Source organism: Paraburkholderia sp. AV2 (assembly GCF_054968425.1).
This window is the reverse complement of sequence record NZ_JBANLK010000009.1, coordinates 1-55995: the sequence shown is the minus strand read 5'-3', so window position 1 is coordinate 55995 and position 55995 is coordinate 1. Positions and strand designations below refer to the sequence as shown.

Below are 55995 nucleotides of genomic sequence, written 5' to 3'. Positions count from 1 at the left end.
GAAGCAGCACGGGCGCACGCTCAAGCGCGAGATGGAGGCGTCGCTCGAAAAGACCGCGCGCGACGCGAACTGGTGGGGCGTGACCGTGCTGGTCGCGCTCGCCATCGCGCGCGAGGGCAGCGAAACGGTGATTTTCCTCTATGGCCTCGGCTTCGGGCAGTCGGGGCACGTAGCGGCGAGCCAGTACTTCGCCGTACTGATCGGCCTCGCACTCGCGTTCCTCACGTTCTATGTGCTGCAGTTGGGCGGCAAGGTGTTCTCGTGGCGCCAGTTCTTTCGCGTCACCGAAATCATGCTGCTGTTCCTCGGCGCGGGTCTGTTCCAGACCGGTGTGGACAAGCTGATCGACAAGGAAATCCTGCCGACGCTCGTCGATCAGGTGTGGAATTCCTCGGCACTGCTTGATGATTCGGGCACCGTCGGCTCGCTCGTCGCAACGCTCACCGGCTATCGCGCGCATCCCGCGCTCATGAACCTGGCTGCGTATGCCGCGTACTGGTTCATGGTGGGGTTCCTCGTGCGGCGCGCCGGCGGCCGGGCCGCCGCGAGCCAGAGGAAGGCGGCGTGAGCTGTGGTTCGGCCCGGCCGGCCGCGCCGCGTGGCAAGCTCGCGCTGGCCGGGCAGTGGATGCAGCGGCACGGTGCGGCGATCCGCGCCGTGCAATGGGTCGTCGTCGCGATCTATGCGTTCCTGATCCTCGTGCCCGCGGCAATGCCGCTGCCCGACGACACCGCGCATCTCTGGAACAATCTCACGCTCGCCGCGCAGTTCGTCTTCTGGGGCATCTGGTGGCCGTTCGTCCTGCTTTCGATGGTGATGCTCGGGCGCGTGTGGTGCGGCGTGCTATGCCCCGAAGGCGCCCTCACCGAATTCGCGAGCCGGTTCGGCCGCGGCGGGGCGATTCCGCGCTGGATGCGCTGGGGCGGCTGGCCCTCCGTCGCCTTCGGGCTCACCACGATCTATGGGCAGATGGTGAGCGTCTATCAGTACCCGAAAGCGGTGCTGCTGGTGCTGGGGGGATCGACGCTCGGCGCGATGGTGATCGGCTTTTTGTACGGACGCGAAAAGCGCGTCTGGTGTCGCTACCTGTGCCCCGTCAACGGGGTTTTCTCGCTACTGGCGCGTCTCGCGCCGTTTCACTACAAGGTCGACGAGGACGCCTGGCGCCGTTCGTACACGGCGGGAGAGCACGGCGGCCAACGCGTCATCCCCATCAACTGCGCGCCGCTCGTGCCGCTGCGCAACATGAAGGGTGCCGCCGCCTGCCATATGTGCGGCCGCTGCGCGGGTCACCGCGACGCCATCGATCTCGCGTGGCGTTCGCCGGCCGAGGAGGTGGTCGGGCTCGGCAACCGGCAGGCGAGCGGCTGGGATACGGCGCTGATTCTCTACGGACTCCTCGGGATCGCCATCGGCGCGTTTCACTGGACTGCCTCGCCGTGGTTCATCGGTCTCAAGCAGGCCGCTGCGGGCTGGCTCATCGACCGCAACATCGTCTGGCCGCTCGACACGAACGCGCCGTGGTTCCTGCTCACGCATTATCCTGAGCAGAACGATGTGTTTTCATGGCTCGACGGCACGATGATCGTCGGCTATATCGTCGCGACGGGGCTCGTCTACGGCACCGCGCTGTTTGCCCTGCTCGCCGGCGCGAGCGCACTCTTCGGGCGTTTCGACATGCGCCGGCTGCACCATTTTGCTCAGGCGCTGATTCCGCTCGCGGGCGCGGGCGTATTCCTCGGACTTTCGGCGACCACGCTGTCGCTCCTGCGCGCGGAGCACGTCCCGCTCGGCTGGGCATCGGACGTGCGACTTGCGATTCTCGGCATATCGAATATGTGGAGTGGCTGGCTTGCGTGGCGGGTGAGCGGCCGATACAGTCAATCGCTCTGGCAACGCGTTCCGGCGACGACGGTCTTCGTCGCCGCGCTTGCCGTGGTCGACAGCGCGTGGTGGCTCATGTTTTGGGGCTGGACACGCTGACCGGCCGTTCAACGTTCAACCGATCGGAGAGCGAACCATGCGTACCAGGGTAGCACTGACTGACGAAGACATCGTGAAAATGGGCGACGCGGCCGTTGCGTACGCGCGGGCCAACGAGTGGAACGTGACGATTGCCATCGTGGACGAAGGCGCGCACCTGCTGTGGCTGCGCCGACTCGACGGCGCAGCGCCCGTGTCGGCCGAAATCGCGGCGTCCAAGGCCCGCACTGCCGCGCTCGGGCGTCGCGAGAGCAAGGTCTACGAGGAAGTGATCCGCCAGGGACGCACCGCGTTCCTCAGCGCACCGCTGCCGGCGATGCTGGAGGGCGGGGTGCCGATCGTCGTCGACGGAGACGTGATTGGCGCCATTGGCGTCTCGGGCGTGAAGTCCGATCAGGATGCGGCTGTAGCACGCGCGGGCATCGGTGCTATCGGCGTCGAATGAGAACAAAAAAGTGGCGTGGCTGGCTGCGACGGCTGCCTTGAAGAATGTCTGCACGAAGGGGTCTAGATCTCGCGTGCAAGCCGTCGTGACTGGCTACTGCCCCAACGCCTCTCAGGGAGGCGGTCCCCACAATACCCGGTACGTACTACTTGGTGAGGATCAGCTTGCCAAGGCGCGTGGCCCGCAACTGATACGTCTCGCCGTTATGCATGATGCTCACGTGGCTGCGGCCTTGCAGCAGCGCCGTGCTGTCGAGCGTCCGCTCAGGGTTCGCGGCCCGCGCTGTGCCGGCCGCCTCCGCGTTCCTGCGTGCCGGTGCGGACGGCTTGTTCGCCGGTGCCGTTCTGGCTGGCGTGCCGCGCGCAGCGGTCAGCGCCGAAGCACTGGTCGCGCTGCCGGCAGAACTACCTGGGTGGCGCAAGCTGAGCGTGGGTGAGCGGTTGAAGTCGGTCATGGTCGTGACGTCTTTCTCGATAGGATGAGGTGATTCTAAATGATAACCATTCCTATTTTCAACTGTAAGAAATTGATCGGATTGACGCGGCGATAGTCTTTGGGGGGCAGGGGAGCGCGGCACGAGAGGCCGCGCACGGGGCGTTCAGTGCCGCGCCTCGGGGTCGTCGAGACCGAGCACGTATTGGCGGATCAGCCGCACGGTGTCGATATCCGATTCGCGATAAGCCGACTTCACGATCTCGGACGTCTGCCGGTCGTCTTCGGTATCGGCGGTGGGCAGCGTGGTGCGGTAGTCGAAGCGCAGGAATAGCTGCGTTTCCTCCGGCTCTTCGATGGTCATGGTGAGCGAGCCGCCCACGTAAGTGTCGGTCGCGGCGATGTCGTAGCGCACGCTTCGGTCGGGCGTGAGCGTGACATGGTCGCGCACCGTGGCGTGGCCATAGTGCAGCTCGCGCTCCAGGGTGTTGCCTTCGCGCGCGAGGATCGTGCAACTGTCGAGGCCGAGCACGAACAGTTGCGGCTGCTCGGCGCGCAGTACGAGACCTTCCCAGAGCTGCGCGCGCGTCATGGGCTGGACGAGCGGATTCGACGGGTCGTTGATCTGGACAAGATGTTCGAAATTCAAGGTCGGCGGTTTCCTGTGGCTATGTCCTGGTGTCTGCACCGCCGCTCATACGGCTGAGAGGCCCGTGCGGATCGCGATCGTGTTCGTGAGCACCTTGTGGACCGGGCAGGCGTTCGCGATTTGCAGCAGCCGTTCTCGCTGCTCGTCGCTGAGCGCGCCTTCCAGCACGATCTGGCGGTCGATGGTCGTGCCTGCGTTGCCGGTTTCCATCGAGAGCTTCACGCGCACGCCCTCCAGCGGCCATTCCTTGCGCTGCGCGTACATCTTCAGCGTGATCGACGTGCAGGCGCCGAGGCTCGACAGCAGCAGCGAGAACGGCGAGGGACCGCGGTCGCCGCCGCCGAGCGAGGCGGGTTCGTCAGCGATCCAGGTGTGGGTGCCGTCGTCGAATTGAACCTGGTAGTCGGTCGAGCCGATCTGGGCGGTAACGGTGGGTTCGGCCATGAGCTCCTCGCGGGCGGTGCGGACAGGGGATGGGGCGCACGACGCGCCCCTCGAACCGCTATTTTAGTGCGAGATGCGTCCCATGCGCCCGGCCTGGTAGTCGAGCACGGCCTGGCGGATCTCGGCTTCGGTGTTCATCACGAACGGGCCATAACGCACCACCGGCTCGTTGAGCGGCACACCGCCGATCAGCAGCACCTCGAGCGGCTCCGTGGCGTCGTCCGGCGCGGCAAGGACGACCGAATCCCCGTCATTGGCGAAGGCCACCATCTGCTGAGCCTCGATGCGCTCGCCCGCGGGCCCGTAGTTGCCGCTGCCCGAGAGGGCATAAGCAAACACGCGCCACTCGCGCGGCACTGGCTGCTCGACGCGGCCGCCCGGCGCGATCGTGAAGTGCTGGTAGAGGATGGGCGTGCGCGTCTCGATCACGGCTTTCGCGCCGAGCGCCTCGCCGGCGATCACCTTCACCGAAACCTTGCCGTCCGCCGAACGGCCCACCGGAATGCGCGCGCTCGGGATTTCCTGATAGCGCGGCGCGATCATCTTGTCGCGCGCCGGCAGGTTGACCCATAGCTGCAGGCCGTGCACGCGGCCGCCGGCGCGCGCGAATTCGGGGTCGGGCATCTCGCTGTGGATCACGCCGGCGCCCGCCGTCATCCATTGCACGTCGCCGGGGGCGAGCGTGCCCGAGTGGCCCGCCGAATCCTTGTGGCCAAAGCGCCCTTCGAGCGCATACGTGACCGTTTCGAAGCCGCGGTGCGGGTGATCGGGCGCGCCCTTGGCCGCGCCCGGCGCATAGTCGACCGGGCCCATCTCGTCGAGCAGCAGGAACGGATCGAAGTCCATCAGCGTTCGCGTGGGAAACGGACGATGGACGATGAATCCAGCGCCCTCGGTGGTGCGAACGGCGGGAAACACGCGTTCGATCGTGCGGGTGGTCGTCATGGATATCACCTCGGAAAAATGGGAATTGCGCGATAAGCGAAACAAAACGCTATTATAGGTAGCCGTTTTGGGCAGTTCGACGGCCTTGACGCAATGGATTGTCCCATCGCTGGAACGACGACATGAAGATCGACTCGCATAACCTGAACGACCTGATGTACTTTTCGCAGGTGGTCGAGCATGGCGGCTTTTCGGCCGCCGAACGCGTGCTCGGCATCTCGAAGTCGCGTCTGTCGCGACGGGTGAGCGAACTGGAGGCATCGCTCGGCGTGCGTCTTCTGCAGCGCTCCACGCGCAAGCTCGCGCTCACCGAAGCGGGCGAGCTTTTCTACCAGCATTGCCGTGCGATGCTCTCCGAAGCGCAGGCGGCCGTGAACGTCGTTCAGTCGCTGCGTTCTTCGCCGCGCGGCACGGTGCGTGTGAGCGTGCCCGTCACGCTCTCGCAGACGATCTTTTCGCAGATCATCCCGGAGTTCATGCACCGCTTTCCGGAAGTGCGCGTGGTGATGCGCGTCACCAACCGCGTGATCGATCTGTTCGAGGATTCCGTGGACATCGCGCTGCGCGTGCGTTCCGAGCCGCCGCAGAACGCGAACATCGTGGTACGGCCGCTGTGGCGGACCGAGCAGATGCTGGTGGGCGCGCCGAGCCTCCTCGCGCAGAACGCGCCGCCGCTCACGCCCGACGACCTCACACGTTTCGAAACACTCGATACGCCGACGGGCGACGGCCGGCATGTATTCCATCTGATCGCTCCGGACGGCAAGCGCCACGCGCACGAACACGAGCCGCGCCTCATCACCGCGGACCTCACGACGATCCGCGAGGCGGTGCTGGCGGGCCTCGGTATCGCGGCGATGCCGGAGATGATGTACGGCGCCGCGCTGCGCTCGGGCAAGCTCTCGCCGGTGATGCCGGGCTGGACGCTGCCGGTGCCGCAGCTCTACGCGGTATTTCTCTCGCGGCAGGGGATGGTGCCCGCGGTGCGCGCGTTCGTGGATTACCTCGTCGAGGTACTCGACGCGGACAAGCACCTGCAGCAGGAGTGCCCGCTACGCAGCGAAATCGAGCCGCTGCTGGAGCAGCATCGCAAGGCGCGGGACGAAGAAAGACGTGAAGCACGAAGCGAGGGAAGAGGCGAGGTACGAAGCGAAGCGGGCATTGCACGCCCCATATCCCGCAGCAAGATCGAAACCGCATGAAGCGTAATGCTCGCCGCCGCGCATTACGCTAATGACTTTTCGCATTTAAGCGTCGCCGGCAATCGTTACTTTCAATGGGCGAAGTCTTGAATGCGAGAGGCGAGAGGAATATATTGAAATCCCTCTCGCCAAGACCGGTCTTGAGCGGGAATTGATGGCCGCTATCATAGCGAGCCTTCAGGGTCGGTAGCGCTGTCCGTGTTGCCCACGGCATGTCGCATGTGTCGACGCGAACTGGCCGACGGTGAGCGTCGATACCGCCCGAATGCGCTGCGTGCGCTCGAAAAAAGGCCTTCATCCGACGATGAAGGCCTTTTACTTTGCACTGCGGAGAATTCGCGGACAGGGCCGGCGCCTGTCGCTAACTGCCCGACGACGCGCTCGACGTTGCGTTCAACGATGTGCGGGATCGGTTACGAAGCCGAGCTTCGTGAGACCGCCGCTCTGCGCCGCCGACATCACCTGCGCCACTTTCTCATAGGCGACCTTGCGGTCCGCGTTCAGATGCAGCTCCGGTTGCGGCTGTGCTTGCGCGGCGGCGGCTATCTTCGTCTGCAGCGTCTTGTCGTCCACGGCCGTGCCGTCCCACAGCACGGTGCCGTCCGCTTCGATCGCAACGTTGATCTGCGCGGGTTTGGTGTCTTCCTTCTGGCTGCTCGCATGCGGCAGGTCGATTTTCACGGCATGACGGATTACCGGAATCGTCACCATGAAAACGATCAGGAGAACCAACATGACGTCGACGAGCGGCGTCATGTTGATTTCGTTCATCAGGCCGTCGTCTTCGTCGCTCATAAAAGGGCTCGTCGCCATGGTGCGCCTCCGCTTCAGTGCGCGCGCGCGGCGACGCGCAGATTGCCCTTCGTCGAGGCAACGCGTGCGCCGGTCACGAAAAACGCATGCAGACCGTGCGCGAAGCGGTTGAGCTTCGTGACGATTGCCTTGTTGGCGCGCGTGAGCGCGTTGTAGGCGAGCACGGCCGGGATCGCGACGAAGAGGCCGAAGGCGGTCATGATGAGCGCTTCGCCCACCGGACCCGCGACGGCATCGATGGAGGTCTGGCCCGTCGCGCCGATCGTGAGCAGTGCGTGATAAATGCCCCATACGGTGCCGAACAGGCCGACGAAGGGCGCCGTGCTGCCGATCGAAGCGAGGATCGCGAGGCCGCTTTGCATCCTGGCGATCGCCTCGTCCATCGTGTCCTTCAGGCAGCGCGTGATCCAGTCGGAGACGTCCATGCGGTCGTGCAGGTGCGGTTGCGTCTGGTGATGATGGTCGGCGGCCTCCTGGCCCGAGAGCGCGAGCGCGAGGAACGGGTTGTCGTCGCGGGTGCCGCTGCCTAGCTTCCTGACGCCGTCGTCGAAGTCGCCGGAATGCCAGAACGATTGCTCGGCGTTCTTCGTGAGGCGCTTCAGACGCATGACGTTCCAGCCCTTCACGAGAATCACGCACCAGGACAGCACCGACATGACCAGCAACGCGAGCGCGATGCCGCGCGTCACGAAATCCCCTTGCGCCCAGACATGGGCGATACCGTAGTTCTGCATTCTCAAGTCCTCGTTATTCAATTCATGAAAGTGATGCGGCGTCGGCGGCTTCAGTCGCTCAGGCTGAAGTCGAAAGGCTGCGTGTAAGCCGCGCGTACCGGCTGGCCGCCTTCCAGATAAGGCTTGCACGAGCTTTCGTGCATGGCGGCGAGCGCGGCGTCGTCGAGGCGGCTGTAGCCGCTGCTCTTCTTCAGTTCGATGCTCTCGACCTGGCCGTTCAGTCCCACCACGAAGCGCACGTAAGCCACGCCGGTTTCGCCGCGGCGTCTCGACAATGCCGGATAGTCGGGCTGCACGATGCGGCAGTCGAGGTGCGAAACGTTCTTCGGCGCGTTGAGCGCCATGGTCGGCTTGCCTGGCTCGGGCGCGGCTGCCGCAGCGGGCGCGGGAGCCGGCGCGGCGGGGGCGGGCGGTGTCGGGGCCGCGGGCGTTTCGACGGCGTGCTGCGACGGCGCATCGGCGACCGGCAGCGGCGTGGGCACTGGCTTGGGCCGCGGCTGAACCACCGGTTTTGCGCGCGTCACGTGCGGCACCGGTTTCGGCGGCGGTGGCGTGGGCGTGGACTGGATCGCGGCGGGGGCGGCCACGGGTTCGGGCTGGATCAGCTCGGCCGTGATCGTGTGCGATTCGAGCGCGAGAGGGGCGGCGGCGTCGCGTTGGGTCAGTACGAACGCAATGAGCGTCGCGTGCAGCGCCACCACGATCGCGGTAGCGGTAATGATACGGCGGTTCATGCGGACGGCGGAGCCCGGCAACGTGCCGGCGGTGGTGGAGAGAGCCTGCATGTTAGCGGGTTTGCCGGAGGAAAGACGGCACCCCGGCAGGCCGATGCGCCGTGTCGGACAGCTTCATTTGCGGAATATCAACAGCGAGATGCACAGGGTAGTCACGAATCCGATCAGCAATTCCATCCCGACCTCCTGAAGAGGGGAACGCGAACTAGCTGGCTGGTCGTGAAACTGGCTTGCTGTCGGCAGGAAGGTGGCGCGAAGCCGGGGAGCCCGGCGCGCGCCGCGGTAGTCAAGCGGCCTTGCGCTCGTAGAACGTGAGGGGTTGCACGGCAGGCACCGCCACCGGATGCGCGTGAGCCACGCCGCAGCGGGTCGCGCAGACGCCGCTTTGGGCCATCACGTCACGAACCGATTCTTCGCACTTGCCGCAGCAGGTCGCCACGCCGAGTTCGAACTGGAGCTCGTCGAAAGAGTCCATGCCTTCAGCGATCGAGGCACGGATCGTCCGGTCGGAAACGGACTTGCAGACGCAGACAATCATGATGAAGCGCGATAGAAAGGGTTAATGCGAATTATTATCATTTTGTTTGATGCGTTTGGCAAGCGCCTTCGCGGAATTTTTGTAACAAAACCGGGCTCTTAGCAGGGATTTTGCTGTTCGCGCGGGTGGGTGGCGAAGCGGCGAATCGGGGGCGGAAGGGAGAGCGCCGTGGGCCGGACGGGCAGGGCTCAGGGCGTTAAAGGGGCCAGAAATGGCCCAAGGAAGGAGGCGCCGCGCCTCAGGCCGCCGAAGCTTCCAGCGCGAGCGTGCGTCGCGACGGAATCTGCACGGTCTCGACCTTGGCGTCGATGCCGAGCAGCGCGGCCGCGAGCGTGCGCAAATGCGCGCCGTCGCTCGTCGAACAGAAGCGCACCGGGGCTGCGTCGGCCGGGCTTGCCGCGCCGGCGGCCGCCGGCGCCAGCAGGCCGTGCTGGTCGAGCATCCGCTCGAGCTGCCGCGCGATAGCCACGCTGGTATCGATCAGCGTCATACGCTCGCCGACGATCGAACGAATCGCCGTATCGAGAAACGGATAGTGCGTGCAGCCGAGCACGAGCGTATCGGCGCTGGCGTCGAGCATAGGCTGCAGATAGCCGCGCAGCAGCGCGAGCAGCTCGGGCGAGCCGACGTCGCAGCGCTCGACGGCTTCCACGAGTCCGTGGCCGGGTTGGCTGAGCACGCGCAGGTCGCCGGCGTGGCGTTCCACGAGCGCCTGAAAACGCGCGCTGCGCAGCGTGACCTGGGTGGCGAGGACGCCCGCCACGCGCGAGCGAGACTGCAGCGCGGCCGGCTTCACGCCCGGCTCCACGCCCACGAGCGGAATCGGCAACTGCCCGCGCACGAGCTCGATCGATTGAGCGGTGGCTGTGTTGCAGGCCACCACCAGCGCTTTCGCCCCCTGCTTGATGAGCCATTCGCCGATGGCGAGCGTGCGGTCGGCGATGAAGTCGTCGTCGCGCTCGCCATAGGGCGCATAGCGCGAATCGGCGACATAGACGATCCGTTCGGCGGGCAGCAGGGCGCGCACCGCGCGCAGCACGGAAAGGCCGCCAAGGCCGGAATCGTAGATGCCGACGGGCGCGGTGCCGGCGAGGGGCGAGTGGTTCAAGGGTTTCGGGGCAGGTTGGAAAAAGCGCATTTCCCTCCCGGGAAAATGCGCCGTGTCGCGAGGACGGTGATCAGGATTCTACCGAACCCATGGCCGACTGCTGGTAGTTCTGAATGCCGACCTTGCCGATGAGATCGATCTGCGTTTCGAGCCAGTCGATGTGTTCCTCGGTGTCGTCGAGAATCTTCACGAAGATTTCGCGCGAAACGAAATCGCGCACGGACTCGCAGTACGCAATGGCTTCCTTGCAGGTGGACTGGGAAATCTGCTCGAGCTTCAGATCGCATGCCAGGATTTCCCCGGTTTCCTCGCCAATCAGGAGCTTGTGCAGGTCTTGCAGATTCGGTAGGCCGTCGAGCATGAAGATGCGTTCGATGAGCCAGTCGGCATGTTTCATTTCCCCGATCGATTCGTCGTATTCGTGCTTGCCGAGCTTTTCGAGGCCCCAGTGCTTGTACATGCGCGCGTGGAGAAAATATTGATTGATCGCGGTGAGCTCGTTCTTGAGCTGGGCGTTCAGATATTCGATGACCTTTTTGTCGCCTTGCATGATTTATTCCTTACCTGGTAGGGCGGAGGTGGGTTCTGGTTCTGAACAATAAACGCTGTGCCTGCAAATGCCAAGACCAAACCGGCATTCCGATCGGACATTCGCGTTGTGCTGAGAATTAATCTCAATCCTTTTCGCGTTAATCAAAAAGGCAAATGAAAAACCGGGGCGCGGAGCCCCGGTTTTGCATATCGGCGTGAGCCGATTAACGAGCTCAGGCCGTCGCGACCGGAATCTTGCCGATCTTCGCCTGCCATTCGGCGGGGCCGGTCTTGTGGACCGACGTGCCCGACGAATCGACCGCAACCGTCACCGGCATGTCCTGCACGTCGAACTCGTAGATGGCTTCCATGCCGAGGTCTTCGAACGCGAGGACCTTCGAGCCGCGGATCGCCTTCGAAACGAGGTAAGCCGCGCCGCCCACGGCCATCAGGTAAGCGGCCTTGTGCTTCTTGATCGCCTCGATCGCGACCGGGCCGCGCTCGGCCTTGCCCACCATCGAGATGAGGCCCGTTTGCGCGAGCATCATTTCCGTGAACTTGTCCATGCGCGTGGCCGTGGTGGGACCTGCCGGGCCGACCACCTCGTCGCGTACCGGATCGACCGGGCCGACGTAGTAGATCACGCGGTTCGTGAAGTCCACCGGCAGCTTCTCGCCCTTGGCGATCATGTCGGCGATGCGCTTGTGCGCGGCGTCGCGGCCCGTGAGCATCTTGCCCGAGAGCAGCAGCGTCTGGCCCGGCTTCCACGAAGCGACTTCTTCCGGCGTGAGCGTGTTGAGGTCCACGCGCTTGCTGGTTTCCGTGTTCGGTTCCCAGTTGACCTTCGGCCAGGCGTCGAGCGACGGCGCTTCAAGCTTTGCCGGGCCCGAGCCGTCCAGCACGAAATGCGCGTGGCGCGTGGCGGCGCAGTTCGGGATCATCGCGACGGGCTTCGAAGCCGCGTGCGTGGCCGTGGCCATGATCTTCACGTCGAGCACGGTGGCGAGACCGCCCAGACCTTGCGCGCCGATACCGAGCGCATTGACCTTCTCGTGCAGTTCCACGCGCAGTTCTTCGATCCAGTCCTTCGGACCGCGTTTGATGATGTCCTGAATGTCGATGGATTCCATCAACGATTCCTTCGCCATCAGCATTGCCTTCTCGGCGGTGCCGCCAATGCCGATGCCGAGCATGCCGGGCGGGCACCAGCCCGCGCCCATTGTCGGCACGGTCTTGAGCACCCAGTCGACGATCGAGTCGGACGGGTTCAGCATCACGAACTTCGACTTGTTCTCCGAGCCGCCGCCCTTGGCCGCAACCTGCACGTCCACCTTGTCGCCCGGCACGATCTCGTAGTGGATCACGGCCGGCGTGTTGTCCTTCGTGTTCTTGCGGCCGCCTTCGGGCGGGCTCACGATCGAGGCGCGCAGCACGTTGTCCGGGTTCAGGTAACCGCGGCGCACGCCTTCGTTGATCATGTCGGTCACGCCCATCGTGGCGCCGTCCCAACGCACGTCCATGCCGACCTTCACGAAGATCGTGACGATGCCGGTGTCCTGGCAGATCGGGCGGCGGCCTTCGGCGCACATGCGGCTGTTCGTGAGGATCTGCGCGATCGCGTCTTTCGCGGCCGGACTCTCTTCGAGTTCGTACGCGCGGCCGAGCGCCTCGATGTAATCCTGCGGATGGTAGTAGCTGATGTACTGCAGCGAATCCGCGATGCTCTGGATCAGGTCTTCCTGTTTGATGACGGTCATGGCTAGCTTCAGTGGGGACGGGGGGTATTGAATCTTGTCGCAGGCGCCGCGCTATTCGGGGGCAACGGCATCGGCCGGCGCCGGATGGCGCGCGGCAAGTTCCTGGTCGTGCTCAGGATGCGGGGGCGCCGCCGGCGGATGCGCGCCGCATGGGCCGGGCGCGCGCTATTGTACAGCGTCGGCGCGCGGGCCCGCCGCGAGCCCGGCAGCTACCCGGAACACCCGGAGCAGACCCGGAGCGAGGGCGTCGGGGCGTCAGGACGCGACGGGCGGCAGCCGCTTCGTCTTGACGCTCGCGAGTGCGACACCGGTGATCACGCAGGCCAGCGCGACGCCGTGCGCGGGCGTGGGCCGTTCGTCGAGGAACACCATGCCGTAAATCGCGGCGGCGACGGGCAGGACGGCCGTGAAGACGCCTGCGATGCTGCCCGGTACGTGGCGGATCCCCTTCATCCAGAGCCAGAACGAGAAGATGCTGGCGGAGAGCCCGTACCAGAGCGCGAGGCCCCAGATGCCGGCGGGTACGGCCGGATAATCGAACGACAGTGCGTAAGGCAGCCCGACTGGCAGCATCAGCAGAAAGCCGAACAGGTGCGTGTACGCGCAGATGTCGATGGGTTCGAGCGTTTGCGTGAGGCGGCGCGAGAGGATCACGTAGAGCGATTCGCAGCAGACTGCGCCCAGCACCATCAGATTGCCGGCGAGCGATTGCGGCGAGCCGCCGTCGGCATGGGCGAGATTGATGACCGCAATGCCCGCGATGGCGAGCGCGATCGACGCCAGCGCGCGTGCGTCGGGCCGCTCGCGCAGGAAGCACCACGAGAAGAGGGCGACCACGGCCGGAATGGTGCTCGTGATGACGCCCGCCGCGACGGCGCTCGTGCGATGGACGCCGCCGAGCATGAGCAGTGTAAACCCGAATGTGCCGAACAGCGCCTGCAGGAACAGATTGATCCATTCGCCGCGTTTCACGCGTTGCATTTTCGCGGCGCGCAACAATGGCGCGAGCACCGCAAGGGCGATCACGAAGCGCAGCAGCGCAAAGAGCGGAACGGGGATGAAGGCGACGATCGATTTGCCGATGCCGACGTTGCTGCCCACGAGGAGCATCGCGGCGACGAGGAAAAGAGAATAGCGGTTCAAGCTGGAATCCGGGCACACAGTTCAGTTAGCATTCTAAATGCCCGCTTACTACGGCGTCACACACTTGTCTGGCATTTGCGTTGCGCGGCTGCGATGCTGCGTGCGTAAGTGGCCGGTAAGTTGCTACGCTTAACCTAGGCGAAATGGACGGGGCGGCCATGCCGGCTGTCCATGTATGCTGCATTGCCGCATCGCCACTCGTGCAAATCGGCGCGGGTCGGAGTGGGGCGACGCGGATCGCCACGGTTCGCGGCGCGTGCAGCGGGAACAAGAGCGCCTTCGCCATGCCGGCCCCACGCGGGACCGTGCCGGGGCGAGGGGCACAGGGAGACGGCGCGTGGTCCGCGACTGAAGCGCGGCACGCGTCCACGGCTTTTACGTTTCATCTTCACCAAGGGGTTGTCGATGTCTGCGATTGAATCGGTTCTTCACGAGCGCCGCGTTTTCGCGCCTTCCGAGCAAGCGGTGGCCAATGCCACGGTGTCCGGCATGGATGCCTGGAAGGCGCTCGTCGCCGAAGCCGAACGCGATTACGAGGGCTTCTGGGCGCGCCTCGCGCGCGAGACCCTGACGTGGCAGAAGCCGTTCACCAAGGTGCTCGACGAGTCGAAGGCGCCCTTCTACACGTGGTTCGAGGACGGCGAACTCAACGCCTCGTACAACAGCCTCGACCGTCACGTCGAAGCGGGCAACGGCGAGCGCGTTGCCGTGATCTTCGAAGCCGACGACGGCACCGTCACGAATGTCACCTATAAAGACCTGCTCGCGCGCGTCTCGCGCTTCGCGAACGCGCTCAAGAAGCGCGGCGTGAAGAAGGGCGACCGCGTGGTCATCTACATGCCGATGTCGGTCGAAGGCATCGTCGCGATGCAGGCCTGCGCGCGCATCGGCGCGACGCATTCGGTGGTGTTCGGCGGGTTCTCCTCGAAGTCGCTCAACGAGCGCATGGTGGACGTGGGCGCCGTGGCGCTCATCACGGCCGACGAGCAGATGCGCGGCGGCAAGGCGCTGCCGCTCAAGAACATCGCCGACGAAGCGATCGCGATGGGCGGCTGCGAGGCCGTGCAAAGCGTGATCGTCTACCGGCGCACGGGCGGCAAGGTTGCGTGGCACGAGGGCCGCGACTGCTGGATGCACGAGCTTTCGGCCGCCGAGAGCGACACCTGCGCGCCGGTGCCGGTGGGCGCCGAGCATCCGCTCTTCATCCTCTACACCTCGGGCTCGACGGGCAAGCCCAAGGGCGTGCAGCACAGCACGGGCGGCTATCTGCTGTGGGCCGCCCAGACCATGAAGTGGACCTTCGACTGGAAGCCCACGGACGTGTTCTGGTGCACGGCCGATATCGGCTGGATTACGGGCCACAGCTACATCGCCTACGGGCCGCTCTCGATCGGCGCGACCCAGGTGGTGTTCGAAGGCGTGCCCACGTATCCGAACGCAGGCCGCTTCTGGGACATGATCGGGAAGCACAAGGTCACGGTGTTCTACACGGCGCCCACGGCGATCCGTTCGCTGATCAAGGTCTCGGAAGCCGATGCGAAGGTGCATCCGAAGAGCTATGACCTCTCGTCGCTGCGCATTCTCGGCACGGTGGGCGAGCCGATTAATCCCGAAGCCTGGGTCTGGTACTACGAAAACGTGGGCGGCGCGCGCTGCCCGATCGTCGACACCTGGTGGCAGACCGAAACGGGCGGCCACATGATCACGCCGCTGCCGGGCGCGACGCCGCTCGTGCCGGGCTCGTGCACGCTGCCGCTGCCGGGCATCATGGCCGCGATCGTCGACGAAACGGGCCAGGACGTGCCGAACGGGCAGGGCGGCATTCTCGTGGTGAAGCGTCCGTGGCCTTCGATGATCCGCAACGTGTGGGGTCAGCCCGAGCGCTACAAGTCGGGCTACTTCCCCGAGGAACTGGGCGGCAAGCTCTACCTCGCGGGCGACGGCAGCGTGCGCGACAAGGATACGGGCTACTTCACGATCATGGGCCGCATCGACGACGTGCTGAACGTCTCGGGCCACCGCCTCGGCACGATGGAGATCGAGTCGGCGCTCGTGGCCAATCCGCTCGTGGCGGAAGCGGCCGTGGTGGGCCGCCCCGACGACACGACGGGCGAAGCCGTGGTGGCGTTCGTGGTCCTCAAGAGCGCGCGCCCGCAGGGCGAAGCGGCGGTCAAGCTCGCCAACGAGTTGCGCGCCTGGGTGGGCAAGGAGATCGGGCCGATCGCCAAGCCGCGCGACATCCGTTTCGGCGAGAACCTGCCGAAGACGCGCTCGGGCAAGATCATGCGCCGTCTGTTGCGCTCGCTCGCGAAGGGCGAGGCCATCACGCAGGATGTCTCGACGCTCGAGAATCCCTCGATTCTCGACCAGCTCGGCGAATCGCTGTGAGCCCGGGGCCGGCGCCAGCGCCGGCCTCGCGCAAATGGGGTTCCCAGGTTTTTCCCGATTTCCGGCCATGCGCGTTTTTGCTACATAGGCGCATGGCCGCGCCACACTCCGCACCCCAGAACAACGTCAATCCCCTGCCTGAGCCGCCGCCGGTCAGCGAGGCGATGGCGCTCGCGCATCGGCGCTACTGGCGCTTCAACCTCACGCTGATCGCGGCGCTCATGACGATCGGCTTCGCGGTCTCGTTCGTCGTCCCGATCTTTGCCCGCGCACTCGCCGGCGTGAGCTTCGCGGGTTTCTCGTTGCCGTTCTATTTCGGCGCGCAAGGCGCGATTCTGGTCTATGTGCTGCTCGTCGCCCTCTATATCGTGCTGATGCAGCGCGCCGACCGCGCGCTGCAGGCCGCGCTCGAAGCCGATCTCGCGATTCGCGAGGCCAGCAAGGCGCCGCCGCGATGAAGCTCGCGCACCGGCTGATCCGCTCGTACTCGCTCTACACGCTCGGCTTTCTCGCCTTCGTGTTCGTGATGTGGCGCATCGAGCTCTCCACCGGCCCCGGCATGTGGATCGGCTATGTTTTCCTGTTCGTGCCGATCGCCGTCTATGCCGTCATCGGGCTGCTCTCGCGCACCTCCGACCTTGTCGAATACTACGTGGCGGGGCGCCGCGTGCCGTCGTTCTTCAACGGCATGGCCACGGCCGCCGACTGGCTTTCGGCGGCCTCGTTCATCGGTCTGGCCGGTTCGCTCTACGCCACCGGCTACGACGGCCTGGCTTACATGATGGGCTGGACCGGCGGCTACTGCCTCGTGGCATTCCTGCTGGCGCCTTACGTGCGCAAGCTCGCGCGTTACACCATCGCCGACTTCCTCGGCACGCGCTTTTCGAGCAATCTCGTGCGCGCGCTTGCCGTGCTCGCGACCATCATCTGCTCGTTCGTCTATCTCGTCGCGCAGATCCAGGGTGTGGGGCTGATCGCGACGCGCTTCATCGGCGTGGACTTCGCCATCGGCATCTTCTGCGGACTCGCGGGGATACTCGTGTGCTCGTTTCTCGGCGGCATGCGCGCGGTGACGTGGACGCAGGTTGCGCAGTACATCATCCTGATCGCCGCGATCCTGATTCCCGTTTCGCTGATCGCGCATCGTGACGGATTGAGCTGGCTGCCGCAGGTCGACTACGGCCGCCTGATGGAGCGCATGGAAACCCTGGAGGGCAAGGTGCGCGACGCGAACGCCGAGCAGAGCGTGCGCGACGCGTACCGGCAGCGCGCGGCACTGTGGCAGACGCGGCTCGACACGCTGCCGCAGTCCTGGGTGGAAGAGAAGACCCATCTCGCGGACTCGCTCGCCGACCTGCGCCGCCACAACGGGCCGCTGCGCCAGATCGATACGCTCGAGCGCGACCTGGCGGTATTCCCGCGCGACGCGGAAACGGCGCGCATGGTCTGGACGCAGCAGCGCGACGACCTGCTCGCGCGGGCGGCCACGCCCGTGCCGATGAACGAGCCATTCCCGGCCGATAACGAGGCGACGCGGCGTCTGCACGAACGCAACTTCCTTTCGCTCCTGCTCTGTCTTTCGCTGGGCACGGCGAGTCTTCCGCATATTCTCACGCGCTACAACACGACGACGACGGTGGCTTCCGCGCGGCGCTCGGTGGGCTGGACGCTGTTCTTCGTCGCGATCTTCTATCTGACCGTGCCGGTATTGGCCGTGCTGATCAAGTACGAGATCCTCTCGCATCTGGTGGGACAGCGCTTCGACGACCTGCCGCGCTGGGTGATGCAGTGGCGGCGCATCGAGCCGTATCTCATCGGCATTGCCGACGTGAACGGCGACGGCATCGTGCGCTGGGGCGACATCCAGATGCAGCCCGATATGGTCGTGCTGGCCGCGCCCGAGATCGCGGGACTGCCGTATGTGATGTCGGGGCTCGTTGCCTCGGGGGCGCTGGCGGCCGCGCTTTCGACCGCCGACGGACTGCTGCTCACGATCTCGAACGTCCTCTCGCACGACGTCTACTATCACATGGTCGATCCCGAGGCTTCGAGCCAGCGGCGCGTGACGATGTCGAAGATCCTGCTGCTCGGCGTGGCGCTTTTTGCCTCGTGGGTGGCGTCGCTCAATACGGGGAACATCCTGTTTCTCGTGGGGGCGGCGTTCTCGCTGGCGGCGTCGAGCCTCTTTCCGGTGCTCGTGCTCGGCGTGTTCTGGAAGCGCACCACGCGGCTTGGCGCCGTTGCGGGAATGACCGCGGGGCTGGCGGTGTGCATCTACTACATCGTCGCGACCTATCCGTTCTTCACGCAACTGACCGGCTTCGAGGGCGGCCGGTGGTTCGGCATCGATCCCATCAGTTCGGGCGTGTTCGGCGTGCCGGCCGGCTTTCTCGTGGCGATCGGCGTGAGTCTGCTGGACCGGCGGCCGGACGCTTATACGGTTGCGCTCGTGGACTATATCCGGCACCCCTGAGCGGCGGTGCGCGCTACGTTGTCATCCTTCTGGTCGATGCCGCCGGATTGCGGCACTTCGTAAAGTGGTCGTCATGCCGCATTGGCACGCGCGGCGCGTGCCGCATGCGCTGCCGTTCAACGACCTGCCGGAGTGTCCTCCATGTCATCGCAACCCGTTTTCATCCCGGTCGGCGCGCTCGCCGACGGTTTCGCTCCCGAGAGCAACATCCTCGCCCCGGTCGACGACCTGTACGGTCGCACGTTCGAACTGGCGTTCAGTGACGGCACGCGCAGCACGCTCGCCTTTGCCGCGGACGGCACGGTTCGCGCCGCCGTTGCCACCGCTGTTGCTACCTCCGTTGCCACCTTCGCGTGCCGCGTGACGTCGGTACGCGATGGCATGTATTTCATCGACTACGTTGGCGGCGGCGACGGTACGCGGCCTTCGACGACCAGCATCGTGATCGACGTCCGGCAGGGCCTCTGCACTTCGGTGACGGGCAGCCTGCCGACCGAAAGCGAGGCGCGCCTCGACGCCTTTACGCGCGTGGAGCGCGGCCTGCCGCTGACGGGCGTGGCCGTGCAGATCCGCCACGGCCGGATCGTGCAGGAAGGCGCCGACGCATCCGCCCCGCTGCATGCTCCGACGACCGAACTGATCGGAATGCGCAACCTGTACACATATAGCCCGACCGAACGCTACGAGCACATCTACCTGAACGAGAACTTCTATACGTGGCAGTGCCTGGCGGGCGTCGAGGCCGGGCTTGCCGACGTCGACCACTGCTACATGATCGGGATTGCCAGGAAACTCACGTTGTTTGTCTGGTGCGAGAAGATCGTCCCGACACTCGGCGTCGTGATGATCGATCTGGAGCGAATGAAGACCGACGGCAAGATCTTCGGCTATCAGGGCAGCAATTTCGGCGCGCTGTCGAATTTCCCGGTTGGCGCCTTCGCGCAGATCCTGAACGTGACGCGGTATCCGGAATGAGCCGCGCCGCGCAACGCGAGCCGCTCGCGCGCGACTTCGCGGGCAGGACGGTGCTGATCACCGGGGGCGCGCAGGGGATAGGGCGAGGGATTGCCGAAGCCTTCGCGGCGCGCGGGGCCGCCGTCGCGATCGCGGATCTCCGGATCGACGTCGCCGAGGAGGCGGCCAGCCGGATCGCGGCCACGGGCGCGATCGCACGCGCGTGGCAGGTCGACGTTGCCGCGCACGAACAGATCGGGGCGCTCGTCTCCGGCGTGGAATCCGCGTTCGGCCGGCTCGACGTCGTGATCCACAACGCGGCGTATTTTCCGCTGACCCGCTTCGAGGCGATTACCCCGGAGATTCTCGGCCGCACGCTCGACGTGAATCTCGCCGCGCTGTTCTGGCTCGCGCAGGCCGCGCTGCCCGCGTTCCGCAGGCAGGGTGGCGGGCGGCTGCTGGCGACGTCGTCGGTGACGGGGCCGCGCGTCGCGTATCCGGGGCTCTCGCACTACGCGGCCTCGAAGGCCGGCGTCAACGGCTTCATTCGGGCCGCCGCGCTCGAACTCGCGAAGGAGCGCGTCACGGTCAACGGCGTCGAGCCGGGCATGATCCGCACGCCCGCCATGGACAATCTCGGCGACGCCGCGCACAACGCGCGCATTGCGGCCGGGATCCCGCTGGGGCGCCTGGGCGAACCGGCCGATATCGCGGCGGCGATGTTGTTCCTCGCGTCCGACGCGGCCTCGTACGTGACCGGGCAGACGATCGTCGTCGACGGTGGCGCGACATTGCCGGAGTCGACCGCCGCGCTGGCGTAAGGGCCGGGGTAAGGGCCGCGGTAAGGGCGCTACCGGCGTGCACCGGCCACGCCGCGATCGCTTGTCCGTTACAGGTGTTCGAACGCGAGGGTCGGCACGTCGACGATCGTCGAGCCGCCATCCGCGACGATCGTGGCGCCCGTGACGATCGACGCCGCAGGCGAGGTCAGGAATGCACAGACCGCTGCGATTTCGTCGGCCTCCGCCGGCCGGCGCAGCGGCACGTCTGCGCACACGCGCGCGTAAGCGGCATCGAGCGACTCCTCGTAGCGGCTCATCAGCGGTTCCATTTCCGCATCCGCCATCGGCGTGCGCACCCAGCCCGGGCACACCGCGTTGACGCGCACGCCTTGCGGGCCGTAATCGCGCGCGAGCGAGCGCGTCAGGCCGATCAGCGCGTGCTTCGCGGTCGTGTACCCGCAGACGGCAGGGCCGGCGGCGAGCGAGGCGATGGAGGCGACGAGCACGATCGACCCGCGCCGCGCGATCAGGCCGGGCAGGCACGCGCGCGCGCTGACGAACGCGGTGTCGAGGTTCGCGCGCATCGCGGCGGCCCAGTCCGTATCGCTCATTTCGGTCGCGGTGCCGAGTCCGTGGCCACCGGCGCAGGCGACGAGTGCGTCGATGCCGAGGCCTTCGGCGTCGAGTTGGCCGGCAATGCGCGCCCAGTCGCCGGCGTTCGCGGCGTCGGCGGCGAACGCGAGGCCGCCCGTTTGCGCGGCGATGCGCTCGATCGGCTCGCGCCGGCGGCCGATCAGTACGACACGGTCGCCGTTTGCCGCGTAGCGCTTCGCGCAGGCTTCGCCAATGCCGGTGCCGGCGCCGGTGATGAGGATGGTGCGTGACATGGACATGCGTTTCGTTCCTGGTCGAGGGACATGCGGGCTTCCAGTCTAGGCCGGCCGCCGCCGCGGGCGGAATCGGACAAAAGGATGACAACGCGCCGGGTTTGCCGAACCGGTTGCCGATTCGTGCTACCGGCCGGATTTTCGCGCCGGTAGCATCGGGCGGAATGCATGTTTCCCGTGAGGCCGCCATGTTGCCCTCGTTTTGCGACGCCGCTCGCGGTGCGGTACGCGTGCCCGCCTGCGGTGCCGCCGCGTTGACCCCGGCGCTCGACGCCGGGGTCAGCGCGCTCGCGCAGCTCGTGCGGCCCTCCGCGACGGTGTTCTACCGGATTGGCGAGGATCAGGAACCCTCGGGCTTCGAACTGTTCGGCATGGCGGAGGCGATGCATCGCACCTGGCTCCGGCGCTATTGCCCGCTCGACCCGATGCATCCGTCACGCTTCGCGGCGCAGCCGGCCAACGTGCTGACGCTCGACAGCGAATTGCCGGCGACCGTGCGCGGCGGCTCGATCTACTGGCAGCGCTTTCTGAACGCGTATCAGGTCGTCGACGTAATGGAGGTGCTGCTGCGGGACGGCGCTCGCCCGGCTGCTGCGTTCTCGCTGTTGCGCATGGCGCCCGCGGAGCCGTTCACCGTCGACGACCTCGGCCGCGCGCGCGCCGTGCAGCCGCTGCTCGAGGCCGCGCTGATTCCGGCCGTGCGCGACGAGCGCCTCCTGCACGTGGCGGCCGACGGGCCGCGCCTCACGCACCGCGAGCAGCAGATCGCGCAGCTCGTGCGCGACGGGCACGCGAACAAGGCAATCGCCCGCGCGCTCGATCTGTCGCAGCCCACCGTGAAGACGCACCTGCTGCGGATGTACCGCAAGCTGGGCGTGTCGAGCCGCACCGAGCTGATCGGCATGCTCTTTCTGTAACGACGCGCCGCGACGGCCATTGTTTCGTCATCCTGTGGATCGTGACCTGATCGATCCCGCTTCCCCCGACCTGAAACGGAAGACCTCCATGCGACAAGACACTTCGAACTTCTGGCATCCGATGACCCATCCGGCCGAAATGCAGCAGCGCAAGCCGATCCGTATCGTGCGCGGCGACGGCTGCTACGTGTTCGACGAGGACGGCAACCGGCTCGTGGACGGCGTGGCGGGTCTCTGGAACGTGAACATCGGCCACAATCGCCGCGAGGTGAAGGACGCAATCGTTCGCCAGCTCGACGAGCTCGAATACTTCCAGCTTTTCGACGGCATCTCGCATCCGCGCGCGGAAGAGCTCTCGCGCCTGCTGATCGAACTGCTCGCACCCGAAGGCATGCGGCGCGTGATCTACAGCTCGGGCGGCTCGGACGCCGTCGAATCCGCGCTCAAGCTCGCGCGGCAATACTGGAAGGTCGTAGGGCAGGCGGACCGCACGAAGTTCATCTCGCTGAAGCAGGGCTATCACGGCACGCATTTCGGCGGGGCATCGGTGAACGGCAACACGGTGTTTCGCCGCAACTACGAACCGAACCTGCCCGGGTGCTTTCACGTCGAAACGCCGTGGCTCTACCGCAATCCGTTCACCGACAATCCCGAGAAGCTCGGCCAGATCTGCGCGGAGCTGCTCGAGCGCGAGATCGTGTTCCAGGGGCCGGACACCGTTGCCGCGTTCATCGCCGAGCCGGTGCAGGGCGCGGGCGGGGTGATCGTGCCGCCGGCAAACTACTGGCCGCTGATCCGCGAGGTTTGCGACCGGCACGGCGTACTGCTGATCGCCGACGAGATCGTCACCGGTTTCGGGCGCTCCGGCAGCCTGTTCGGCAGCCGCGGCTGGGGCGTGAAGCCGGACATCATGTGCCTCGCAAAGGGAATCACGTCGGGCTACGTGCCGCTCGGCGCGACGGCCTTCAACGAGCGTATCGAGCAGGCGTTCATGAACAACGCGGACTTCTCCGGCGCGCTGATGCACGGCTACACCTATGCCGGGCATCCGGTCGCGTGCGCGGCCGCGATCGCGAATCTGAAGATCGTTGTCGAGGAAGATCTCGCGGGCCGTGCCGCGCACCAGGGCGAATATCTGCTTGGCGCGTTGCGCCCGTTTGTCGAGCGCTATGCGGCGGTTGGCGACGTGCGCGGCAAGGGCTTGATGGTCGCGCTCGATCTCGTGCAGGACAGGAAAACGCGCGAGCCGATCGATCCGGCCAGCGGCTACGCGAACCGCGTAGCCGAAATCGCCCGCTCACACGGTGCGCTCGTGCGGCCGGTCGGCACGAAGATCATTCTGTCCCCGCCGCTCGTGATCGAGCGCGAACCGCTCGACGCAATCGTTTCGGCGCTTGACGCGGGTTTCGAGGGGGCCTGAAGCGGCGCGCTCGCAGGGCGATCCGGCAGACTCGACACGATAATGTAAGGTGAACGTAGGGTAACGGACGGTACTGGAACGGCGTGCATTGCGCGCCGCTGGCGCTCCCGCTATGCTGATCCGGCGCGGGATGCCCGCCTGGCGGAATCCGGACGATTGGCCTCGGGCGAGTCGCGCGCGTCGCGTTTCGTTTCGCAGGAGAGAAAGATGGAGTTCCGGGTCGTTGCCCTTGCCGATACCCACGATCTGTCGCACGCGGTGGATGGCTGGGAGCAGACCTATCGGCAAATCACGCCTGGCCGGTTCGAATGCACGCTGTTCCAGGCGAGCGGCGCGGATTTCCAGTTCTTCCGCGAAACGACCAACCGCCGGGTCGTGCAGGCGGGCGTGTCGCCGGAAGGGCTGTGGTCGCTGGCGGTCCCGCTGCACGCGCCGATGCAGGGCACGTTTCAGGGTCGGTTCGTTGACGGCTTCGCGATCATGTCGCTGGGCGAGCACGAGGAATTCCGCCTCTATACGCCCGAATCGATGCACTACGTTGGCGTGAGCCTGCCGGGCAGCAAAATGGAGGAACTCGTCGGGCTGACGGTCGGCGAGCATGCCGTGCGTCAGCTTGCCCAGAACGTACTGCCGATTCCCGGCGACGGCGGGGCGGAGCAGCGCACGCGTCTCGCACTCCTGATCGAATCGGCCGAGCAGAGTCTCGCCGGCCTCGTCGATCCGGCGGGCACGAAGCCCTTCCAGGACGAAATCGTGAGTTTGCTGCTGAGCTTGCTGGAGGGCGCGACCGGCGGAACGCGCGACCTCACGCACAGCACCTACAGCGATATCGTCCGGCGCTCCGAGCGTCTCTTGCAGGAGCAGGCCGACCATCCGCTGACTGTGCTCGACCTGTGCGTCCATCTGCGCTGCAGCCGCCGCACGCTGCAGACGAGCTTTCAGCGCGTCGCGAACGTGACGCCCGTCGAATACCTGCGCTCGATCCGCCTGAACGCCGTACGGCGGTTGCTGCGCTCGACGAACCCCGAAGAACTGCTGATAGGCGACGCGGCGGCGCGCTGGGGGTTTACGCATCTGAGTTATTTCGCGCGCGAGTACCGCGACCTGTTCGGCGAATTGCCCTCGCAGACGCAGCGCAAGTTCTGAAACGGCCGGCTTCCTTCCTCCGGAATTCTTTCGTTTTCCTGTCTATTTTCGGCGCAGACCACGCATCCGGCGTCCGGGTTTTCCCGCGACTCGCCACATGTTGCCGATTTGTGCTGCCGGCCCTTCCTTTTGGTTTCCTACAGTGTCCGGACCGGTGTCGCTGCATGCCTCTCGCGTGCGGCGCGCACCCCGCGTGCTGCGAACGACACCCGGTTTACGGGGCGACATTCGCATCGCAAGCGGTTACGGAGACTGACTTACATGAGAGACATTCAGGCAGAGGGCCTGTACGACGGGGCGGCCGCGATGCCCGCCATGCCGTCGAACCGGCAACTCATCTTTGCGATCACGATCGGCAACGGACTCGAGTTTTTCGATCTGACTGTCTACAGCTTCTTCGCCGTGCTGCTAGGCAAGCTGTTCTTTCCCTCTGTGTCCGCGCAGCAGCAACTGCTGCTTTCGGTCGGCACGTTCGGCGTTGGCTTCGTCGCTCGGCCGATAGGCGGCGTGCTGATCGGTATCGTCGCGGACCGCTTCGGCCGCGTGCCGGCGATGAACCTTACGCTCGCGACGATGGCGATCGGCACCGGCATGGTCGGCTTGATGCCCACCTACGCGCAGATCGGCGTGCTGTCGCCGATACTGATCGTGCTCGCGCGGCTGCTTCAGGGTTTCTCGGCGGGCGGCGAGGTCGGCGTGTCGACCTCCATGCTCGCCGAGCGAGCCCCGGCGGGGCAGCGCGCGTACTACACGAGCTGGCAGTTTGCGAGCCAGGGGGCCGCAGCGCTCGTCGGGTCGCTGGTCGGCTTCCTGCTTACGCACTATTTGAGCGCCGATGCCTTGCAGACGTGGGGCTGGCGCGTGCCGTTCCTTGGCGGCGTGCTGATCGCGCCGATCGGCCTCTATCTGCGTTCGCGTTTCGGCGCGAGCGAGCGCGCGGAACGCAAGACGCGCGAATCGGCGCCGCTCGGCACGGTGCTGCGCCGCGACGGCGGGGCCGTGCTGGCCGCGCTTGGTCTCGTGATCGGCGGCACGTCCGCGCATTTCATCGTGATCTACTACATGTCGACGTACGCGATCCGGACGCTGCATCTGCCGATGGACACCGCCCTGTGGAGCGGGATCATCGCGGGTGCGGTGATGTTCGTCGTGTCGCCGGTCGGCGGGCTCCTGACCGACCGCTATTCGCGCAAGGCAATGGCGTTCTGGACACGCCTCGTGCTGACCGTGGCGATCCTGCCGGGCTTCCTGCTGGTCATTGCGTGGCCCTCGGCCGCGATGCTGTGCGCAGTGGTGGGCGTGCTGTCCGCCATGCATTCGCTGAACGCGGGCGCGACCGGCATTTTGCTGGCCGAACTGTTCCCGAAGAGCACGCGTGCGACCGCGCTTTCACTCGCTTATGCGGGGGGCGTGTCGATCTTCGGCGGCTTTGCGCAATTCATCGTGACCTGGCTGATCGGCGCGACCGGCCGGCCGACTTCGCCCGCGTGGTACGTGATCGTATGCGGGGTGCTCTCGCTCGTTGCGCTTGCGTTTACTACCGATCGCTCGCGGATCGACGGGTGAGCAGGGCGTTGTGGCATGCGCGCGATTCTGGTATCTCGGCGCGCAAGGCGACGGCCGGTTTCCCCTGCCGCCCGGACTCTGCTATAATTCGCGTCCCGCCGGAGAGATGGATGAGCGGTTTAAGTCGCACGCCTGGAAAGCGTGTATAGGTTAATAGCCTATCGGGGGTTCGAATCCCCCTCTCTCCGCCAGCGGACCTCTTGGCCATCAGGCCTGGAAACCCCACCAGATAAGGCCCTTCAGCCCACTACGACCGGACGAATTCGGGCTGCAACCAGGCGCTCCCGGCTATCGGAAGGCCAACAAACACACAATCAGCACCCACGCGCAAACAATCGTTGCACCCGCATCGATCACCGACCTCAGCAAGAACCCGGTCGCGAACGGGCAGGCGCCAGTGACCATCGGCAATCGCTCCACGCTTCGGCCATAATGAAAAAACACCGGGCATCCCGGCGTCTTTTCATAAATGGACCGAGGAGAGCGTCCTTGAAGGTCAGTGAAGCGGTCGAGAGCCGCAAATCCGTACGCCAGTTTCTACCCGATCCCGTGGACCCCGCCGTGATCCGCGCCGTGCTGCAACACGCGGCGCGCGCACCGTCGGGCGGCAATCTGCAGCCGTGGCACCTGCACGTGGTAGGCGGTGAGTCGCTCGCCACGCTCAAGGCCGTCATGGCGCAGCGCATCGAGCAGGCCCCCGAGGGCGAGCGTACCGAATACGACGTCTATCCGCGCGAGCTCTCCTCGCCGTATCGCGATCGGCGCTATCAGGTGGGCGAGGATCTCTACCGCAGCATCGGCATCGCACGCGAGGATCGTCCCGGCAGGCTGCGCCAGTTCGCGCGCAACTACGCGTTCTTCGACGCGCCGCTCGCGCTTTTTTGCAGCGTCGACCGGCAGATGGGCCCGCCGCAATGGGCCGACCTCGGCATGTTCCTGCAGACCGTCATGTTGCTGCTGCGCGAAGCGGGTCTGCATAGCTGCGCGCAGGAATGCTGGGCGCGCTACGCCCGCACGGTGGGCGAGTTTCTCTCGCTGCCGGACGCTCATATGCTGTTTTCCGGCATGGCGATCGGCTACGAAGACACTGCCGCGGCCATCAACCGGTGGCGTTCGGCACGTGCGCCGCTTCACGAATTCGCCCGGTTTTACGGCGTCTGAGCGTGCAATGCCACCGCCTCTGCTTTTTTAAAGCGCCGCCCGAATCCGCTGGGCGATTGCTTCCAGCTTTGCCATGTCGGCCATTTCACGTGCATGCGGGCGCAACGTTTCGCCTTCGCGGCGCGGGATCACGTGGAAATGGACGTGCGGCACGGTCTGGCCGGCCGCCGCGCCGTTGAATTGCGCGATCAGGAGGCCTTCCGGCGCGAGCGTCGCGCGTACCGCTATCGCCACCTTCTGGGTCATGGCGATGGCCGCCATGCCGGCTTCGACCGGGAGTTCGTAGATCTGTTCGGCCGGCGCTTTCGGCAGCACCAGCACGTGGCCGTCGGCCTGAGGCATCACGTCCATGATCGCGAGCGTGCTGTCGTCTTCGCAGACCTTGATGCAGGGGAGTTCGCCGCGCAGGATGCGCGCAAAGATATTGTTCGGATCGTAAGCCATGGGTCCTCCCGGTGGCACGCGGCTTGCATGCAGGCGTGGAAACGGTCAAGCGGCGATTATGGCGCACGGCGGCGGCGCTTGTCGGCTTTCCTGCAGGTTTTTTCGGCCAGGTGCATCATAAGAGTTCGCAAACGAGCGCGACGACGAACGTCCTGATACGGAGCACGCCATGTCTACGACCGATCTCGAAGCAGCCCATTCCGCCCGCGAGGCCACCGGTTCCGCGGCCTGGCGGTTTGCCGCCGACCTGCTGGCGCATGCCGACGTGCAGCTCAACGGCACGCGCGCGTGGGACATGCGCATCCACGACCCCCAGGTGCCGGAGCGCGTGCTCGCGCTGGGCAATCTGGGCCTTGGCGAGGCCTATATGGATGGCCAGTGGGATTGCGAGCGGCTCGACGAGTTCTTCGCGCATGTTCTGCGCGCGCATCTCGACGAGCGGATCGATCCCGCGCGGCTCGTTTTCCATGCGCTGAAGGCGCGTCTCATGAACCGCCAGACCGCGCGGCGTGCCTGGAAGGTGGGCCAGAAGCACTACGACATCGGCAACGCGTTCTACGAGACCATGCTCGACTGCCGCATGACGTACACCTGCGGTTACTGGCCGGGGGGCGCGAAGACGCTCGACGAAGCGCAGGAAGCCAAGCTTGATCTGATCTGCCGGAAACTCGGGCTCGCGCCGGGCATGCGGCTGCTCGATATCGGCTGCGGCTGGGGCAGCCTCATGCAGTTCGCCGCCGAGTACTATGGCGTGTCGTGCGTCGGCGTGACGATTTCGAAGGAACAGGCCGCGCTTGGCGCCGAACGCTGCCGGGGCCTGCCCGTCGAGTTCCGGCTGCAGGACTACCGGCTGCTCGACGAACGCTTCGACCGCGTTGCGAGCGTGGGTATGTTCGAGCACGTCGGCCCGAAGAACTACCGCACGTATATGGAGGTGGCGCACCGCTGCCTTGCCGACGACGGCATTTTCCTGCTGCACACGATCGGCAAGAACCGGCGCGAGACCACGCCCGACGCGTGGATCGACAAATACATTTTCCCCAACGGCGAGTTGCCCACCATCGGCCAGATCGCGGATGCCTCGGGCGGCCTGTTCGTCACCGAGGACCTGCACAACTTCGGCGCCGACTACGACCGCACGCTGATGGCCTGGCACGCGAACTTCGAAGCGGCCTGGCCGCGTTTCGAAGCCGAAATGGGGCAGCGGTTCTATCGCATGTGGCGTTACTACCTGCTTTCGTGCGCCGGTGCGTTCCGCGCGCGCGATATCCAGCTCTGGCAGTGGGTGCTGACGAAGAACGGGCTCCCCGGCGGCTACAAGCGTCCCGCGCTTTAACGCATCACGACCGCGACGGTGGCGATGCCGAGGATCGTCATCACCACCGAAGCGCACACGTGGATGGCGATTTCGCCGGCCGCCCAGCCGAAGCGGCCCTCCTGCAGGTGCGAGACCACTTCGGCGGAGAAGGTCGAGAAGGTGGAAAGTCCGCCCATGAGGCCCGTGATGACGAAGAGGCGCCATTCGGCCGGCACGTCGGGCATGCGCGCGAAGAACGCTACGGCCACGCCGATCACATAGCCCGCGATTACGTTGGCGGCCAGCGTGCCGAGCGGCAGCTCGGGGAAGAGCGCATTCAGGCGCAGGCCGAGTACCCAGCGCAGAAGCGAACCGAGCGCGCCGCCAATGCCGACTGCGAGTATGGACAGATACATGGTGTGAACAGGTTGTAGGCGCAAGGAAGGCCTGCGTAGCGCAGGCATTACGTCGATCCGGGAGTTTAGCATCGGGCTCCGGACACCCCGGCGGCGATCGGCAGTAAAATGGGCGCGTCCCGTCCGGTCCGAGTCGCTGCATGAAAGTCGCCCTTTTCATCCCGTGTTTCATCGACGCGTTCTACCCCGAGGTGGGGATCGCGACACTCGAACTGCTGGAGCGGTTCGGCTGCGAAGTCGACTATCCCGCCGAGCAAACCTGTTGTGGCCAGCCCATGGCCAACAGCGGCGCGCAGGCCGAGGCCGCGGGCGCGGAGCGCGTGTTCGTGCGCGCTTTCGCCGGCTACGACTATATCGTCGGCCCCTCGGCCAGTTGCGTGAACCACGTGCGCGACCACCTCACCGCCATCGAGCAGACCGACGAGGTGCGCAAGGTGCGGGCGTCCACCTACGAACTCGTCGAGTTCCTTCACGATGTGCTGGGCGTGCGCGAGTTTCCGTGGGCCGAGTTTCCGTGGCGTGTCGGCCTGCACAATAGCTGCAGCGCACTGCGGCATCTGCACGAGGCCTCGATTTCGGAGGTGGCGGGCCCCGCGTTCTCCAAGCCGCGCACGTTGCTCGAAGGCGTGAAGGGCATCGAGTTCGTGCAGCCCAAACGTCCCGACGAGTGCTGCGGCTTCGGCGGCACCTTTGCCGTGACGGAGGAGGCTGTGTCCGTGCGCATGGGGCAGGACAAGGTGGTCGATCACGTGGGCGCGGGCGCGCAGTACATCGTTTCGGGCGACATGTCGTGCCTCATGCATCAGCAGGGCTGTGCCGAGCGCATGAATGCCGACGTCCGCTTCATCCATATTGCCCAGGTGCTCAACGGAGTTCGCGAATGAAGCGCGTCGAACATGCGAAGCTGGCGAGCGGCTTTCTTGCCCATCCGGAGCACGTGAGCTTTCACGACAAGCGGCTCTGGGATCTGCGCATGAAGCGCGACGCGCAGGCGCAGGCGATTCCCGAATGGGAGACGCTGCGTACGCTCGCTTCGGCGATCAAGGGGCACACGCTCTCCCGGCTTTCCGACTACCTCGAGCAGTTCGTGAGCAACGCCGAGGCCAACGGCGTGCACGTGCATTTCGCCGATAACGCGGAGGAGCACAACGAAACCGTGTACCGGCTGCTGAGCGAGCGCGGCATGACGGGGCTCGTGAAGAGCAAGTCGATGCTCACTGACGAGTGCGAGATGCGCCCGTATCTGGAGTCGCGCGGCATCGCGGTGATGGAAACGGATCTGGGCGAGCGGATCCAGCAGCTCGATTCGCAGCCGCCCAGCCATATCGTGGTGCCGGCCGTGCACAAGCTGCGCGGCGACGTGGCGCAAGTTTTCAGCCGCACGATCGGCACGGATCCGCACAACGACGATATCCACTACCTCGCACAGAGCCAGCGCATGAACACGCGGCCCTGGTTCGTGCGCGAGAAGACGGCTGGCATGACGGGCTGCAATTTTGCCGTGGCCGAAACGGGCACCGTGGTCGTGTGCACGAACGAGGGCAACGCCGACCTGTCCGCTAACATGTCGCCGCTGCATATCGTCTCCATGGGCATCGAGAAGCTGATCCCGCGCATTTCGGACCTCGGCGTCTTTATCCGCCTGCTGTCGCGCAGCGCGCTCGGTTCGCCGATTACGCAGTACACCTCACATTTCCGCGCGCCGCGCGAGGGGGCGGAGCTGCACTTCGTCCTCGTCGACAACGGCCGCTCGGAGCGGCTCGCGATGCCCGACTTCTGGTACTCGCTCAAGTGCATCCGCTGCGGCGCGTGCATGAACACGTGCCCCGTCTACCGGCGCAGCGGCGGGCTTTCGTACGGCAGCACCTATGCGGGGCCGATCGGCGCGATCATCAATCCGACCTTCGACCTCAAGCGCTTCAGCGCGCTGCCGTTCGCTTCCACGCTCAACGGCAGCTGCACCAACGTATGCCCCGTGAAGATCAACATCCATGAGCAGATTTATCAGTGGCGCCAGGTGATCGCCGCGCGCCACGAGGTGCCCTTCGTCAAGCAGGAGGTGCTGAAGATGGCCGGGCGTCTGCTCGCGAGCCCGACACTCTATCGCGGCGCGGTGGCGTCGCTCGAAGGCGCGCTGCGGCGCTTGCCCAACTTCATGCTGTACAACCCGCTCAATATCTGGGGACGCCAGCGCGACCTGCCGCCAGCACCGCCCCTGACCTTTCATGCGTGGTACAAGAAGAACCGGCAAGGAGGCAGCGGCCATGGCCAGTCGTGAAGCGTTCATCGCGCGCGTACGCGCTGCGCAGCCGGCCGCGCTCGATCTGCCCGAGGTGCCGCTCTTCGGGACGCCCGCGGGTGACCTGCGCGAGCGTTTCGTGGCGTCGCTCGAACTGATGGGCGGCCGCGCCGTACAGGCCGCATCGGCCGATGCCGTGCTGCCCTTGATCCACGAACGCTTCGGCCCTCACGTCGAAATCGCCTCGGCGGTGCCGGAAGTGTCGGGCACGGTCACGCTCGACGCCGCGATGCCGCCGACCTGGCTCGAAAGGGTCGACGTGGGCGTCGTGCGGGCGCGCTTCGGCGTGGCGGAGACGGGCTCGGTGTGGCTCAGCGAACGCGAATACGTCGTGAACGCGCTCGGCTACATCGTTCAGCATCTGGTCGTGCTGCTCGATTTCGCGCAGATCGTCGGCGGCTTGCAGGACGCGTACCGGCGCGACGATTTTCGCCGCGCGCGCTACGCGGCGCTCGTGACCGGCCCCTCCGCGACGGCGGATATCGAAGGCGTGCTGATTCAGGGCGCGCAAGGGGTGAAATCGCTGACGGTGGTGGGGCTGCCGGCTTCGTGAGCGCGAGGGCTTCGCAAGTCGGTCCGTAGTCCGATGCAAAAGCAGCGGACGTAAAAGCAGGGCGCAACGACTGGCAGACGATGGTCATCCCGATCCTTCTCCTGAGCGGCTTTTTGCTGGCGAGCATCGCCTTCGTGCAGGCGGCGAGCGTGCGCTGGGCCATTTCCGAATCGGTGCTGCTCGCCGCGTGGGGTTTTACGCTGGGCGGCGCCTGGCTCGTGAGCGGGGAAGCGTGGCCGCATCTTGTCGCGAGCGTCGTGACGCCCGCGCTCGCGCCGCGCCTGCCGCCCGAGGCCTATCTCTGGATTTTCCTGCCGCCGCTGCTTTTTCAGGCCGCGCTCAGCGTGAACGTGCGCGAAATGCTGGGCGATGCCGCGCCCATCTTGCTGCTTGCCGTGGTGGCCGTGTTCGTCGCGACGGGCATGGTGGGCGGCGCCCTTCGCTTGACGGGACTGGGTCCGCTCGTCGACGGGCTCCTGCTGGGGGCGATGATCGCCACGACCGACCCCTCGGCCGTGCTGGCCGTATTTCGCGAAGTGGGGGCGCCGGCGCGGCTCGTGCGACTCGTGGAAGGCGAGAGCCTGCTGAACGATGCCGCCGCAATCGCCATTGCCAGCGTGCTGATCGCGGCCATCACCGGCGACGCGGCCACTGCCACGGCCGGCGCCGCGCTGCGCACGTTCGGCATCCAGTTGGGCGGCGGCCTCGTCGCGGGGGCGCTCGCCGGGCGTCTCTTCGCATGGGTGCTGCCGTGGCTTGGCGGGGAGGGCAAAGCCGAGGTGTCGCTCAGCTTCGCGCTGCCGTATCCGCTCTATCTGTTCGCCGATCAGGCGCTGCATGTGTCCGGCGTCGTCGCGGTGGTGGCGGCCGGGCTCGTGATCAGCGGCCTCGGGCGCACGCGTCTTTCGCCGCTGAACTGGCAGCATCTGCAACTGATCTGGGAACAGATCGCGGCCATGGCGGGCGCGGCGATCTTCCTGCTGGCCGCCATGCAGATCCCGGCCACGCTGCGCGACGCACGCTGGCTCGACCTCGCCGCGCTCGCCGTGGTCGTGGCCGCGGCGTTCGCAGCGCGCCTCGTGGTGGTGTTCGGCATGCTGCCGCTCCTGAGCCGCCTGCGGCTGACCGAGCCCGTGAGCGCCGCCTATCGGCTCGTCATCGCCTGGGGCGGGCTGCGCGGCGCGGTGACGCTCGTGCTCGCGCTCGGCCTCGCGCAGAACATGGCGCTACCCGAGAACACGCGCCGCTTCGTCGCCATCATCGCAACGGGCTTCGTGCTGGTGAGCCTGATCGTGAACGGCTCGTCGCTGAAGTTGCTGATCCGGCGGCTGAAGCTCGATCTGCTTTCGCCGCAGGAGGAGGCGCTGCAGCAGCAGGCCGTGCAGCTTTCGGCGATCGCGGTTTCGGAGCAGGTGCGTGCGGCGGCCCGGACGTTTCGCATCGGCGCACAGCAAGCCGACGCGGCTTGCGAGACCTATCGGCGCAGTATCGACCTCAGCGCGACCGTTTTCGATATCGAGGCGGCGCTTACCGAGCGTGAGCGTCTCGCCATCGGCCTCGTCACGCTGGCAGCGAAGGAGCGCGACCTGATCCCGCAATATGGCAGCGGGATCATCTCGATCGGCAATCTCGACGCCATGGCGCGCAATACCGAAGCGATGATCGAAGAGGCGCGCCTGCATGGCCGCGTGGGCTATCAACGTGCGGCGCGCCTGATCCTGGCGTATTCGCCAGGAATGAAGCTCGCACGCTTCGTGAGCCGCTGGCTGCACATCCAGCAGCCCTATGCCGATGCCCTCGCAGATCGCTTCGAACTCCTCATGTGTCGGCGCGTCGTGCTGCATCAGCTATTCGAATTCAATGACGCAAGCCTCAAGCCGCTGCTGGGCGAGCGCCTTTCCACACTGCTCGCGACGATCCTCAAGGCGCGCATCACGGTTCTCGAGCATGCGCTCGACGACGTGCGGCAATGCTTCGGGCACGGGGCGGACGTGCTCGAGCAACGCATGCTGCTGCTGTATGCGCTGCGCGAGGGCCGCGAGCGCATCGCGTCGATGTACGAGGACCGCTCGATTTCGAAGGAGATCTACGATTCGATTTCGCGCGAGCTCGGCGAGGCGTGGAAGATGGCCGTGCGGCGCGCGCATCCGGTGGTCGTGCCGTTGCGCTAGACTTGCTGCTCTGCGGATCGCACGGAACCCGGAGGGGCTTATGGCGCGCAAGATACTCAACGCATCGCGGCTTCAGGAGGAGGTGAGCCGACGCCTGCACAAGCTTCAGGAAGTGATCGACGATGGCGTGAAGTTCGTCGTGCCGCGGCCGCAGCTTCAGCCGGCGTACCGCACGGACTGCAACTGGACGATGAAGCACTTCGGCAATGCAGCCGGTTTCGAGGCGAGTATCGCGGATGTGCTCGCGAAAGTGCAGGCCGAGTACAACCTCGCGGCCGAGGGCGAAGAAGAGGAGGGCGAGGTGAGGCCCGATCCGTTCGGCCAAACGGCGCGGGCCGGCAAGGTGAATCCGTTTGGGGAAGCGGTGGGGTCGTCGGACAAGCCCAATCCGTTTGGCGAAGCCGCAGGTCCGGCGAAAGCATCGAACCCGTTCGGAGCGGCGAAGTCCGCCGGGGAGGCCGATCCGTTCGGTGCGGCGGAGGAGCCTGCCGCGCCGGCGCCGAAGCGGTCCGCTAATCCGTTCGGCGACGCCTGAGCCCGCTGGCGGCGCGGCATGCGCCGACCCGAGTCGGTGCCGCGTGCCGCGTTGCCGTCAGCTTGCGTCGCTGGCGGGTTTGGCGCGCGGACGGCGCGGGCGTGACGGGGCTTTCTTTGCGGCCGGCGCTTTCGGCGCTTCTACGACGCCGTCCGCTGCGGTGGCGGGAGCCGGTGCCGCGTGCTCGTCGGTCGGCGCCGCGGTCGTCTTGCGGGCCGTGCTCTTGCGGGAGGCTGTTTTGCGGGCGCGGCGCGGCGCCGGGCGGGAGGCTTCGGCGCTTTCGGGCTCGGCCTGGGCGACCTCGTCGACGGAGAACGCGGCCATCTCGTCAAACGGAGACGAAGCGGGCGCCACGTCGCCAAAGAGGGGCAGGGCCGTCTGCTCCGCATGCGCTGCGGCCTCGTCGTCGCGCGTGCCGGTGGCCGCGCCGCGCCGCGTTTCGGCCGTCTGCGCCGCGGTGCCTTCGGTAGCGCCTGCCGCACGTTCCTGCACGCCGCGCTCGTCGCGCCTTCCTTTGCCGCGGCCCTTGCCGCGACGGGGTTCTTCGCTGCGCGTGGGGGCTTCCTGCTTTTCCATGGGCACGGCGGCCTCTGCGGCGGGCGCTGCCGGCGGGTTTGTCCGCGACACATAGGTGCCCGATTTTTCGTCGCGGCCCACTTCCAGCAGGCCGCGCACCTGGGCTTCGTCGAGGAGATTGCCGAAAGCGCGGAAGCCGTAGCGCGTCTCGTTGAAATCGGGCCGGCGCCGCTTGATGGCGCTCTTGAGTACCGAGGCCCAGACTTTCCCGCTGTCGCCGCGCTCCAGCACGAGTGCGTCGAGCGTTTCGACGGCGAAGGCGATCGCCCTCGACCGGCGTTCCTCCGACTTGCGCTCTTCGCGATCGTCATTTTCGGCCTTCGGCTGGCGCTCGTCGCCGGCTTTCTGCCTGGCCTGGCCGGCGCTCTCGCGCTTCGAGGCGCTGCGCGACTGCTCGCGCACGAGATCGTCGTAGAAGATGAACTCGTCGCAGTTGGCGACGAGCAGGTCGGAGGTCGAGTTCTTCACGCCCACGCCGATCACCTTCTTCGCGTTCTCGCGCAGTTTGGATACGAGCGGCGAGAAGTCCGAGTCGCCGCTCACGATCACGAAGGTGTCCACGTGCGACTTCGTATAACAGAGGTCGAGCGCGTCGACGACGAGACGGATATCGGCGGAATTCTTGCCCGACTGGCGCACGTGGGGAATCTCGATCAACTCGAAGCTTGCCTCGTGCATGGAGGCCTTGAAGCCCTTGTAGCGGTCCCAGTCGCAATAGGCTTTTTTCACGACGATGCTGCCCTTGAGCAGGAGCCGCTCGAGCACGGGCTTGATATCGAAGCGGTCGATCTTCGCGTCGCGCACGCCGAGCGCGACGTTCTCGAAGTCGCAGAACACCGCCATGCTGACGTTTTCCTGGGGAGAGGCCATGTGATTCGTTTGTTCCCTATGCGGTACGAAACCACATGATAGCCCCTGCGCAGTGGGAGGACGTGAAACGGCTCCGGCAAGGGCGGCGCAGCGGTATGCCGCGAGACGGATAAGCGGCATATGATCATGCCGGCTTGGCGGCAAACTGATTGTGTGCGCAAGGATCGTCCGTTTTGACGATTCTCCTGTTTCACCTATGAACCAGGCCTCGATTTCACATCCACGTCACATCGGCTCCCTAATCTTGCGCCGCCTCATCCGTCACGCATGCGGCGAAAAAAACAGAACAACCCATAACGATTCGACCCACAAGAGGAATCTTATGCTCTCACGCATCCCTGGCAAAATCTGGGCACCTGTCGCCGCATTGCTTGCCGTGCTATTCGCCGCACTCTTCGTGAGCGCGTGCGGATCGTCGTCCTCGAACGTCACGGCCGGCGTGCACCAGATCCGCCACGTGTTCGTCATCACGCTCGAAAACGAAAACTACGCCACCACCTTCGGCTCCAGCACGAAGGCGCCGTACCTGGCGCAGACGCTCGCTTCGCAGGGTGCGCTCGTGCAGAACTACTACGGCACGGGCCACGTCAGCCTCGACAACTACATTTCGATGCTCAGCGGTCAGGCTCCGACACCGCAGACCGACAACGACTGCACGGCCTATGAAAACTACGCCATGACCGGCACGACGTCGGACGGTCAGGCTGTCGGCACGGGCTGCGTGTTTCCCGCGAGCATCCAGACGCTGCCCGACCAGTTGAAGGCCGCCGGCTTTACGTGGAAGGGCTACGAAGAGGACATGGGCAACGACCCGTCGCGCGAAGCGGCGACCTGCGGCCACCCCACGCTGAACACGACCGACCTCACGCAGGAAGCCGAAGCGCCGAGCGCGGCCGTGCCGCTGGGCGACCAGTACGCAACGCGTCACGACCCGTTCATGTACTTTCACTCGATCATCGATTCGCCGGACTGCCAGACGAACGTCGTGAACCTGAGCCATCTGCAGACCGACCTGCAGTCGGTCGCGACGACGGCCAACTTCAACTTCATCACGCCGAACCTCTGCGACGACGGCCACGATTCGCCTTGCGTGAACGGTCAGCCGGGCGGTCTCACGAGCGCGAACGCGTTTCTCGAGAAGTGGGTGCCGATCATCACGTCGTCGCCGGCGTTCAAGAACGACGGACTCCTGATCATCAACTTCGACGAGAGCAGCTACGCGACCGAAACGCCGAACCTGACCACCAGCCCGCCGACGCTGACGCTCACCTACTCGGGCGACACCTGCTGTAGCGAACAGCCAGGTCCGAATCTGGCGGCGTTCCCGCAGTCGTCGGTGTACGGTACGCTCCCGGCGACCGAGATTCCGGGTCTGCCGGCGTCGCTCGGCACGATCCAGCTCGTCATGACGAAGGCGAACTACGGCGGCGACCAGACCGGCGCCGTGATGATCTCGAAGTTCATCAAGCCGGGCACGGTTTCGACGGTGCCGTACAACCACTATTCGATGCTCAAGAGCATCGAGGACATCTTCGGTCTCGGCCACCTTGGCTACGCCGGGCAGGCTGGGCTCGCGAGCTTCGGTAACGACATCTACACGAACCAGTAACCATGTCCATGTCTCACGCAACCACGACGGCGCGCCGCGCCGTCAAGGCTGCGCTCGCCGCTACCGCTGCCGCGGTGGCGGCGTTTAGCGCTCCGGGCGCCGCGTACGCCCAGGCTCAGCCTGCGTCGGCAACCACGGCACAGGCCGCGAAGCCGCTTGTCCTCAGCGACACGGCGGCCCTCGGCAAGCAACTGTTCTACGATCAATCGCTCTCGGCCTCGGGGCGCATGTCGTGTGCGAGCTGTCATAGCCCCGCGCATTCGTACGGTCCTCCCAACGGACTCGCCGCCCAACTGGGCGGCCCCGATCTCCACTCGCAAGGCACGCGCGCCGTGCCTACGCTGAGCTATGTGCTCAACCGCACGCCGATCTGGACGCACGTGCAGGCGGCGAGCCTCGGCGAGCGTTTCGAGGACGACAATTCGCCGTCGGGCGGCTTCGGCTGGGATGGCCGCTTCAATCACCTGCACGACCAGGCCACGTTCCCGCTCTTCAATCCCGACGAAATGGCGAATCGCGATGCCGCTTCGGTCGTCGCGAAGCTCGCGCGCGCCCCCTACGCGGCGCGCTTCAAGCAGGTGTTCGGCGAGACGGTGTTCGATTCGCCGGAGGTGGCGTTGCGTCAGGCGATGTCGGCCGTCGAGCGTTACGAACTCGAGGAACCGGACTTTCATCCGTACACGAGCAAGTTCGACTACTACCTGGACGGCAAGGCCACGCTCACCGCGGCCGAGCTGCACGGCATGAAGCTCTTCGACGATCCGAACAGCGGCAATTGCGCGTCGTGCCATATCGACCAGCCGGGCGTCAACGGCGCACATCCGCTTTTTACGGACTTCCAGTTCGAAGCGCTGGGCGTGCCGCGCAATCCCGAGCTGCATGCGAACCGCGATCCTTCGTACTACGACGAAGGCCTATGCGGCCCGTTGCGTACCGATCTGGCGAAGGACAAGACGATGTGCGGCCTCTTCAAGACGCCGACGCTGCGCAATGTCGCGACGCGCCAGGTGTTCTTCCACAACGGGCGTTTCCACACGCTGCGCGAGGCGCTGCGCTTCTATGTGGAGCGAGACACGAATCCGGAGAAGTGGTACTCGCGCGATGCTCGCGGCCATGTCGTGAAGTTCGACGATCTGCCGCCCGATCTGCGCCACAACGTGGACACCATCGACGCGCCGCTGACCTACAAGCAGGGCGACAAGCCGGTGTGGAGCGAGCACGACATCGACGACGTGATCGCGTTCCTGAAGACGCTCAACGACGGCTACCAGCCGGGCGCGCAGCCTGCGAAAAAACCGCTGGCGCAGGCATCGCGCTGAGCGCAGCAAAGCGTGCTGAGGGCGTAAGCGCGCCAGCCGCGCTTACGCGCCCTGTACGGGCGCGTCGGCCTCGGGCAGATACCCGAGCAGGGCGCTCGCCGCGGCGGCCTCGCGGCGCAATGCCGTGCCGATGGGACCTTCGAGCGAGGCGTCGAAGCCTCCCGTCGCGCCAAGCGCGGTGAGCACGGCGCAGAGCCTGCCCGTGTGATCGAAGAGCGGCGCGGACACGGCGCTGATCCCCTTGAGATTCGTATCCCTGACCGACGCGCAGCGCATGGCCTGCACGTCGCGCCGCAACGCGCCAATCGGGTCCCGGGCATCGAGCTGCGCGCGCAGCGCAGCATCGGCCTGCGCGAGTTCTTCCTCGGCGAGGGCGAGCACGCGCTTGTCGTCGAGGAGGCCGAGAAACACGCGCCCCGTCGCGGACCACAAAAGCGGCATCACCGATCCCACCCTCGCGTTCACAATCACGGGCAGCCCCGGTTCCTCGAAACGAATGATCGTCGGCCCTTTGTTGCCCATTACAGCGACGAACGCCGTCACTTCGAGCTGTTCGCACAGACGCACGAGCGCGGGCTCCGCCACGCGCACCGGATTGGCCTGGCGCATGGCAGCCACGCCGATCATCATCGCCTCGGGCCCCAGCAGGTATTGCTGCGTGCCCGTGTCCTGCGCGACGAACCCTTCCTCGATCAGGCTTACCAGATAGCGATGCACCTTCGCGGGACTTTCGCCCACATGGGACGCGAGGCCGGTGAGGCTCGCGCGGCCGCCAAGGCGCGCGAGTCCCTTGAGCACGGCCATGCCGGTCTGTGCCGACTGCACGCGCTGGCGGCGCTCGCGCTCGGCGGGCGCCTTCGCGGTTTTGCGGGTCTTCGCGGCGTCGGACGAGGGGGAGGAAATAGGGGCGGTTTTCATGCAGCGATTCTAAGCGGCTGGACAGATAGGGCGACGCTCGCCCTCGTTGGAGGTTAACCCTTATCTTAAATTTACGCAATGCGTACTAAAGTTACGCAAAATGCAACGCGTAGGAGATGTGATGAGCAATACGACTGCGGCCCAGGCGCAGGCTCAAGTCCAGGCGGGAGGCTGTCCCTTTCCCCATCACGCCGCGAACGCCGCGCCCGCTTGCCCGGTCAGCGCGAACGCCGCCGGGTTCGACCCGTTCAGCGACGGCTACCAGCAGGACCCGCCCGAATACGTGCGCTGGGCGCGCGAGCACGAGCCGGTGTTCTACAGTCCGCAACTGGACTATTGGGTCGTGACGCGCTACGACGACATCAAGGCGATCTTTCGCGACAACCTCACGTTCAGCCCCTCGATCGCGCTCGAAAAGATCACGCCCACGGGACCGGAGGCGAACGCCGTGCTGGCCTCGTACGGTTACGCCATGAACCGCACGCTCGTGAACGAGGACGAGCCCGCGCACATGCCGCGCCGCCGCGTGCTGATGGAGCCGTTTACGCCTGAGCATCTGAAGCACCACGAACCGATGGTGCGGCATCTTACGAGCGAGTACGTGGATCGTTTCATCGACGACGGCCGCGCCGATCTCGTCGACCAGATGCTGTGGGAGGTGCCGCTCACGGTGGCCCTGCATTTTCTCGGCGTGCCGGAGGAAGACATGGACCTCCTGCGCAAGTATTCGATCGCGCACACGGTCAACACGTGGGGCAGGCCGCGTCCGGAAGAGCAGGTCGAGGTGGCGCACGCGGTGGGCAACTTCTGGCAGTTCGCGGGCAAGGTGCTCGACAAGATGCGCCAGAACCCCGACGGCCCGGGCTGGATGCAGTACGGCATCCGCAAGCAGAAAGCGCATCCGGAAATCGTCACGGACTCCTATCTGCATTCGATGATGATGGCCGGCATCGTGGCCGCGCACGAGACCACGGCGAACGCCACGGCCAATGCGATGAAGCTCCTGCTGCAACATCCGTGCGCGTGGCGCGAGCTTTGCGAAGACCCGGACCTCATTCCTGGCGCGGTCGAAGAGTGCCTGCGCCACAACGGCTCGGTGGCCGCCTGGCGGCGTCTGGTGACGAAGGACGTGCAGATTGGCGGCATCGCCATTCCGGCGGGCGCGAAGCTTTTGATCGTCACGTCGTCGGCGAACCACGACGAGCGCCATTTCGCCGATGCGGATCTGTTCGACATCCGGCGCGACAACGCGAGCGACCACGTCACGTTTGGGTACGGTTCGCACCAATGCATGGGCAAGAATCTCGCGCGCATGGAAATGCAGATCTTTGTCGAGGAGTTTACGCGGCGTCTGCCGCACATGAGGCTCGCAGATCAGGCATTCACTTACGTGCCGAACACTTCGTTCCGCGGACCGGAGCACCTTTGGGTGGAGTGGGACCCCGCGCAGAATCCGGAGCGCACGCAGCCCGCGTTGCTCGAAAAGCCGGTGAACGTTCGCATAGGTGAGCCCTCGGCGCATGCGCTCGCCCGGCCCGTGATCGTGGAGCGCGTGAGCCGCGCCACGGACGGTATCGTGCGGCTGCGCCTCGTTGCGCCCGAAGGCGGTACGTTGCCGCGCTGGGCGCCGGGCGCGCACATCGACGTCGAATGCGGCGACACCGGCGTCTCGCGCCAATATTCGCTGTGCGGCAACTCCGCCGATACGCATGCGTTCGAGATCGCCGTGCTGCGCGAAGCGCAAAGCCGCGGCGGCTCAGCGTGGATCCACGATACCGTGCGCGAGGGCATGCGGCTGAAGATCCGCGGGCCACGCAATCATTTCCGTCTGGACGAGGAAGGACGCCGGGTTATTTTCGTCGCGGGTGGCATTGGCATTACGCCCATCAGCGCGATGGCGCGGCGCGCCAAAGAACTTGGCATGGACTACGCATTGCACTACAGCGGACGTGCGCGCGCGGGGATGGCTTTCGTCGACGAACTGGTGCAGCTCCACGGCGACCGGTTGCATCTGCATGTCTCGGAAGAGGGCGCGCGCAACGATTTCGGCGCGCTTGACGTGGACGCTCACACGCGCGTCTATGCGTGCGGTCCGGCGCGCATGCTCGAAGCCCTGCAGGCAGCGAGCGGGACCTGGCCGGAAGACGCGCTGCGCGTCGAGCATTTCGCGGCGAGCGTGGGCAAGCTCGATCCAGCAAACGAGCATGCGTTCGAGGTGGAGTTGAAGGACTCGGGGCTCGTGCTCGGCGTTGCCGCTGACCAGACCGTGCTCGACGCGCTGCGCCGCGCGAACATCGACGTGCAGAGCGACTGCGAAGAAGGCCTGTGCGGCTCGTGCGAGGTGCGCGTGCTGGCGGGGGAGGTCGACCATCGCGACGTCGTGCTTACGCGCGCCGAACGCGATACGCATGCGCGCATGATGACCTGCTGCTCCCGCGCGAAGGGGCAGCGTCTGGTACTCGAACTCTGATAACGCAACGTCAATAGCGCGTAATCACGTACATAAGCGCGTACGCAAGCGGAAGAACCGTGGAGATTTTCTTATGAGCAAGACCGTGGAGGTGACCGGCGTTATCGACGAAAGCCGGTTCGGGCCATATCAACTGCTGGTGGTCGTGCTGTGCGCAATGTGTCTCGTCATGGATGGCTTCGATGTCCAGGCGATGGGCTATGTCGCGCCCGTCGTGATCCGCGAATGGGGCATTGCGAAGGAAACGCTCGCGCCGGTGTTCGGTGCAGGCCTGTTCGGCATGCTGGTGGGCTCGCTCACGTTCAGCGCGCTCGCCGACAAGATTGGCCGGCGCCCGGTGCTGATCGGTGCGACGCTGTTTTTCTCCGCTTGCATGATGGCCACGGGCTTTGCGCACTCGATCACCCAACTGATTGCGTGGCGCTTCGCGGCAGGGCTCGGGCTTGGCTGCATCATGCCCAACGCCATGGCGCTCGCCGGCGAGTACAGCCCGCGCCGCATGCGCGTGACGCTCATGATGATCGTATCGTGCGGTTTCACGCTGGGCGGCGTGCTGGGCGGGCTCATCACCGCCGCGCTGATCCCGGCCTTTGGCTGGCGCGCGGTGTTCTTCGTGGGCGGGGCGATTCCGCTGGTGATGGGCGTGCTCATGTGGCTTGCACTGCCCGAATCGATCCAGTTCCTGCTGTTCCGCCAGGGCCGCGATACGGGGACGCGCGTGCGCCGCAACCTGGCGCGCGTGGCGCCTGCGCTGGCGCTGCCGGCCGGCACCGTGTTCACGACGGCGGAGACGCGCTCGCGCGGCGTGCCGTTCGTCGAGCTCTTCAAGGAGGGCCGCGCGCGCGTGACCGTGCTGCTCTGGATCGTGAACTTCGCGAACCTGCTCGACATGTACTTCCTCTCGAACTGGCTGCCCACCGTGATCCGCGATGCCGGTTACACCACGCAGACCGCCGTGCTGGCCGGCACCGCGCTATGGGGAGGCGGCGTGATCGGCACCTTGCTGCTCGGCCGCATCATCGACCTCGCGGGCTTTACGCGCGTGCTGGCCACGACCTTCGTGATTGCCATCGTCGCGACGGCCGCGATCGGTAATCCGGCCGTGATGGTATCGGTGGCGGCGATGTTCGTCGCGATCTTCCTCACGGGTTTTTCGATCGTCGGCGGCCAGCCCGCCATCAACGCGCTCGCCGCGACCTACTATCCCACTTCGCTGCGTTCCACCGGCATTGGCTGGAGCCTTGGCATAGGCCGCATCGGCTCGGTGGTCGGTCCCGTGCTGGGTGGTGCGCTGATGCATCTGCAGTGGTCGTCGGCGTCGCTGTTCATGGCCGCGGCCGTGCCGGCCTGCGTCTCGCTCGCGGGCATCGTCGCGATTCACTACGTCAACCGCGGCGCGGCGCGCGAGACGCCGGAGGCCGGCAACGCGACGCCGCAGGTGGAGTGACCCGCGCTCGCCCAAATGCGCCGGACTTCGGACTACTGCTTTTTCTTGTCGCGCATGAATCGCAGTGCGAAGCGCATTAGCTTCGGCATCGTTTCGGGGCGCAAGAGCCGCGCGTCGTAACCGGCAAAGCGCCGGTCGTTCTCGCTCAGGCACAGGCGCATGAGTTCAGGCATACCGATGTTGACATCGGTCATCGACTGCGCACCGTTCACGGTGAAGTTATTGTCCTGGCTTTGCACGTTGCCTTCGGCATCCAGGGTGCGCGCAAGGCCAATGCGCTCCCAGCCGAGGAAGGCCCACACGGCCGCCACCTTGAGTTCGAAGTGGATCCGCCGCCACCACGAGAGGCGCGCGCGGTGCCACGCCACCCAGTTCGCGAACAGCAGGATGTGCCGGCATTCTTCCTGCATCACGGGGTCGAACGTGTCGATCAGTTCGGGCGGAACGAGCCCGGAGCGTCGCGCCACTTCGAAGAGGCCGAAGGCGAAGAAGCTGTCGACGCACTCGCTGTAGCCCGTCACCAGATACGCCCACTCCGCATCGCGCGGCCAGACATAGGGCGGCTCGCTGGCAAGCCCGATGCCGTGGGCGGCCACCATGCGCGACAGCACTTCCTTGTGGCGGCTCTCCTCCCACGCGTTGAGCGCGAGGGTGTCGCGCATGTCGCCGCCGTCGCGCGGCCGAAGCGTGGCGCGGTAGCCTGGCAATCGGCGCAATTCGCGTAACGATCAACGCGACTATTGACGTAACGATCAACGCAACTGGGCAAAAGCGATCAACAGCACCATGCCGCCGATGGCGCCGTCCAGCACGCGCCACGCGCCGGCGCGGCGAAAGAGCGGAGCGAGCGCGCGCGCTCCATAGCCGAGCCCGACGAACCAGATGGCGCTCACGCTCATGGCGCCCAGCGCGAACGCGAGCCGTCCGCCCACGGGCTCGCGGGCGCCTGCGGTGCCGATCAGCAAGAAGGTGTCCAGATAGACGTGCGGATTGAGCCACGTGAAGGCGAGCGTCATGAGCACGATGGGCCACGCACGTTGCTCGGGCGAGGCCGCGGCCGCCGTCGGGTCGAGCACCGCGTGCCCGGGGCGCACCGCGCGCCGCAGCGCGCCGATGCCGAACCAGACGAGCCACGCGAGGCCCGCATAGAGCACGAAATGGACGAAGGTGGGATAGCGCTCGACGAGCGCCGAGGCGCCCCCTACGCCCGCGGCGATCAGGACGAAGTCGGAGAGCGTGCAGAGCACAACGATCTTGGCGACGTGCGCGCGCAGAATGCCCTGGCGCAGTACGAAGGCGTTCTGCGCGCCGATGGTGACGATCAGCGAGGCGCAGAGCGCCGCGCCATGGGAAAAAGCGAGCCAGTTCATGTTGAGACCCGAGGTCGGCGAGCGACCGATTGCATGACAGGGGAAGAGGCGCTAGTCTGCGTTCGTCAGCGACATAAGAGAAGCTGATTTTCTTAAACCCGATTAAGGAACGCTAATGCTCGACTATGCGTTGCTCGACGCGCTGGCCGCGGTGGTGCGGCACGGCTCGTTCGACCGCGCGGCCGGCGCGCTCAATGTCACACCCTCCGCGGTCTCGCAGCGCGTGAAGCTGCTGGAGGAGCGCGTGGGCACGGTGCTCGTGAAGCGCGGGCAGCCGTGCGTCGCGACGGCCTCCGGCGCACTGCTGTGCCGCCATACCGAACGCGTGCAGTTGCTCGAGGCGGAGCTGGGCGGCGCGATGCCGACCTTCACGGGCGCACTCGAAAGCGCGAGGCCCACGCTGCGTGTCGCCGTCAACGACGACAGCGTGGGCACCTGGTTCATCGATGCCGTTGCGCCGTTCTGCGTGGAGCGCGACATTCTGCTCGACCTCGTGATCGACGACCAGGACCATACCGCGCAGCGTATCCGCGACGGCAGCGTGCAAGGCGCGGTCACGACGCAGGCGGAGCCGGTGCAGGGCTGCCGTTCGACGCGCCTTGGGCGCATGCGTTATCTTGCCGTGTGCTCGCCGGCGTTTTTCGAGCGTTATTTCGCGCAGGGCGTGACGCGCGAGTCGCTAAGGCGCGCGCCGTGCATCGAGTTCAATCCGAAGGATCAACTGCAAAAGCGCTTCATCCGGCGTATCACGCGCGCTCAGGTCGACGCGCCGCTGCACTGGATTCCGCACGTTGCCGGCTTTCTGCGCTGCTGCCTCTCCGGTCTCGGGTGGGGCATGTGCCCCGAGCGCATGATTGCCTCGCATCTCGCGCGCGGCGAGATGGTCGAGCTCACGCCCGGACGCGCGCTCGATGTCGACCTGTACTGGCAGAGCTGGCGTCTGTCGATTGGCTGGCTCGACGACTTTGGCGCCATGCTGCGCCGACGGTCCGCGGAATTCCTCGACTGAAGCCGGAGCGAGTGCCCGCTTCAGGATGTAATGTTTCGTACAGACTTAAGGGCAAACGGATTTTTGTATGCAGCCGTCCAATCGTCGAACTATTTCGGCAAGGACGGTTCGCCATTTCGGTGCAATCGATCCGCAATTGCACATCGTAAAACGCGAAAAGAATCATTCACGATGAATTAATCCCTCGTGAAATAGAGCGCGCTCTCAAATGGCTTTGTTGTAAGCTTCGCGTTTCCTGCCACACGGCAATTGCATGCGGTTTCCACTGATGTTTGATACGTGAAATCCGCCCTCCGGGACGCTCCCGCATACTATTGCGTTTCATTGATCGGTCATCATTCGGCGCGAATATGCAGGTGAGGTCGTGTGACGCAGGAGTACCTGCGGATGCCTGTGCTGTATTGATATGCGTCAACGGGCCGCAGCGGGTGCAGACCTGTTTGGCTGATGGGGCAGTCCTTCTGCCACGGGACTTCAAGCGGATTTGCCGGTTATTTTTTCCGTGCCGGCAATGACAAAGATCGTCAAATCGGCAAAAAAGTTGCGGAAAGTAAAGAAACTATTGGTGTATCGACTCAGTCGGATTGTAAGCTTGGCCGTCTCATTGTTTTGCGTTTCGGATTATCGTGTGAAAATTGAGTTTTTCCTGTGGATTACGAGATGGACACGCTATAATCCCGACGTGGCAGAGTGCTTATTCGACCGGCATATTTGAATCGTTTCCGCGTGCACGAGGTGCATTATGACGAAATTAGATACCGGCAGCGTCTGGCAACAAACCGTCAGTCTTCTGTCCGCGGCTAGTGAGCCCTTGCTTCTGGCGGGCGAGCTGGAGAGCAGCAGGAGCTGCAGACCGGTACCCATCACACGCGGTGCTTCGGAGGCGGCCAATCGGCGCCGCGCTACCGTGCGTTCGTGGGATGCGCAGGGCATTACCTTGATCCGGCGTCATGATCCGGAAAGCATTACGGTCTGCTGGAGCGACGCCACTTACGGCCGCTATTCCGACCAGCTTTGGCGCGTGTGCACGGCAAGGCGCAGTTCGGTTTGCGCGCTGACCGGTGAGAAGATCCGCCGCGGCGACGCGGTGTTCCGGCCAAGTCCCAATCGCCGCCATCGCCCGGCCAATGCCGACGCGATGATCCTCGCCAGCAAGATCGACAACCTGCCGAGCAGCGTGGTTGCGGCGCGTCTGGACGAGGCGCTGGCAGCGTAGGTCGTCTAACAGGGTTTTTCATGCAGAACGGGCACCGGCCTGAACCTTGAGGTTCGGGCCGGTGCCCGTTTTTGCGTGGATGTCCGCGGCGTCCGGGGCGCGCCGGCGCTCAGACGGCCACGTCGCCGGCCTTTTCTTCTTCCATCGCGTCGCGCGTCTCCGGCATGGCGAGCCAGACCAGCAGCACGGCGAGGGCGCCTGCGGCAGCGAGACCCATGAAGCTCACCGTATTGCCGAAGTGATCGGCGACAAAGCCGGCCACAGCCGTCGAGAGCGTCGCGCCGATCCCCGCCGAGAGCCCGAAGAGCCCGATACAGAGGTTGTAGCGCCCCTTGCCGCCGGCCACGTCGGCGGCGATGAGCGGCAGCATCACGCCGAACACGGCCGCGGAAAGCCCGTCGAGCATCTGCACCGGCACGAGGAAGTACGGGTTGCCCACCGCCGCGAACAGCAGCGCCCGCACCGGCAGCGCCGAAAAGCCGAGGATCAGCACCGGCCGGCGGCCCCAGCGCTGGGCGGTGCGGCCCACCCACGGCGACATCAGCGCGACGATGGCTTGCGGCACGATGATGCACGCCGCAATCACGAGCTGGACGTTGTCGCCCATGCCGGCCGTGACTTCGCCGGCGGCGAGGTTCAGCATCGCGGCGTTCGAGAGGTGGAACAGCACGACGCAGGCCGCGAACGCCAGCATGCGCTTGTCGCGCAGCAGGTCGAGGATGGTCTCGCGCGGCTCGCCGGCGGGCGGGGCAGCGGGCTTGCGCGCGCCGGATGCGGCCAGGTTCGCGCCGGGGCCCCGACGGTCGTACTCGATCATCGCCAGCGCGACGAGCGCGGGCAGGGCAAGCGCCGCGGTCAGCCAGAACACGGCGCGCGGCGAGACGTACTCGCCGCACAGGCCCATGAGGCCGGCCGCCACCGCGCTGCCGATCGACGCCCAGCGGGCGTTGCGTCCAAGCCGGTCGCCGAGGTTCTGGCGGCCCACCAGCATGAGCGCGAGCGCGGCCATGGCCGGCGTGAGCATGCAGCTCGCGAAGCCGTGGAAGACCTCGGCCGCCATCACCGGAATGACCGTCGGGCTGACGGCGAGCAGCGTTGCCGAAAGGATGATCGCGACGATCGCCCAGGCGGCCGCGGCCTTCTTGTTGCGCAAGGCATCGACGGCGGCGCCGCCCGGCACCTGGCTCACCATTGCGCTGACCGTGCCCACCGAGAGCGCGAGGCCGATCTCGCCCTGGGTCCATTTGTGCGATGCAAGATAGGACGCGATGAACGGCCCGAAGCCCGTCTGCACGTTCGCGACGAAGAAGTTCAGCCAGTCGAGCGCTCGCAGACTTCGCGTGCTGGCCATCGTGCGCAGCGTGCCGCCCGTCATTTGGCACCGTGCGCGGAAGCCGCAGAGGCGGCGGCGGGCGCGGGCGGCGCAGCGGGGGTCACCGCGCGCACGGGCTGGCCGTTCTCGTATTCGGGCGAGGCTTCCACCTGCTGGTCGCTCATATCGAGCTGGGCGGTCAGCTCGTTGTTCTTCGTGACGAAGTGCAGCGCCGACCATTCGGCCGCGATCGTATGACGTTTTTCCAGCGTGCCGCTTACGTCGAGCACGATGGCGAGCGGATCCGCGCTGCCGTCGAGGAGCACGTCCACCACGCGGCCGACCTTGGCGCCGTTGGTGCGTTCGACGGTCGCGTCGAGCATCGGCAGGCGCGTCGGACTCGGCTCGCCCGCGGCGGGCGGCGTGACGCCGGCCCCGGTACCCGAGCGGGGCCGCTCCGGTACGGGCTGCTGGCCCGGTCCCAGCGCGAGCGTGATGGCGGGGGAGGTCGGCTGCGTGTTCACGCGCACGACGCTCCACGGGAAGACGGCCTTGCGGTCGCCCACGCCCATGAAGCCTTGCAGGTTCACGACCACTTCCGTGGGCTTGCCGTCGGGGCCGGTCACGAGGTCGACCGCGCGGCCGACCACCTTGCCGTCGGTTTTCTGGACGGCACTGTCGAGCAGCGTGCGGAAGCTGCCGCGCTCGATCGTGCGCAGGGAGACGATCGGTGCGGGCCCGCTCGCCACCGGCGCGCTGGCCGGAGCGGGCGGCGGCGGGGCCGGGCGGCGGCGCCGGATCGGCGCGGGGTGCGGCTTCCTCTGCGTAGGTTTCGCCTCGGCGGTTTCCTCGGGCACGCTCGCCGCTTCGGGTGCCGACGCTTCTTCGGGTTCGCTCGCGGGCGCTTCGGGCTCGCTTGCCGCAACGGGGGCTTCAGGCTCGGGGGGCGGCGCGGCGGGGCGGAACAGACTGCAGCCCGAGAGCATGAGCAGGACCAGCAGGGGCAGGGCGTACGGGAGGGCTGCAACGGGACGTGCGAAACCGCCTCTCATCAACGGGAACTCCTTGAAGCGGCCGGCGCCCTTGGCGCGCGGCGGGGAAAACCGGGTCGGGTGCGTGAGAGTTTAACCCGCGCGGGTCCGCATCCCGTGCAATTGAGCATTGCGGCCGGCAACGCGGCCCGGTGCGGGCGGGATTTCCAGGCCGGTGAGCGAGGGGCGGGGTGACCCGGCGCGAGTCTGGTGCGGCCTGGTGTATACGCGGGGGCGCCCCGCCCGCAGCACCCTGTCATCTCAAATATAAGGATCGTGGCATGTCCTGAATGCGATTCCCGCGATGGGAGCCTGGATTGTGTTCGCCTAACCTTCGATCCAGCAAAAAAAGATGTCAAAACGATGTGAATCGCCGCGCCCACACGCGGTGGATTCGGAGACAAAGCCGTCACCGGCATTTTTGCTTCGAGTGTGCCGGCGGCTCGCGCATCGCGCCGACACGACTTATTCCAATCGAGACGAACCTGACGACGGACCCGGCAAGGGCTGCGTTTCAGCACGCTGATAAAGGAGGCACTCACCATGATGGAACCCCAGGCCACGCCGCTCGCCGAGACGGCCGGCGCCCAGGTCGAGCCGATCGGCACGACCGGCTTCCTCGACCGCTACTTCGACATTTCCTCGCGCGGCAGCTCGCTGCGCCAGGAGGGGATTGCGGGCGTCACGACCTTCCTCGCGATGGTCTATTCCGTGTTCGTCGTGCCGGGCATGCTCGGCAAGGCGGGCTTCGACACGAGCGCGGTGTTCGTCGCCGTGTGTCTGACCACGGCGTTCGGTTCGCTGCTGATGGGCCTGTGGGCGCGCCTGCCCATCGCCATCGGCTGCGCGATCTCGCTCACCGCGTTCACCGCGTTCGGTCTCGTGCTCGGCAAGGGCATGAAGCCCGAAGTCGCGCTCGGCGCCGTGTTCCTCATGGGCCTCGTCTTCACCGGCATCTCGGTGACGGGCGTGCGCTCGTGGATCCTGCGCAACCTGCCGCACGGCATCGCGCACGGCACAGGCATCGGCATCGGCCTCTTCCTGTTGCTGATCGCCGCGAACGACGTCGGTCTCGTCGTGAAGAACCCGGGTGCGGGCCTGCCCGTCACTCTCGGCCACATCACGTCGCTGCCGGCGATTCTCTCGGTGGCGGGGCTCGCCGCGATCTTCGGTCTCGTGCGCCGCCGCGTGCCGGGCTCGATCCTGATCGTCATCGTCGCGATCTCAGCGCTCGGTTTCGTGCTCGATCCCGAGGTGAGCTTCCACGGCGTGTTCGCCTGGCCGACGCTTTCCGCGCCGGGCCATGCCTCGCTGATCGGCGCAATGGACATCAAGGGCGCGCTCTCGCTCGCCGTGCTGCCCAGCGTGCTTGCCCTCGTGATGACGGCCGTGTTCGACGCCACCGGCACGATCCGCGCCGTGGCGGGCCAGGCCGGCCAGCTCGACGAGAACGGCCGCATCATCAACGGCGGCCGCGCGCTCACGGCCGACTCCCTTTCGTCGATCTTTTCGGGCTTCTTCGGCGGCGCGCCGGCGGCGGCCTACATCGAATCGGCGGTGGGCGTTTCGGCAGGGGCGAAGACGGGTCTCGCCGCAGCCGTGGTGGGCGTGCTGTTCCTCGCGGTGATGTTCTTCGCGCCGCTCGCGGGCCTCGTGCCCTCGTATGCGACGGCTCCGGCACTGATGTACGTGGGCCTCATGATGCTTTCGAGCGTCTCGCGCCTCGACATGGCCGATATGGTCGACGCGATGTCGGGCCTCGTCTGCGCCGTGTTCATCGTGCTGACCGCGAACATCGTCACGGGCATCATGCTGGGCTTCTGCACGCTCGTGATCGGCCGCATCGTGAGCGGCGAGTATCGCAAGCTGAACGTGGGGACCGTGGCGATCGCGGTGGTGCTGGCCACGTTCTACCTGGGCGGCTGGGCCATCTGATCCGTGCGCTGACACGGTAATGGCCCGGCCTTTCGGCCAGGCGGACCCGGCGGCCCGCCCGGCCGGCTGCACGGCCCGCGTCGCGTTACGGCGGCGCGGGCCGTGCGGCTTTTTGTGCCGCTCGCGCTTGACTTCCCTCATTCGTTTCCTATGCTTAACCGCATGGTTAAGCATGAAGACGACGCGTTGAACCGCACCTTTGCCGCGCTTTCCGACCCCACGCGGCGCGCGTTGCTCGCGCGCCTTTCGCAGCAGCGCGAGCTCTCCGTAAGCACCCTGGCGCAGCCGTTCGCGATGTCGCTGCCCGCCGTGATGAAACATCTCGACGTTCTGGTCGAAGCGGGTCTCGTCACGCGCGAGAAAACGGGGCGCACGGTGGCGTGCCGCCTTGCGGCCGCGCCGATGGAAGAAGCGATGCAGTGGCTGATGCGCTACCAATGCTTCTGGAACGAACAACTCGATCGCCTCGCGGCGTTCGTCGAGGAGGACGCATGCCGGCCAGCCCCGAATCCGGTTTCTCCAGCAGTCCCGGTCTCACTCTCCGGCGGCGTATCAACGCGAGCCCCGCGAAGGTCTACGCGGCATGGACGCAGCCGTCGCAACTGATGCAGTGGATGTATCCGAACGACCACGTCTGCCTCCACGCCGAAGCCGACGTGCGCGAAGGCGGCCGCTTTCGCGTCATCATGCGCGCGCCGGATGGCGAGCAGCACGACGTGAGCGGGACGTATCTGGAGGTGGTGCCCGACGCGCGGCTCGTTTTCACGTGGGTGTGGCGCAGTACGCCCGAGCGCGAATCGCGCGTGACCGTGATGCTGCGCGAGGACGGTCACGCGACGGAGCTCACGCTCAAACACGAGCGCTTCTTCGACGAAGTCGCGCGCGACGCGCATGAAGGCGGCTGGTCCGGCGCGCTCGATCATCTGGTGGAGCGGTTTCGCTGATCCGGCGCGAGCAGCGTTGCTCACGAAACGCAAAGGAGGGCACAACGATGGATGCGCACAAGATCGTTTCGCAGGACGAACGACTTGCGGCACGCAAGACGCTGCTCGCGGACGAACACGCCTTCACGCCTCGGCGCGCCTAGAGCGCCATGTCGAAAGCTGGCCGCAGCAGGACCTCGATCGCCATGACGATGAGTCCCATGGCGCCGGCGGCGAGCGTCAGCGTGCCATATTCGTCGTAGCGCTTATCGTAAAGACACGCGACGATGAACAAGATGGCGAGCAGATTGGTCAGCCAGTAGAAGTTCAGCGCGAGGAACATCGGCGTATCCGTAACGCGGGCGAAGAGGCGGCAGTCCTGACAAATTGGACAATTCAATTCGCCGGATTCTAGCGAACCGACCTTACGGATACGCAACAGCAATGTGGTCTGCAGCGCTTATTTTTGCGCCATGTCCATCTCCGTGCGGATCCACTCCGTGACCGAGCTGCGACGCGGTTGCCAGCCTAGCAATGTGTGGGCGCGTCCGCCGCGTACGCGGCTGTTCGAGCCGAGACTGTACGAGGCCATCTCGTAGCCCCATTCCTCGATCGCCGCTTCGAGCGGCCAGTCCTGCGGTTCGCCGAGCTTCATGACTTCGGCGAGCGCCGCGGTCATGTCGCGGAACGCGGCCTCGCCGCTTTCGACGAAATAGAACGTGCCTGCAGGCGTTTTTTCGAGTGCGAGCCGGTAGAGTTCGGCAACGTCGTCGATATGAACATTCGACCAGAGGTTCGCGCCGCGCCCCACGTGACGCATGACACCGCTCTTTTGGGCCTGGCGGACGAGGCGCGGCAACTGCACGCTGGCCGCGCCCGGCACGACGCCCCCGCCGTAGATCAGCGTATTGCAGAGCACCGCGCTGCGGATGCCGCGTGCCGCGCCCGCCAGCACCAGACGATCGATGGCCACGCGCGGCGCCTTGTCGGCGGTCGGCTCGGGCAGGGCGTCTTCGCGGTAGATGCGCTCGGTCGGCTCGCCGCCCGAGGCGTCGCCGACGATGCTCGAACCGCTCGTATGCAGCAACACTTTGCTCGAATCTTCGAGCGCGTCGAGCAGCGCTTCCACCGCGCCGCGATGATCGCTGCTCGCGGCGTTGATGACGGCGTCGGCGGCGCGCGCTTCGGTCATCAGCCGGTCGCGATCGTCGAGATCGCCCGCCACCGGTTCGATGTCGAGCTTTTCGAGGTCGGCGAACTGCTCGGGCCGGCGCACGAGGCCGCGTACCGTATGGCCCGTACGCGCGAGATGCGCCGCGACCGATCCGCCGATAAAACCACCCGCGCCCGTTACGAAAATCTTCATGGTTTGCTCCTGCTGAGAGGTGGATGAGAGGTCGATGACGGCGAGTATCCGCCGTGCGGCCGCACGCACAAACCGTGTTAGGCTCAAATGAATCTTGACTGCGGATCAACAATGAAGACGTCCACCGACGAACTGCTCGTATTCGTCACCGTGATCGATGCGGGGTCGATCACCGCCGCCGCCGAGAAGCTCCAGCAGACCGTCTCCGGCGTGAGCCGCGCGCTCACGCGGCTCGAAAAACAACTGGGCGTCGCGCTGATCCTGCGCACCACGCGGCGGCTACAACTGACCGGGGAGGGCGAGTTGTTTCTCGAGCGTGCCCGCGCGATCCTCACGGCGATGGAGGACGCGGAGGAGGCCGTCGCGCGACATCGCGAGGCGCCTTCGGGGCGTTTGCGCGTCGACGCGGCCACACCGTTCATGCTCCATTGCATCGTGCCGCACGTGGCCGGGTTCGCCGCGCGCTATCCCGCGATCCAGCTCGAACTGACCAACAACGAGCGCATCGTCGATCTGCTGGAGCAGCGCGTGGATGTGGCGATCCGCATCGGCGCGCTGCAGGATTCGACACTGCATGCGCGCGCGCTGGGTACGAGCCGGCTGCGGCTCGTCGCGAGTCCTGCGTATCTTGCCGCGCACGGCACGCCGCACGATGCGCAGACTCTGCGCGAGCGCCGTTTGATCGGCTTCACGGCGCCCGCGCATCTGAACCGCTGGCCTTTGAGGGGGGCGCGCACGGACGAGGGCGGAGAGAATGCCGCAACGCCATACCTGCCGATCGAGCCGTCGCTTTCGGCGTCGAGCGGGGAGACGATTCGCCAACTGGCGCTCGCCGGCGCCGGCATTGCCTGTCTCGCCGACTTCATGACCGCCGCCGACCGCCGCGACAACCGGCTCGTGACCGTGCTCGACGACGCGCTGGCCGACGAGCGTCAGCCGATCCACGCCGTCTACTACCGCAGCGAGGCGCTGGCGGCCCGCGTGCAGTGCTTTCTCACATTCATCGGGAGCCGGCTGGAGCTGTAGGGGCGCCGCCTCGTGGCGTGTACCGGGGCGGCGACATGCGGAATCTGTTGTCTATACAAGCTGACCAGGCTAGACTTCAGTGCACTTGTATAGACAGGATTCGACAATGCGACTCACGCCCGGCCACCTGACCCTGCCCCAATTGCGCCAGATCGCGCGCGAGGCAGTGAAACTCGAACTCGATCCGGCAAGCTTTGCCGCCATCGACGCGTGCGCGCAAGCTGTTGCCGACATCGCCGCGAAGGGCGAGCCCGCCTACGGCATCAATACCGGCTTCGGCCGCCTCGCGAGCACCCACATTCCGACCGACCAGCTCGAACTGCTGCAACGCAATCTCGTGCTCTCGCACGCCGTGGGCGTGGGCGAGCCGATGGCGCGCCCGGTCGTACGCCTCCTGATGGCGCTCAAGCTGTCGAGCCTCGGACGCGGCCACTCGGGCATCCGCCGCGAGGTGATGGATGCGCTCATCGCGCTCTTCAACGCCGACGTGCTGCCGGTGATTCCCGTCAAGGGCTCCGTGGGCGCCTCGGGCGACCTCGCGCCGCTCGCGCATATGTCGGCCGTCCTGCTCGGCATCGGCGAGGTGTTCATTCGCGGCGAGCGCGCCAGCGCCGAAGCGGGGCTTGCTGCCGTCGGCCTCAAACCGCTCACGCTGCAGGCCAAGGAAGGTCTCGCACTCCTGAACGGCACGCAGGCCTCCGCGGCGCTCGCGCTCTACAACCTCTTCGCGA

At 66.0% G+C, this 55995-nt stretch carries 53 protein-coding genes, 1 tRNA gene and 2 pseudogenes (1 of these 56 only partly in view); 33 read left to right on the top strand and 23 right to left on the bottom strand.

Translation table 11 applies throughout. The features are described from left to right. The 3 genes in view from V8683_RS09305 to V8683_RS09295 are tightly spaced (at most 59 nt apart) and all read left to right on the top strand, a layout consistent with a single transcriptional unit that may run on beyond the window. A protein-coding gene (locus V8683_RS09305; RefSeq protein ID WP_411189077.1) for an FTR1 family iron permease crosses the window boundary here: on the top strand, positions 1 to 568 show its 3' portion. It extends 275 nt beyond the left edge of the window; 568 of the gene's 843 nt are visible here — the last part of the coding sequence; the start codon falls outside the window, past its left edge; its stop codon occupies positions 566 to 568. 59 nt (positions 569 to 627) lie between these two features. Further along, on the top strand, positions 628 to 1983 hold the full coding sequence (locus tag V8683_RS09300) for a 4Fe-4S binding protein (RefSeq protein WP_411190517.1): 1356 nt from the start codon (positions 628 to 630) through the stop codon (positions 1981 to 1983). 37 nt (positions 1984 to 2020) lie between these two features. Then, positions 2021 to 2428 (top strand): GlcG/HbpS family heme-binding protein, encoded by a 408-nt coding sequence (locus V8683_RS09295; protein WP_411189078.1) that lies wholly within the window; start codon positions 2021 to 2023, stop codon positions 2426 to 2428. 145 nt (positions 2429 to 2573) lie between these two features. On the opposite strand, the gene hemP is transcribed toward V8683_RS09295, so the two are convergent. The 4 genes from hemP to V8683_RS09275 form a co-directional block, all read right to left on the bottom strand. Next, entirely contained in the window at positions 2574 to 2882 is a 309-nt protein-coding gene (gene hemP / locus V8683_RS09290; protein ID WP_411189079.1) for a hemin uptake protein HemP, read from the bottom strand. Between the two features lie 144 nt (positions 2883 to 3026). Further along, the gene (locus V8683_RS09285; RefSeq protein WP_411189080.1) at positions 3027 to 3509 is read right to left on the bottom strand and encodes an SRPBCC family protein; all 483 of its coding nucleotides are present in this window, start codon (positions 3507 to 3509) and stop codon (positions 3027 to 3029) included. Positions 3510 to 3554: 45 nt separating this feature from the next. Further along, positions 3555 to 3953 (bottom strand): OsmC family protein, encoded by a 399-nt coding sequence (locus V8683_RS09280; protein WP_411189081.1) that lies wholly within the window; start codon positions 3951 to 3953, stop codon positions 3555 to 3557. A 63-nt stretch (positions 3954 to 4016) separates the two neighbouring features. Next, the gene (locus V8683_RS09275; protein WP_411189082.1) at positions 4017 to 4898 is read right to left on the bottom strand and encodes a pirin family protein; all 882 of its coding nucleotides are present in this window, start codon (positions 4896 to 4898) and stop codon (positions 4017 to 4019) included. A 122-nt stretch (positions 4899 to 5020) separates the two neighbouring features. On the opposite strand from V8683_RS09275, the gene V8683_RS09270 reads away from it, so the two are divergent. Next, on the top strand, positions 5021 to 6100 hold the full coding sequence (locus V8683_RS09270; protein WP_411189083.1) for a LysR family transcriptional regulator: 1080 nt from the start codon (positions 5021 to 5023) through the stop codon (positions 6098 to 6100). Positions 6101 to 6493: 393 nt separating this feature from the next. Here the strand turns inward: V8683_RS09270 and V8683_RS09265 are convergent, their stop codons facing one another. The 8 genes from V8683_RS09265 to V8683_RS09230 all read right to left on the bottom strand — a co-directional run bounded on the left by V8683_RS09265 (position 6494) and on the right by V8683_RS09230 (position 13458). Continuing rightward, positions 6494 to 6913: an ExbD/TolR family protein gene (locus V8683_RS09265; protein WP_411189084.1), complete on the bottom strand. Its 420-nt coding sequence runs from the start codon at positions 6911 to 6913 to the stop codon at positions 6494 to 6496. 14 nt (positions 6914 to 6927) lie between these two features. Beyond that, positions 6928 to 7647 (bottom strand): MotA/TolQ/ExbB proton channel family protein, encoded by a 720-nt coding sequence (locus V8683_RS09260; protein WP_411189085.1) that lies wholly within the window; start codon positions 7645 to 7647, stop codon positions 6928 to 6930. A gap of 50 nt (positions 7648 to 7697) precedes the next feature. Then, the gene (locus V8683_RS09255) at positions 7698 to 8432 is read right to left on the bottom strand and encodes an energy transducer TonB (protein WP_411189086.1); all 735 of its coding nucleotides are present in this window, start codon (positions 8430 to 8432) and stop codon (positions 7698 to 7700) included. A gap of 235 nt (positions 8433 to 8667) precedes the next feature. Further along, entirely contained in the window at positions 8668 to 8919 is a 252-nt protein-coding gene (locus V8683_RS09250) for a (2Fe-2S)-binding protein (RefSeq protein WP_411189087.1), read from the bottom strand. A gap of 238 nt (positions 8920 to 9157) precedes the next feature. Further along, positions 9158 to 10057 carry a glutamate racemase gene (gene murI / locus V8683_RS09245; protein ID WP_411189088.1) on the bottom strand — a complete coding sequence of 300 codons (900 nt, stop codon included), beginning with the start codon at positions 10055 to 10057 and terminating at the stop codon, positions 9158 to 9160. A gap of 40 nt (positions 10058 to 10097) precedes the next feature. Further along, positions 10098 to 10577, bottom strand: coding sequence for a bacterioferritin (gene bfr, locus V8683_RS09240; protein ID WP_411189089.1), 480 nt, complete (start codon positions 10575 to 10577; stop codon positions 10098 to 10100). Between the two features lie 214 nt (positions 10578 to 10791). Next, positions 10792 to 12315 carry a fumarate hydratase gene (locus tag V8683_RS09235; RefSeq protein WP_411189090.1) on the bottom strand — a complete coding sequence of 508 codons (1524 nt, stop codon included), beginning with the start codon at positions 12313 to 12315 and terminating at the stop codon, positions 10792 to 10794. A 255-nt stretch (positions 12316 to 12570) separates the two neighbouring features. Further along, positions 12571 to 13458 (bottom strand): DMT family transporter, encoded by an 888-nt coding sequence (locus V8683_RS09230; RefSeq protein ID WP_411189091.1) that lies wholly within the window; start codon positions 13456 to 13458, stop codon positions 12571 to 12573. Positions 13459 to 13863: 405 nt separating this feature from the next. On the opposite strand from V8683_RS09230, the gene acs reads away from it, so the two are divergent. From acs to V8683_RS09205, 5 genes are all read left to right on the top strand, one after another. Then, positions 13864 to 15846: an acetate--CoA ligase gene (gene acs / locus V8683_RS09225; protein ID WP_411189092.1), complete on the top strand. Its 1983-nt coding sequence runs from the start codon at positions 13864 to 13866 to the stop codon at positions 15844 to 15846. 92 nt (positions 15847 to 15938) lie between these two features. Beyond that, positions 15939 to 16304, top strand: a complete 366-nt coding sequence (locus V8683_RS09220) for a DUF4212 domain-containing protein (protein ID WP_411189093.1) — start codon at positions 15939 to 15941, stop codon at positions 16302 to 16304. Next, complete coding sequence (locus V8683_RS09215; RefSeq protein ID WP_411189094.1) at positions 16301 to 18319, top strand: sodium:solute symporter family protein; 2019 nt, start codon at positions 16301 to 16303, stop codon at positions 18317 to 18319. The genes V8683_RS09220 and V8683_RS09215 overlap by 4 nt, the downstream gene beginning before the upstream one ends. A 141-nt stretch (positions 18320 to 18460) precedes the next feature. After that, positions 18461 to 19294 (top strand): MoaF C-terminal domain-containing protein, encoded by an 834-nt coding sequence (locus tag V8683_RS09210; protein WP_411189095.1) that lies wholly within the window; start codon positions 18461 to 18463, stop codon positions 19292 to 19294. Next, positions 19291 to 20094, top strand: a complete 804-nt coding sequence (locus V8683_RS09205) for an SDR family oxidoreductase (protein ID WP_411189096.1) — start codon at positions 19291 to 19293, stop codon at positions 20092 to 20094. Before V8683_RS09210 ends, V8683_RS09205 begins: the two co-directional genes overlap by 4 nt. A 68-nt stretch (positions 20095 to 20162) precedes the next feature. Here V8683_RS09205 and V8683_RS09200 read toward each other — a convergent pair whose 3' ends face one another. Continuing rightward, the gene (locus V8683_RS09200) at positions 20163 to 20948 is read right to left on the bottom strand and encodes an SDR family NAD(P)-dependent oxidoreductase (protein ID WP_411189097.1); all 786 of its coding nucleotides are present in this window, start codon (positions 20946 to 20948) and stop codon (positions 20163 to 20165) included. 182 nt (positions 20949 to 21130) lie between these two features. Here V8683_RS09200 and V8683_RS09195 point away from each other — a divergent pair, with 182 nt between their 5' ends. The 6 genes from V8683_RS09195 to V8683_RS09170 all read left to right on the top strand — a co-directional run bounded on the left by V8683_RS09195 (position 21131) and on the right by V8683_RS09170 (position 27152). Beyond that, positions 21131 to 21859 (top strand): helix-turn-helix transcriptional regulator, encoded by a 729-nt coding sequence (locus V8683_RS09195; RefSeq protein WP_411190518.1) that lies wholly within the window; start codon positions 21131 to 21133, stop codon positions 21857 to 21859. An 88-nt stretch (positions 21860 to 21947) separates the two neighbouring features. Next, a complete protein-coding gene (locus tag V8683_RS09190; RefSeq protein ID WP_411189098.1) occupies positions 21948 to 23279 on the top strand; it encodes an aspartate aminotransferase family protein in 1332 nt (443 codons plus the stop codon). Positions 23280 to 23486: 207 nt separating this feature from the next. Next, positions 23487 to 24425 (top strand): helix-turn-helix domain-containing protein, encoded by a 939-nt coding sequence (locus tag V8683_RS09185; RefSeq protein ID WP_411189099.1) that lies wholly within the window; start codon positions 23487 to 23489, stop codon positions 24423 to 24425. Between the two features lie 261 nt (positions 24426 to 24686). Continuing rightward, positions 24687 to 25991, top strand: a complete 1305-nt coding sequence (locus tag V8683_RS09180; RefSeq protein WP_411189100.1) for an MFS transporter — start codon at positions 24687 to 24689, stop codon at positions 25989 to 25991. 100 nt (positions 25992 to 26091) lie between these two features. Beyond that, a tRNA-Ser gene (locus tag V8683_RS09175) sits at positions 26092 to 26182 on the top strand. Between the two features lie 298 nt (positions 26183 to 26480). Further along, complete coding sequence (locus tag V8683_RS09170) at positions 26481 to 27152, top strand: nitroreductase (protein WP_411189101.1); 672 nt, start codon at positions 26481 to 26483, stop codon at positions 27150 to 27152. Positions 27153 to 27179: 27 nt separating this feature from the next. Here V8683_RS09170 and V8683_RS09165 read toward each other — a convergent pair whose 3' ends face one another. Next, positions 27180 to 27596 carry an HIT family protein gene (locus V8683_RS09165; RefSeq protein ID WP_411189102.1) on the bottom strand — a complete coding sequence of 139 codons (417 nt, stop codon included), beginning with the start codon at positions 27594 to 27596 and terminating at the stop codon, positions 27180 to 27182. A gap of 169 nt (positions 27597 to 27765) precedes the next feature. Here V8683_RS09165 and cfa point away from each other — a divergent pair, with 169 nt between their 5' ends. Next, on the top strand, positions 27766 to 28932 hold the full coding sequence (gene cfa / locus V8683_RS09160; protein ID WP_411189103.1) for a cyclopropane fatty acyl phospholipid synthase: 1167 nt from the start codon (positions 27766 to 27768) through the stop codon (positions 28930 to 28932). Here the strand turns inward: cfa and crcB are convergent. Next, a complete protein-coding gene (crcB, locus tag V8683_RS09155; RefSeq protein ID WP_411189104.1) occupies positions 28929 to 29309 on the bottom strand; it encodes a fluoride efflux transporter CrcB in 381 nt (126 codons plus the stop codon). The genes cfa and crcB overlap by 4 nt on opposite strands. Positions 29310 to 29449: 140 nt before the next feature. Between crcB and V8683_RS09150 the strand changes: the two genes are divergently transcribed. The 5 genes and pseudogenes from V8683_RS09150 to V8683_RS09130 form a co-directional block, all read left to right on the top strand. Then, entirely contained in the window at positions 29450 to 30193 is a 744-nt protein-coding gene (locus V8683_RS09150) for a (Fe-S)-binding protein (RefSeq protein ID WP_411189105.1), read from the top strand. Beyond that, on the top strand, positions 30190 to 31587 hold the full coding sequence (locus V8683_RS09145) for a lactate utilization protein B (protein WP_411189106.1): 1398 nt from the start codon (positions 30190 to 30192) through the stop codon (positions 31585 to 31587). Before V8683_RS09150 ends, V8683_RS09145 begins: the two co-directional genes overlap by 4 nt. Continuing rightward, the gene (locus V8683_RS09140) at positions 31574 to 32161 is read left to right on the top strand and encodes a LutC/YkgG family protein (protein WP_411189107.1); all 588 of its coding nucleotides are present in this window, start codon (positions 31574 to 31576) and stop codon (positions 32159 to 32161) included. Before V8683_RS09145 ends, V8683_RS09140 begins: the two co-directional genes overlap by 14 nt. 80 nt (positions 32162 to 32241) lie before the next feature. Then, the gene (locus V8683_RS09135) at positions 32242 to 34332 is read left to right on the top strand and encodes a cation:proton antiporter (RefSeq protein ID WP_411189108.1); all 2091 of its coding nucleotides are present in this window, start codon (positions 32242 to 32244) and stop codon (positions 34330 to 34332) included. 40 nt (positions 34333 to 34372) lie between these two features. Continuing rightward, positions 34373 to 34618, top strand: a pseudogene (locus V8683_RS09130) (hypothetical protein); the annotation flags it as partial. Between the two features lie 306 nt (positions 34619 to 34924). Here V8683_RS09130 and V8683_RS09125 read toward each other — a convergent pair. Next, a complete protein-coding gene (locus V8683_RS09125) occupies positions 34925 to 36313 on the bottom strand; it encodes an NYN domain-containing protein (RefSeq protein ID WP_411189109.1) in 1389 nt (462 codons plus the stop codon). Positions 36314 to 36635: 322 nt separating this feature from the next. Between V8683_RS09125 and V8683_RS09120 the strand changes: the two genes are divergently transcribed. Next, positions 36636 to 37922, top strand: a complete 1287-nt coding sequence (locus V8683_RS09120) for an alkaline phosphatase family protein (RefSeq protein ID WP_411189110.1) — start codon at positions 36636 to 36638, stop codon at positions 37920 to 37922. 2 nt (positions 37923 to 37924) lie between these two features. Next, positions 37925 to 39241, top strand: coding sequence for a cytochrome-c peroxidase (locus V8683_RS09115; RefSeq protein ID WP_411189111.1), 1317 nt, complete (start codon positions 37925 to 37927; stop codon positions 39239 to 39241). Positions 39242 to 39283: 42 nt separating this feature from the next. Here the strand turns inward: V8683_RS09115 and V8683_RS09110 are convergent, their stop codons facing one another. Continuing rightward, a complete protein-coding gene (locus V8683_RS09110) occupies positions 39284 to 40159 on the bottom strand; it encodes an IclR family transcriptional regulator (protein ID WP_411189112.1) in 876 nt (291 codons plus the stop codon). 121 nt (positions 40160 to 40280) lie between these two features. On the opposite strand from V8683_RS09110, the gene V8683_RS09105 reads away from it, so the two are divergent. Both V8683_RS09105 and V8683_RS09100 read left to right on the top strand, forming a co-directional pair. Continuing rightward, positions 40281 to 42629, top strand: coding sequence for a cytochrome P450/oxidoreductase (locus V8683_RS09105; protein ID WP_411189113.1), 2349 nt, complete (start codon positions 40281 to 40283; stop codon positions 42627 to 42629). A gap of 73 nt (positions 42630 to 42702) precedes the next feature. Then, positions 42703 to 44076 carry an MFS transporter gene (locus V8683_RS09100; protein ID WP_411189114.1) on the top strand — a complete coding sequence of 458 codons (1374 nt, stop codon included), beginning with the start codon at positions 42703 to 42705 and terminating at the stop codon, positions 44074 to 44076. Between the two features lie 32 nt (positions 44077 to 44108). Here V8683_RS09100 and V8683_RS09095 read toward each other — a convergent pair. Then, positions 44109 to 44786: pseudogene (locus tag V8683_RS09095) on the bottom strand (ferritin-like domain-containing protein); the annotation flags it as partial. A 42-nt stretch (positions 44787 to 44828) separates the two neighbouring features. After that, positions 44829 to 45446, bottom strand: a complete 618-nt coding sequence (locus V8683_RS09090; RefSeq protein WP_411189115.1) for a LysE/ArgO family amino acid transporter — start codon at positions 45444 to 45446, stop codon at positions 44829 to 44831. Between the two features lie 115 nt (positions 45447 to 45561). On the opposite strand from V8683_RS09090, the gene V8683_RS09085 reads away from it, so the two are divergent. The 3 genes from V8683_RS09085 (at position 45562) to V8683_RS09075 (ending at position 47671) form a co-directional block, all read left to right on the top strand. Continuing rightward, positions 45562 to 46455: a LysR family transcriptional regulator ArgP gene (locus V8683_RS09085; RefSeq protein WP_411189116.1), complete on the top strand. Its 894-nt coding sequence runs from the start codon at positions 45562 to 45564 to the stop codon at positions 46453 to 46455. Between the two features lie 447 nt (positions 46456 to 46902). Next, positions 46903 to 47094, top strand: a complete 192-nt coding sequence (locus V8683_RS09080) for a hypothetical protein (RefSeq protein ID WP_462880623.1) — start codon at positions 46903 to 46905, stop codon at positions 47092 to 47094. A 103-nt stretch (positions 47095 to 47197) separates the two neighbouring features. Further along, positions 47198 to 47671, top strand: coding sequence for a DUF3331 domain-containing protein (locus tag V8683_RS09075; RefSeq protein WP_411189117.1), 474 nt, complete (start codon positions 47198 to 47200; stop codon positions 47669 to 47671). 109 nt (positions 47672 to 47780) lie between these two features. Here the strand turns inward: V8683_RS09075 and V8683_RS09070 are convergent, their stop codons facing one another. Next, positions 47781 to 49046: an MFS transporter gene (locus tag V8683_RS09070; RefSeq protein WP_411189118.1), complete on the bottom strand. Its 1266-nt coding sequence runs from the start codon at positions 49044 to 49046 to the stop codon at positions 47781 to 47783. Continuing rightward, positions 49043 to 50035: a PRC-barrel domain-containing protein gene (locus V8683_RS09065; protein ID WP_411189119.1), complete on the bottom strand. Its 993-nt coding sequence runs from the start codon at positions 50033 to 50035 to the stop codon at positions 49043 to 49045. The genes V8683_RS09070 and V8683_RS09065 overlap by 4 nt, the downstream gene beginning before the upstream one ends. Positions 50036 to 50557: 522 nt before the next feature. Between V8683_RS09065 and V8683_RS09060 the strand changes: the two genes are divergently transcribed. From V8683_RS09060 to V8683_RS09050, 3 genes are all read left to right on the top strand, one after another. Further along, positions 50558 to 51949: an NCS2 family permease gene (locus tag V8683_RS09060; protein WP_411189120.1), complete on the top strand. Its 1392-nt coding sequence runs from the start codon at positions 50558 to 50560 to the stop codon at positions 51947 to 51949. 162 nt (positions 51950 to 52111) lie between these two features. Continuing rightward, positions 52112 to 52555 (top strand): ArsR/SmtB family transcription factor, encoded by a 444-nt coding sequence (locus V8683_RS09055; protein WP_411189121.1) that lies wholly within the window; start codon positions 52112 to 52114, stop codon positions 52553 to 52555. 8 nt (positions 52556 to 52563) lie between these two features. Further along, positions 52564 to 52893 carry an SRPBCC family protein gene (locus V8683_RS09050; RefSeq protein WP_411189122.1) on the top strand — a complete coding sequence of 110 codons (330 nt, stop codon included), beginning with the start codon at positions 52564 to 52566 and terminating at the stop codon, positions 52891 to 52893. A 139-nt stretch (positions 52894 to 53032) separates the two neighbouring features. On the opposite strand, the gene V8683_RS09045 is transcribed toward V8683_RS09050, so the two are convergent. Further along, a complete protein-coding gene (locus tag V8683_RS09045; RefSeq protein ID WP_027797668.1) occupies positions 53033 to 53215 on the bottom strand; it encodes a hypothetical protein in 183 nt (60 codons plus the stop codon). A gap of 117 nt (positions 53216 to 53332) precedes the next feature. Further along, the gene (locus tag V8683_RS09040) at positions 53333 to 54238 is read right to left on the bottom strand and encodes an NAD-dependent epimerase/dehydratase family protein (protein ID WP_411189123.1); all 906 of its coding nucleotides are present in this window, start codon (positions 54236 to 54238) and stop codon (positions 53333 to 53335) included. Positions 54239 to 54349: 111 nt separating this feature from the next. Between V8683_RS09040 and V8683_RS09035 the strand changes: the two genes are divergently transcribed. Then, positions 54350 to 55264, top strand: coding sequence for a LysR substrate-binding domain-containing protein (locus V8683_RS09035; protein WP_411189124.1), 915 nt, complete (start codon positions 54350 to 54352; stop codon positions 55262 to 55264). 106 nt (positions 55265 to 55370) lie between these two features. Next, positions 55371 to 55995, top strand: a 625-nt coding sequence (locus tag V8683_RS09030; RefSeq protein WP_462880622.1) for an aromatic amino acid lyase, incomplete at its 3' end; no start/stop codon positions are given.

What these genes read in the sequence shown, in the direction of transcription:
- V8683_RS09300 (WP_411190517.1), top strand. Translation starts at nt 628, where the DNA reads ATGCAGCGGCACGGTGCGGCGATCCGCGCCGTGCAATGGGTCGTCGTC.
- V8683_RS09295 (WP_411189078.1), top strand. Translation starts at nt 2,021, where the DNA reads ATGCGTACCAGGGTAGCACTGACTGACGAAGACATCGTGAAAATGGGC.
- hemP (WP_411189079.1), bottom strand. Translation starts at nt 2,882, where the DNA reads ATGACCGACTTCAACCGCTCACCCACGCTCAGCTTGCGCCACCCAGGT.
- V8683_RS09280 (WP_411189081.1), bottom strand. Translation starts at nt 3,953, where the DNA reads ATGGCCGAACCCACCGTTACCGCCCAGATCGGCTCGACCGACTACCAG.
- V8683_RS09275 (WP_411189082.1), bottom strand. Translation starts at nt 4,898, where the DNA reads ATGACGACCACCCGCACGATCGAACGCGTGTTTCCCGCCGTTCGCACC.
- V8683_RS09270 (WP_411189083.1), top strand. Translation starts at nt 5,021, where the DNA reads ATGAAGATCGACTCGCATAACCTGAACGACCTGATGTACTTTTCGCAG.
- V8683_RS09265 (WP_411189084.1), bottom strand. Translation starts at nt 6,913, where the DNA reads ATGGCGACGAGCCCTTTTATGAGCGACGAAGACGACGGCCTGATGAAC.
- V8683_RS09260 (WP_411189085.1), bottom strand. Translation starts at nt 7,647, where the DNA reads ATGCAGAACTACGGTATCGCCCATGTCTGGGCGCAAGGGGATTTCGTG.
- V8683_RS09255 (WP_411189086.1), bottom strand. Translation starts at nt 8,432, where the DNA reads ATGCAGGCTCTCTCCACCACCGCCGGCACGTTGCCGGGCTCCGCCGTC.
- V8683_RS09250 (WP_411189087.1), bottom strand. Translation starts at nt 8,919, where the DNA reads ATGATTGTCTGCGTCTGCAAGTCCGTTTCCGACCGGACGATCCGTGCC.
- murI (WP_411189088.1), bottom strand. Translation starts at nt 10,057, where the DNA reads ATGCGCTTTTTCCAACCTGCCCCGAAACCCTTGAACCACTCGCCCCTC.
- bfr (WP_411189089.1), bottom strand. Translation starts at nt 10,577, where the DNA reads ATGCAAGGCGACAAAAAGGTCATCGAATATCTGAACGCCCAGCTCAAG.
- V8683_RS09235 (WP_411189090.1), bottom strand. Translation starts at nt 12,315, where the DNA reads ATGACCGTCATCAAACAGGAAGACCTGATCCAGAGCATCGCGGATTCG.
- acs (WP_411189092.1), top strand. Translation starts at nt 13,864, where the DNA reads ATGTCTGCGATTGAATCGGTTCTTCACGAGCGCCGCGTTTTCGCGCCT.
- V8683_RS09220 (WP_411189093.1), top strand. Translation starts at nt 15,939, where the DNA reads ATGGCCGCGCCACACTCCGCACCCCAGAACAACGTCAATCCCCTGCCT.
- V8683_RS09215 (WP_411189094.1), top strand. Translation starts at nt 16,301, where the DNA reads ATGAAGCTCGCGCACCGGCTGATCCGCTCGTACTCGCTCTACACGCTC.
- V8683_RS09210 (WP_411189095.1), top strand. Translation starts at nt 18,461, where the DNA reads ATGTCATCGCAACCCGTTTTCATCCCGGTCGGCGCGCTCGCCGACGGT.
- V8683_RS09205 (WP_411189096.1), top strand. Translation starts at nt 19,291, where the DNA reads ATGAGCCGCGCCGCGCAACGCGAGCCGCTCGCGCGCGACTTCGCGGGC.
- V8683_RS09200 (WP_411189097.1), bottom strand. Translation starts at nt 20,948, where the DNA reads ATGTCCATGTCACGCACCATCCTCATCACCGGCGCCGGCACCGGCATT.
- V8683_RS09195 (WP_411190518.1), top strand. Translation starts at nt 21,131, where the DNA reads ATGTTGCCCTCGTTTTGCGACGCCGCTCGCGGTGCGGTACGCGTGCCC.
- V8683_RS09190 (WP_411189098.1), top strand. Translation starts at nt 21,948, where the DNA reads ATGCGACAAGACACTTCGAACTTCTGGCATCCGATGACCCATCCGGCC.
- V8683_RS09185 (WP_411189099.1), top strand. Translation starts at nt 23,487, where the DNA reads ATGGAGTTCCGGGTCGTTGCCCTTGCCGATACCCACGATCTGTCGCAC.
- V8683_RS09180 (WP_411189100.1), top strand. Translation starts at nt 24,687, where the DNA reads ATGAGAGACATTCAGGCAGAGGGCCTGTACGACGGGGCGGCCGCGATG.
- V8683_RS09165 (WP_411189102.1), bottom strand. Translation starts at nt 27,596, where the DNA reads ATGGCTTACGATCCGAACAATATCTTTGCGCGCATCCTGCGCGGCGAA.
- cfa (WP_411189103.1), top strand. Translation starts at nt 27,766, where the DNA reads ATGTCTACGACCGATCTCGAAGCAGCCCATTCCGCCCGCGAGGCCACC.
- crcB (WP_411189104.1), bottom strand. Translation starts at nt 29,309, where the DNA reads ATGTATCTGTCCATACTCGCAGTCGGCATTGGCGGCGCGCTCGGTTCG.
- V8683_RS09150 (WP_411189105.1), top strand. Translation starts at nt 29,450, where the DNA reads ATGAAAGTCGCCCTTTTCATCCCGTGTTTCATCGACGCGTTCTACCCC.
- V8683_RS09145 (WP_411189106.1), top strand. Translation starts at nt 30,190, where the DNA reads ATGAAGCGCGTCGAACATGCGAAGCTGGCGAGCGGCTTTCTTGCCCAT.
- V8683_RS09140 (WP_411189107.1), top strand. Translation starts at nt 31,574, where the DNA reads ATGGCCAGTCGTGAAGCGTTCATCGCGCGCGTACGCGCTGCGCAGCCG.
- V8683_RS09135 (WP_411189108.1), top strand. Translation starts at nt 32,242, where the DNA reads ATGGTCATCCCGATCCTTCTCCTGAGCGGCTTTTTGCTGGCGAGCATC.
- V8683_RS09125 (WP_411189109.1), bottom strand. Translation starts at nt 36,313, where the DNA reads ATGGCCTCTCCCCAGGAAAACGTCAGCATGGCGGTGTTCTGCGACTTC.
- V8683_RS09120 (WP_411189110.1), top strand. Translation starts at nt 36,636, where the DNA reads ATGCTCTCACGCATCCCTGGCAAAATCTGGGCACCTGTCGCCGCATTG.
- V8683_RS09115 (WP_411189111.1), top strand. Translation starts at nt 37,925, where the DNA reads ATGTCCATGTCTCACGCAACCACGACGGCGCGCCGCGCCGTCAAGGCT.
- V8683_RS09110 (WP_411189112.1), bottom strand. Translation starts at nt 40,159, where the DNA reads ATGAAAACCGCCCCTATTTCCTCCCCCTCGTCCGACGCCGCGAAGACC.
- V8683_RS09105 (WP_411189113.1), top strand. Translation starts at nt 40,281, where the DNA reads ATGAGCAATACGACTGCGGCCCAGGCGCAGGCTCAAGTCCAGGCGGGA.
- V8683_RS09100 (WP_411189114.1), top strand. Translation starts at nt 42,703, where the DNA reads ATGAGCAAGACCGTGGAGGTGACCGGCGTTATCGACGAAAGCCGGTTC.
- V8683_RS09090 (WP_411189115.1), bottom strand. Translation starts at nt 45,446, where the DNA reads ATGAACTGGCTCGCTTTTTCCCATGGCGCGGCGCTCTGCGCCTCGCTG.
- V8683_RS09085 (WP_411189116.1), top strand. Translation starts at nt 45,562, where the DNA reads ATGCTCGACTATGCGTTGCTCGACGCGCTGGCCGCGGTGGTGCGGCAC.
- V8683_RS09080 (WP_462880623.1), top strand. Translation starts at nt 46,903, where the DNA reads ATGGGGCAGTCCTTCTGCCACGGGACTTCAAGCGGATTTGCCGGTTAT.
- V8683_RS09075 (WP_411189117.1), top strand. Translation starts at nt 47,198, where the DNA reads ATGACGAAATTAGATACCGGCAGCGTCTGGCAACAAACCGTCAGTCTT.
- V8683_RS09070 (WP_411189118.1), bottom strand. Translation starts at nt 49,046, where the DNA reads ATGACGGGCGGCACGCTGCGCACGATGGCCAGCACGCGAAGTCTGCGA.
- V8683_RS09065 (WP_411189119.1), bottom strand. Translation starts at nt 50,035, where the DNA reads ATGAGAGGCGGTTTCGCACGTCCCGTTGCAGCCCTCCCGTACGCCCTG.
- V8683_RS09060 (WP_411189120.1), top strand. Translation starts at nt 50,558, where the DNA reads ATGATGGAACCCCAGGCCACGCCGCTCGCCGAGACGGCCGGCGCCCAG.
- V8683_RS09055 (WP_411189121.1), top strand. Translation starts at nt 52,112, where the DNA reads ATGGTTAAGCATGAAGACGACGCGTTGAACCGCACCTTTGCCGCGCTT.
- V8683_RS09050 (WP_411189122.1), top strand. Translation starts at nt 52,564, where the DNA reads ATGTATCCGAACGACCACGTCTGCCTCCACGCCGAAGCCGACGTGCGC.
- V8683_RS09045 (WP_027797668.1), bottom strand. Translation starts at nt 53,215, where the DNA reads ATGTTCCTCGCGCTGAACTTCTACTGGCTGACCAATCTGCTCGCCATC.
- V8683_RS09040 (WP_411189123.1), bottom strand. Translation starts at nt 54,238, where the DNA reads ATGAAGATTTTCGTAACGGGCGCGGGTGGTTTTATCGGCGGATCGGTC.
- V8683_RS09035 (WP_411189124.1), top strand. Translation starts at nt 54,350, where the DNA reads ATGAAGACGTCCACCGACGAACTGCTCGTATTCGTCACCGTGATCGAT.